The sequence below is a fragment of the Sphingomonas sp. IBVSS2 genome, from assembly GCF_002127225.1.
In the GTDB taxonomy this organism is placed as follows: Bacteria; Pseudomonadota; Alphaproteobacteria; order Sphingomonadales; family Sphingomonadaceae; genus Sphingomonas.
Genome location: NZ_NFUR01000009.1, coordinates 1 through 57,671, shown reverse-complemented (window position 1 = coordinate 57,671; position 57,671 = coordinate 1). Strand labels below are relative to the sequence as shown.

Genomic DNA, 57,671 nt, shown 5'->3' with positions numbered 1-57,671 from the left:
CTGCCCGCCGACACGGTGCAGGGCGGCATCAACCTGCTCAACGGCGACGAGGCGCATTATTCCGGCCCGATGACCGACGGCCGGATCGTCACCGGCGACACCGATGCGCTGCTCACCGCCGGCAAGGCGCGCGGCATCCGCTATATCTCCGGCTCGAACAGCGACGAACTCGGCTTCATCCCCGCGCCGTTCATGAAGGGCTTCGTCGCCAAGGCGACCGAGAAGCTCGGTGCCGGCGCCGCTGTGGTGCGTGCCGCCTATGGCTCGGCCGAGGCCTATGACCGCCACATCCCGAGCGACTATACCTTCACCGAGCCCGCCTTCTCGCTCGCCAGGCGGCAAGCCGCGCACACCCCGACCTGGCTCTATCGCTTCGGCTATGTCGCCGAGGAAAAGCGCGCGACCCTCGCCGGCGCCTCGCACGCCACCGACGTGCCCTATCAGTTCGACAATCTCGCCGCGGCGGGCGGCAAGCCCGGCCCCGCCGACATGGCCGCGGCGAAGCTGGTCGCGGACCATTGGGTTAAGTTCGCCAGGACCGGCGACCCGGGCTGGGCAAGGTTCACGCCCGGGGAGCAGATGCTGGTGATTAGCAATAACGGAAGCACCACCGCGCCCGCCGGCACGCCCGAGATCTCGGCAATTGCCGCCGCTCGCGACGCGGCCAAGCAGAAATGAGGAAGTCCATGCGTACCCTCTTCCGGATCCTGGCGCCGTTCGCGCTGTTCGCCGGCAGCGTCACCGCCCATGCCCAGGAGACGATCCGGCTCTGGCCGAACGGCGCGCCGGGCTCGATGGGCCCGATGCAGGCGGAGACCACCGCCGACAAGAAACCCTATGGGCTGATCACCCGCAACGTCTCCGAGCCGACGCTCACCGTGTTCCGGCCCGATCCGAAAATCGCCAACGGCACCGCGGTGATCGTCGCCCCAGGCGGCGGCTTCCATCTGCTCTCGATCGGCAATGAAGGCGACGGCGTCGCCAGGTGGCTGAACAGCCAAGGCATCACGGCCTTCGTCCTGCGCTATCGCCTGCTGCCCACTGGCGACGATTTCGGCATGGTGATGATCCGCCGGCTTATGAACTTCAAATCGCTCGAGGCCGCGATCGTGCCGCTCCGCCCGCTCGCCACCGCCGATGGCGAGGAGGCAATGCGCTATGTCCGCGCCCATGCGGCGAAATATGGCGTGAAGCCCGGCCGGATCGGCATGATGGGCTTCTCGGCCGGCGGCGCGGTGACGATGTGGACGGTGCTGGGCAACAAGCCCGCCAGCCGGCCGGACTTCATCGTCGCCATGTATCCCGGCCTGGTCGGCAATCCGCTGACCGTCCCGGCCAAGGCCCCGCCGCTGCTCGCCATGGTCGCCGAGGACGATCCCATCGTCCGCCCCGAGGCCGGCCGGCTGGTCGATGCCTGGAAAGCGGCGGGCGCCGACGCGATGCTGGTGACTTTCCCCAAGGGCGGCCACGGCTTCGGCATCACCAAGAGCGGCAAGGCGTCGGACGCCTGGCCCGAGCATGCGCAGAAATGGTTCCAGGCCAAGGGGTTGCTCAACAAATGAACCGGATAGCCCATATCGGCGCGCTGGGCGCCGTCGCCACCGCGCTGCTCGTCTCGGGCAGCAATCCCGAGCCCGTCGCGGCGACTCCACCCACCAGCGCCTGCGCCGCGCTCGCCGGCCTGGCGCTTGCCGACGGCAAGGTGGTGAAGGCCGAGGAAGTCGCCAAGGGCGGCATGGTCAACACCAAGGAGGGTACGCCCGGACTCCCCGCCCAGGCCGGTTTCTGCCGCGTCTATGCGGTGCTGGCGCCCACGCCGCGCTCCGAGATCAAGGTGGAGGTGTGGCTGCCCGCTCCCGCCGCCTGGAACGGCAAGCTGCTCGGCGCCGGCAATGGCGGCTATGGCGGCTCGATGCTGCTCCCCCAGCTCACCATGCAGGGCGCGCTGGGCAAGGGCTATGCCACGGTCGGCACCGACATGGGCCATGTCGGCACCGCCGATACCGACGCCAAATGGGCGCTGCATCAGCCCGAGCGGATCGTGGATTTCGGCCATCGCGCCAACCACCTCGCCTCCGGCGTCGGCAAGGCCGTCATCGCCGCCTATTACGGCAATGCGCCCAAGGCGTCCTATTTCCAGGGCTGCTCCGACGGCGGCCGCGAAGCGCTGATGGAGGCGCAGCGCTATCCCGAGGATTATGACGCGATCGTCGCGGGCGCTCCGGCCAATGCCTGGAGCCGGCTGATGACTTCGTTCATGGCCACCGACCGCGCGGTGTTCGCCCGCCCCGAGACGCTGATCCCCAACGCGAAGCTCAAGCTGCTCCAGGACGCCGCGCTCGCCCAGTGCGACGCGAAGGACGGGGTGAAGGACGGCGTTCTCGACGATCCGCGCCAGTGCGGCTTCGATCCGGCCGTGCTCCAGTGCAAGGCAGGCGACGGCCCCTCGTGCCTCACCGCCGGTCAGGTCACTGCGGCGCGTTCGCTCTATCGCGGCACCTTCGATGCCAAGGGCAGGAAATTCTTCCCCGGCTATATGCCCGGGGCCGAGGCCGTTCCCGGCGCCTGGGACCTGTGGCTCACCGGCCCCAAGGCGCAGCACGGCATCTTCGCCAGCGAGTTCTTCCGCAACATGGTCTATTCGGACCCCGAATGGCAGCCCGCCTCGTTCGACGTGACGCGCGACCATGCCGCGGCCCGCCGCCTCGCCCCGGTGCTCGACAGCGACAATCCGGACATCCGCCCGTTCCTGAAGCGCGGCGGCAAGCTGATCCTCTATCATGGCTGGAACGACGCCGCGATCGCGCCCGAGAACACGATCGACTATTATCAGGCCGTGCAGAAGCGCGTCGGCGCCGCCGCGAAGGACTCGGTGCGCCTGTTCATGGTCCCCGGCATGTCGCACTGCCTGGCCGGCCCCGGCCCGAACGTGCTCGATACCCTCGGCACGATCGACAAGTGGCGCCAGGGCGGCCCCGCGCCCGAGACGATGATCGCCACCAAGTACGACAACGACCTGTTCGGCTATCTCGGCTTCCCGGCCAAGCCGGTCCGCACCCGCCCCTTGTGCGCCTATCCCAAGGTCGCGCGCTGGACGGGCAAGGGCTCGACCGACGAGGCGGCGAACTTCGTCTGCGTCGCGCCCGGCGCGAAGCGATGAGCCCGGCCGCCAGCCTGGTCCGGGGTGCCGATGCGCCGCCGCTGATCGAGCATACGATCGGCGCGGCGCTGGCGCTGGCCGCCGCCCGCTGGGGCGAGCGCGAGGCGCTGGTCTCGGTCGAGCAGGATATCCGCTGGACCTTCGCCGAGCTGCTCGAACGGGCCGACGCCTTCGCCGCCGGGCTGCTCGCGCTCGGGCTGGAACCGGGCGAGCGGATCGGCATCTGGGCGCCCAATTGCATCGAATGGACGCTCACCCAGTTCGCCGCCGCGCGCGCCGGGCTGATCCTGGTCACGATCAACCCCGCCTACCGGACATCCGAGGCCAGCTTCACCATGGCCAAGGTCGGCCTGGCCGCGCTGGTCTTCATGGATCGCTTCAAGACCAGCGACTATGCCGCGATGGTCGCCGAGATCGCGCCCGGGCTGCCCGCGCTCCGCCGCATCTTCTGCATCGGTGCCGCGACCCGGCCCGGCTGGATCGCCTTCGACCAGGTCGCCGGCCATGCGGACGATGCCAGCCGCCGGATGCTCGCGGCGATCGGCCCCGAGCTGCGCGCCATCGACGCGATCAACATCCAGTTCACCAGCGGCACCACCGGCCAGCCCAAGGGCGCGACGCTCAGCCATCGCAACATCCTCAACAACGGCTATTTCGTCGGCCTGGCCCAGCGCCTCCAGCCCGGCGACCGCGTCTGCATCCCGGTGCCGCTCTATCATTGCTTCGGCATGGTGATGGGCAACCTCGCCGCGCTCACCCATGGCGCGACGATGGTCTATCCCGCCGCCGGCTTCGATCCGGGCGCGACCCTGGCAGCGATCGAGCGCGAGCGCTGCACCGCGCTCTACGGCGTGCCGACCATGTTCATCGCGGTGCTCGCCCATCCGGAGTTCGAGCGGTTCGACATCGGCTCGCTGCGCACCGGCGTGATGGCGGGCGCGGTCTGCCCCGAGCCGCTGATGCGCGCCGTGAACGAGCGGCTGCACATGCCCCAGGTCACCATCGCCTATGGCATGACCGAGACCAGCCCGGTCAGCTTCCAGACGGCGGTGGACGATCCGTTCGAGCGCCGCATCGGCTCGATCGGCCGGGTCCAGCCGCATCTCGAATGCAAGATCGTCGACGAGGACGGCGAAGTGGTGCCCGCCGGCACGCCGGGCGAGCTGTGCACGCGCGGCTATTCGGTGATGCTCGGCTATTGGGACGAGCCGGAGAAGACCGCGGCGGTGCTCGATGCCGAGGGCTGGATGCATTCCGGCGACCTCGCGGTGATCGACGCGGCCGGTTATGGCAATGTCGTCGGCCGGCTGAAGGACATGGTGATCCGCGGCGGCGAGAACATCTATCCGCGCGAGATCGAGGAGTTCCTCTACGGCCATCCGGCGGTGGAGGACGTGGCGGTGGTCGGCGTGCCCGACGCGCGCATGGGGGAAGAGCTCTGCGCCTGGATCCGGCTGCGCGCCGGCTCTTCGGGCGACGCGGAGGAGGTCCGCGCCTTCTGCCGCGGCCGGATCGCCCATTACAAGGTGCCCCGCTACGTCCGCTTCGTCGACACCTTCCCCACCACCGTGACCGGCAAGGTCCAGAAATATCTGATCCGCGAGGCGATGATCGCCGAGCTGGGTCTCGAAACCACCAGCCAAGGATGAAGAAGATGATGATGAACAAGCTGCTGCTCGCCGCCCTGCTCGCCCTGCCGGGCACCGCCCTCGCCCAGACCGCGCCGGCGCCCGCGCCCGCCGCTCCGGCCGCCGCGCCGAAGTTCACGCTCGACACCCCGATCCAGGAGATCGTGGCCGACGCGCAGGGCAAGGCCGCGATCGACAAGAACCTGCCCGGCCTGATCGGCCTGCCGCAGTACGACATGTTCAAGGGGCTGAGCCTCAACCAGCTCAAGGCCTATTCGGACGGCAAGCTCACCGACGAGATCCTCGCCAAGACCGCTACCGATCTCGCCGCGATCAAGTGATGACTCGCGCCAATTTCCTTGCCTGCGTCGCCGCGACGGCGTTGATGGCGAGTGCACCCGCACTCGCCCAGGCCCAGAACGAACGCATGACCTATCGTGAGAAGAGCGCGCCGATCGAGCAGCGCGTCGACGACCTGATGCACCGGCTCACGCTGGAGGAGAAGGTGTCGCTGCTCGCCGGCGAAAGCTCGATGACGCTGCATTCCGTCCCGCGGCTGGGCATCCCCGCGATCAAGGTGACCGACGGCCCCACCGGCGTGCGCTCGCCCGAGGGCAAGCCCGCCACCGTCTTCCCGGTCGGCGTCGCCATCGCCGCGACCTGGAATCCGGAGATCGCCAAGGCGGTGGGCGCCGCGATCGCGGAGGAATCGCGCGGCTATGGCGCCGCGGTGCTGCTGGCGCCGACGGTGAACATCGTCCGCACCCCGCGCTGGGGCCGCAATTTCGAGACCTATTCGGAGGACCCGCTCCTCGCCGGCAAGCTTGGGCTCGGCTATGTCGCCGGCGTCCAGGGCAAGGGCATCGGCGTCTCGATCAAGCATTTCGCGGTGAACAACCACGAGACCAACCGCTTCTTCGTCGATTCCGTCATCGACGAGCGGACGTTGCGCGAAATCTATCTTCCCGCCTTCGAGATGGTGGTGAAGCGGGCCGATCCCTGGTCGGTCATGGCCTCGTACAACAAGGTCAACGGCACCTATGCGAGCGAGAATCGCTGGCTGCTCACCGACCTGCTCAAGAAGGAATGGAACTACAAGGGCTTCGTCGTCTCCGACTGGGGCGCGACCCACAGCACCGCGCCCGCGGCCAATGCCGGGCTCGACCTGGAGATGCCCGGCCCCGCCCAGCATTTCGGCGCCAAGCTGCTCGCCGCCGTCCGCGCCGGCGAAGTGAGCGAGGCGCAGCTCGACGACAATGCCCGGCGCATCGTGCGCCTGATCGTCCGCAGCGGCGCGCTCGACGGGCCGCAGCCCAAGGGCGAGATCGGCGGCGAGCGCCATCGCGCGGCCGCCCGCGCGGCGGCCGAGGAGGCGATCGTCCTGCTCAAGAACGCCGGCGTGCTTCCGCTGAAGCCGGGCATCAAGACGCTCGCGGTGATCGGCCCCAATGCCGATATCGCCCGCATCCAGGGCGGCGGCAGCTCGGCGGTGGCGCCGTTCGACAAGCTGGTGACCCCGCTCGAAGCGATCCGCGCCGCGCTGCCCGGTGTCGAGGTGATCTACGAGAAGGGCGTCGACAGCGAGGAAACGCCGCCCACCGCCGCACCCGCGCTGTTCAGCCCCTCGGCCGACAGCAGCGAGACCGGCCTGGCCGCCACCTATTACGCCAGTGCCGATTTCAGCGGCGACCCGGTGAAGCGCGAGCGCGCCACCGACTTCACCAAGCGGATCAGCGCCAATATCGCGAGCGCCAAGGTGATCGGCTATGCATCGATGCGCTGGGCGGGCGTGCTGCGCGCGCCGGCCACCGGCACCTATGAATTCAGCGTGCGCGGCACCGGCACGGGCGTGCTGACGCTCGACGGCAAGGCGATCCTCGACAAGGCGACGCCGGCAAAGCCGGACAATCGCGACGTGATCGGCTTCCCCGTTCCCCAGCGGACCGTCCAGGTCCAGCTCGAGGGCGGCAAGGCCTATCCGATCCAGCTCGACTATGTGACCGGCCAGACGCCCTATGAGGCACTGAAGTTCGGCGTGCGCGTGCCCCGGCCGGACTTCGATGCGGCGGTCGCCGCGGCGAAGCGCGCCGATGCGGCGATCGTGGTCGGCGGCTCCGCCTCGCTCACCGAGGGCGAAGGCTATGACCGCGCCAATTTCGACCTGCCGGGCGACCAGGACAAGCTGATCGCGGCGGTGGCGGCGGCCAACCCGTCGACCGTGGTGGTCATCAACGCCGGTGCGGCGATGACCATGCCCTGGGCAAAGGAAGTGCCGGGCATCCTGGGCATGTGGCTGCCGGGCCAGGAGGGCGCGGCCGCGCTCGCCGGCATCCTGACCGGCAAGGTCAACCCGTCCGGCAAGCTGCCGGTGACCTTCCCGCTGCGCAGCACCGACGATCCGGTGCGGCTGACCGACATGAAGACCCAATATGCCGAGGGGCTGCTGGTTGGCTATCGCGGCTATGAGGCGCGCGGCGTGGCGCCGCTCTTCGCCTTCGGCCATGGCCTGTCCTATACCAGCTTCGGCTATGCCGCCCTCGCCGCGCCCGCGACGATCGCGCCCGGCGCCACGGCCAAGGTCCGCCTGTCGCTCCGCAACACGGGCAAGCTGGCCGGCAAGGAAGTCGTCCAGCTCTACGTCGCGCGGGCGGATCGCACGGCCGAGGAGCCGATCAAGCAGCTCGCGGCCTTCGCCAAGGTCGCGCTGGCGCCGGGCGAGAGCCGCACCGTCGAGTTGAGCCTCGATCCGCGGGCGTTCGGCTATTGGGATGCCGCCACGCATCACTGGGTGGCGCGCGCCGGGGCCTATCAGCTGCTCGTCGGCAGCGCCTCGGACGATATCCGGCTGAAGAAGGACATCCGCGTCACCGCGACCAAGCCGATCGACTGACCCACCAACTTCGTCACCCCGGCCCCTTCGGCTGCTTGCCCCGCAGGCGACCGAAGGGGCCGGGGTGACGGCTATTTTCTGCAATGCAGACCTAGTTTCCGTCGCGCCGCGGGAATGGCTCGAGGTGAGAACTCGTCGAACCAACCTCCTCCGTCACCCTGAACTTGTTTCAGGGTCCAAGGTGCCGGCAGCGATACCGCTGGTGAAGAGTTGGTTCAGCAGGGCGGAAGATCTGCACATCGCCTTGCAGGGCGCCCTAGACCCCCGCCGCCGCCTCCAGCACCGGCACGAAATCGGCGGCCGACCGGCTGGCCCGGCCGACGAGCAGCCCGTCGATCCCAGGCAGCGCCAGCAGTTCCGCCGCATTGCCGCCGTCGACCGCGCCGCCATAGAGCAGCCGGGCCTCGCCCGCCTCGGCACGCAGCATCTCGAAGATCCGGGCAAGATGCGCCGCGTCCGGCACCGCGCTCCCGCCGATGCACCAGACCGGCTCATAGGCGATCGCGGCGCGCGACCAGTCGAGCCCGGGTGGCAGCGAGGCACGGAGCTGCGCCGCCACCAGCGCCCGCGCATCGGCCGAACGCTCCCATTCGCCCACGCAGATCACCACCGCCAGCCCCGCCGCCTGCGCGGCATGCGCCTTGGCCGCCACGCTGCTGGCATCGCCGGCACGAGTCTCGCTGTGCCCGGCCAGCACCATGGTCGCCCCGCTCTCGCGCAGCATCGCCGCCGAGACGCCGCCGGTATGTGCGCCCCCGGCAGCGGCATGGCAATCCTGCCCGCCGATCGCGACAGCCCGCGCCCGGCGTGCCGCGCGCTCGATCAGTGTCGCCGGCAGCATCAGCCCCGCCTCGACGCCGAGCTCCTGCACCGCGGCGTCGACTCGCTCGACCTCGGCCAGGTCGGAGCCCGTGCCGTGCATCTTCCAATTGCCCAGGATCAGCGGGCGCCCCGTCGCCCTGGTCATGCCGCGAGATAGTTGCCGACGCCGATCACCACGGTGGAGAGCAGCAGCGCGCCGATGCCCAGCCACACCAGCGTGCGCGTGCCCAGCCGCACTCCCGCCCATTCCTTGAGCGCGAAGCCCCAGAGCGTGGAGAACAGGATGATGCTCGCCATGTGCAGCGTCCAGGAGGAGAAGCCGTACTTCCCCATCTGGCTCTCGCCCATCGTGTAGAAGAAGAACTGGAAGTACCAGAGCGTGCCGCCCAGCGCGGCGAGGAGATAGTTGCGCAGCAGCGGCAGCTTCTCGCCCGAGGCATTGGCGCCGACGATCTGCCCGGCCGACCGGTTGCGCAGGATCAGCCAGCCGCACCAGACGAAATTGGTGGTGAAGCCGCCGAGCAGCACGACGCACAGCACCGGCAGCCCCTGCCACAGCGGATCGGTCCCGGCCGCCACCGTGGCCGCGCGAATCGGCGCGCCGGCGTCGAGCCCCCAGGCGAAGCAGCCCGACATGATGCCGGAGAACACCGCGATGGCGAGCCCCTTGGGCAGGTTGAATTCGCTCACGCTCTGGCTCGCCGCCGCAGCGCCCGCCATCTCGCGCTCCTTGCGGCGCCCGGCGGCGGCGACCACCAGGATGCCGGCAAGCGTGATCACGATGCCGAAAAAGGTCATCTGCCCGCTCGACGTCTCTGCGAGCTGCCCCAGCGTCCCGTGGAAGATCGGCGGGCCCATCGTCCCGATCACGGTGGTCAGCCCAAGCGCGACGGCCATGCCGAGCGACAGGCCGAGATAGCGCATGGTCAGCCCGAAGGTCAGCCCGCCAAAGCCCCACATCGCGCCCCAGAACCAGCACCAGAACCAGGTGCTGCTCGGGGTCCGCGCCAGCACGCCGAGTAGGTCGTGCGTCTGGATCGATGCGAACAGCCAGGGCGCGATCAGCCAGGAGAAGACGCCGCCGACCAGCCAGAATATCTCCCAGGACCAGGCCCGGATGCGGCGATAGGGAACATAGAAGCTGGCGGAAGAAAGCCCGCCAAGCCAATGAAACAAAACGCCAATCAGCGGATTTCCGCCCATGCTTATTCCCTCCCCGCGAGTATCTTTTCGTTGATCTGCTCGATGCGCGTCACGCCGGTCAGTCCCATGGCGACGCGCATCTCGGCAGCGAGCAGCGCCAGCACATGCGCCACGCCCGCCTGCCCCGCGCCGCCCAGCGCCCAGGCCCAGGCGCGGCCGAGCAGCACGCCCCGGGCACCCAACGCGAGCATCCGCACCACGTCGAGCCCTGATCGGATGCCGCCGTCGGCCAGCAGCGTCAACCGGTCGCCCGCCGCATCGGCGATCGCCGGCAGCGCATGGGCAGTCGAAGGCACCCCGTCGAGCTGCCGGCCGCCATGGTTGGAGACGATCACGCCCTCCACGCCCCGCGCCGCGGCTTCGCGGGCGTCTTCCGGATCCAGGATTCCCTTGAGCAGGATCGGCCCGTTCCAGTGCTTGCGCACGAAATCCAGGTCGTCCCAGCCGATCGCGGGATCGAAATTGTCGCGCATCCAGGCGAAGAAGTCGTTGAGCCCGGTCTTGCCGGCGAGCACCGGCGCGACATTGCCGAGATGGTGCGGCCGGCCCCACAGGCCCACGTCCCAGGCCCAGCGCGGATGCGTCAGCGCCTGGCCGAATCGCCGCAGCGATCCGCCCAGGCCCGGCGCCCCCGCCAGCCCCGAGCGATAGTCGCGGTAGCGCGTGCCCGGCACCGGCATGTCGACGGTGAAGACCAGCACCGGGCAGCCCGCGGCGCGCGCCTGCGCCATCAGGTCGATCATGAAGCCGCGGTCGCGGATCATGTAGAGCTGGAACCAGGGCGGCGTGCCCACCGCCCCTGCCACTTCGGCGAGCGGACAGGCCGAGACGGTCGACAGCGTGAAGGGCACGCCCGCCGCCTCCGCCGCCCGCGCCGCCTGCACTTCGCCGCGCCGCGCATTGAGCCCCGCCAGCCCGACAGGCCCGAGCGCCACCGGCATCGCCAGCTTCTGCCCGAACAGGCTCGTCGACAGGTCGATGTCCGAAATGTCGCGCAGCACCCGCTGCCGCAGCGCCACGGCCTCGAGATCGGCGACGTTCCGGCCCAGCGTCACTTCGGCATAGGAACCGCCATCGATATATTCGAACAGGAAGCGCGGCAGCCTGTGCCGCGCCAGCGCGCGATAGTCGGAGATCGACGCCGCCTTCATGCCGCCTCGCTGCTGCCGGCGGCCAGAGCCCGCCAGCGCGCGGCATAGCCGGCAAGGTCGCAATCGAGCGGCGCCACCCGCGTGAGCGCCGAGGGCGGTGCCAGCGCCGGATCGATCAGGCGCAATGCCCCATAGGACACGTCGTTGTGCTCGTTGGAGACGAAGACGTGCAGGTCCGGCCGCAACGTGGCAAGCGCGCGGACAAAGGCCTGGGCCTCGCCGAACCGCCCCTCGACCAGCACGCGCTCCCGCGTCCCGATCAGGTCGAGCATCGCGTCGGCGACCAGCGCGGCATAGAGGCACACCGCCGCGCGCAGCCCCATCGATTCGGCCGGCCGGTTGATCCAGCGCGTCGCACCGCCGGGAAACGGCCCCACGCCGGGGGTCAGTGTCGGCAGCACCATCGTGCCGCTCGCGACGACGCCGGGGAGCGCCGCGAGGATCGCCGGCTGATCGGGAGTGATGTCGACGCGCCGCGTGTCGATCCCGGTCAGCAGTTCGATCTCGCGCCCGCCCATGAACCGGGCCGAGGGGATCGGGCTGCCATGGGCGTCGACATTGACAAGGCAGTCGCGCATTTCGGGCAGGCCCGCCAGGTCGACGCGCGCGCCCTTGCCCGGAGTCCGCATCGCGACGAACCAGGTGCCGGTCGACAGCACCGTCGCTTCCTGTTCCGCGATATCGGCAAAGCCCCGCGCCGCGAGCAGCGCCGCGTTCGAATCGTGCAACCCGCAATGCACCGCGACATCGGCGGGCAGGCCGGTGCGCTCGGCCCATTCCGCGCTGATCGCGCCGATCGCCTCGCCGGCATGGCGGAGCGGCGCGAGCCGTGCGGCCCAGCCACGCCGTTCGGCAAGTGCCGACGGTTTGCCCGAGGCGGGGCACCAGAGATCGCTGTGGCAGCCCAGGCTCGTCACCTCCGACGTCGCGACGCCCGAGAAGCGCCATGCCCAATATTGCGGCCAGGGCAGGATCGTCGCGTCGCCGCGCAGCAGCGCCGGATCGAGCGACTCGAGGAAATGCAGCTGCAGCCCGAGATTGAGCCCGTCGGGCAGCACGGGCGAACCGGTGCGGGCAAAGGGATCGCGCTGGCCGTGATAGGCAGCGGCGCATTCGGCGGGTATCGCCTGCTCATAGTCGAGCGGCGGCGCCGCCAGTGCCCCGTCGCGCACGATCGCGGCGGCGGCGCCATGCCCGACGGGAATGATCCGCGCCACGCGGCCGAGCCCCGCAAAGGCGCGCAGCGCTTCCTCGGCCCAGCCCTCGATCCCGGCCGCGTCGAGCGTGCGGAGGCTCTCGCCGCCCAGCACCGCCACGGACCGGTCATTGGGCCGCGTCCGCCGGGCCAGCATCGCCCCCGACGCATCCCAGAGACTGAGCTTCGACAAGGTCTTACCCAGATCGAGCACCACGCTCAGCCCATCACCCAATGCTGCCTCCCCAATTTGTTATGATTGATATTTAGCGAAGTTGATTGTATCTGGCTAGACACCTTGATAGAGAAGCTCGCGCCGAAACGGGCGCTGGGGGAGAGTAATTCCGGATGCTTGAAGACGAGACAAGGGTGCGCCGGGGCGTGACCGCCATTCCATTCGCCGTGCCGCGTAACCGCTGGTCCGATGCGGAGGCTGCCGGCATGTCGCCGGAGGGCCTGCTGCTCTACCGCTCGAACCTGCTGGGTTCGGACCTGACCGTCACCAATTTCGGCGGCGGCAACACTTCGGCGAAGATCGAGATGGCCGATCCGCTCACCGGCGCGCCGGCGACGGTGCTGTGGGTGAAGGGCTCGGGCGGCGATATCGGCTCGATGAAGCTCGATGGCTTCGCCACCCTCTATCTCGACAAGCTGCTCGGCCTCGAATCGCGCTATCGCGGCGTGGCGTTCGAGGACGAGATGGTCGCCTACCTGCCGCACTGCACGTTCAACCTGAACGCGCGGGCGGCCTCGATCGATACGCCGCTGCACGGCTATCTGCCCTACGCACATGTCGATCACGTCCATCCCGATGCGATCATCGCGCTGGCGGCATCGAGCGCGGGCAAGGATGCGACCGACGCGATCTGGGGCGGGGCGATTGGCTGGCTGCCCTGGAAGCGCCCGGGCTTCGAGCTCGGCCTGCAGCTCCGCCAGCTCGCGTCCGAACGGCCGGGCCTGCGCGGCGTGATGCTGGAGGGCCATGGCATCATCTGCTGGGGCGACACCGCCAAGGATTGCTACGACAACACGATCGCGCTGATCGCGGACGCCGCCGCCTATCTCAACGAACGCCTGGCCCAGGGCCCGGCGTTCGGCGGCGAAGTGGCCCCGCCCCTTGCCGCCGACGACCGCGCCGTCATCGCCGCCGCGCTCATGCCCCGGCTGCGCGGCCTGATGCGCGGCGCGCGCGGCAAGATCGGCCATTTCTCCGACGATCCCGAGACGCTGGAATTCGCCGGCAGCCGCGATTTCGCCCGGCTCGCCGCGATCGGCACCTCGTGCCCCGATCACTTCCTGCGCACCAAGATCGCGCCGCTCACGCTCGATCCCGCGCGGCTCGACGACGAGGCCTATCTGGCGGATGCGCTGGAGGCCTATCGCCAGGGCTATGCCGCCTATTACCAGCGCTGCGCCGAGCCCGGCGATCCGGCGATGCGCGATCCCAATCCGGTGGTGGTGCTGATCCCCGGCATCGGCCGCATCACCTTCGCCGCCGACAAGACCACCGCGCGCCTCGCCGGCGAATTCTACGGCAACGCGATCAACGTGATGCGCGGCGCCGAGGCGATCGGCGACTATGTCGGCCTGCCCGAGAAGGAAGCGTACGGCATCGAATATTGGGCGCTCGAGGAAGCCAAGCTCCAGCGCATGCCCAAGCCCAAGCCGCTGGTCGGCCGCATCGCGCTGGTGAGCGGCGGTGCCGGCGGCATCGGCGCGGCGACGGTGCGGCGCCTGCTCCAGGACGGGGCCTGCGTGATGCTGGTCGACCGCGACGCGGACGCCGCCGAGCGGGTCCGCGCCGAAATGGCCCAGGCCTTTGGCCAGGACGTGGTGCGCGCCGAGACCTGCGACGTCACCGACGAGGCGCAGGTCGCCGCCGCGTTCGAGGCGTGCACCCGCGAGTTCGGCGGGCTCGACATCCTGGTCGCCAATGCCGGCATCGCCTCTTCCGCCTCGGTGGAGGATACCAGCGTCGCGCTGTGGCGCCGCAACTACGACGTGCTGACCGAGGGCTATTTCCTCAGCGCCCGCGCGGCCTTTCCGCTGATGCGCGCGGTCGGCGGCGGGTCGATCGTGTTCATCGGCTCGAAGAACGCGCTGGCCGCGGCGGTCAACGCCTCGGCCTATGCCTCGGCCAAGGCGGCATCGCTGCACCTCGCCCGCTGCCTGGCGCTGGAGGGAGCGCCGCACGGCATCCGCGTCAACACGGTCAATCCGGACGCGGTGATCAAGGGCTCGCGGATCTGGGACGGCGACTGGCGCAAGGAACGCGCAGGCGCGCACGGCATCGATCCGGGATCGGAGCTGGAGGAGCATTATCGCAACCGATCGATGCTCAAGCGCGACGTGCTGCCCGAGGACGTGGCGGAGGCGGTGCATTTCTTCGCCTCCGAAGCCTCTTCCAAATCGACGGGCAACATCGTCAATGTGGATGCCGGGAACGCGCAGGCGTTCCCCCGATAAGAACAAGAGGGTGCAATGGCGAAGGAACTGCCGCTTTCGGTCGACCAGATCGAAAGCCACAATGCGACGCGCGTCGAAGCGCTGCGGGACGAATATGACAGCCTGGGCCGTGCGCTCGGGCGCCGCGGGATCGACATCGATGCCGTGAAGGCGCGCGTCGCCGGCTTCGCGGTCGCGGTGCCGAGCTGGGGCGCAGGCCGCGGCGGCACCCGCTTCGCCAAGTTTCCGATCGCCGGCGAGCCCACGACCATCCACGAGAAGCTGGCGGATTGCGCGGTGATCCACCAGCTCTCCACCGTCACGCCGCGCGTCAGCCCGCATTTCCCCTGGGACAAGGTGGGCGACTATGCGGCGCTGCGCGAGGCGGCGGCGGCGCTCGGCCTGGGCTTCGACGCGATCAACTCGAATACCTTCCAGGACCAGCCCGGCCAGAAGCTGAGCTACCGCGACGGCAGCCTCTCGGCCGGCGATGCGGGCGTGCGCGCCCAGGCGGTGGAGCATAATATCGAGTGCATCGAGATCGGCCGGCAGCTCGGCGCGGCCGCGCTCACGGTCTGGGTGGGCGACGGCACCAACTTTCCCGGCCAGCAGGACCTCGCCAAGTCGCTCGACCGCTATCTGGAGGCGGCGGCGCAAGTCTATGCCGCGCTGCCCGACGACTGGCGCATGCTGCTCGAGCACAAGATGTTCGAGCCGGCCTTCTACTCCACCGTGATCTCGGACTGGGGCTCGTCGATCCTCGCCGCGCAGGAACTGGGCCCCAAGGCGAAGTGCCTGGTCGATCTCGGCCATCACGCGCCGAACGTGAACATCGAGCAGATCGTCGCCCGGCTCCACCGCTTCGGCAAGCTGGGCGGCTTCCACTTCAACGACAGCAAATATGGCGACGACGATCTCGACAGCGGATCGATCAACCCGCACCAGCTCTTCCTGGTCTTCAACGAGCTGATCGAGGCCGAGCTCAACCCGCGCGACGGGTTCGATCCGGCATATATGATCGACCAGTCGCACAACGTCACCGATCCGATCGAGAGCATGATCTCGTCGGCCGAGGCGATCGCGGGCGCCTTCGCCAAGGCCAGCCTGGTCGATCGCGAGGCGCTTGCCGCCGCGCAGCAGGCCAATGACACGATGCTGGCCTTCCTCACGCTGCGAAAGGCCTATCGCACCGACGTGTCGCCGATCCTCGCCATGGCGCGGATGGAGGCCGGCGGGGCAATCGATGCGATCGTCGCTTACCGCGACAGCGGCTGGCGGGCCCGCAAGGCACAGGAGCGGACGGCCGTGGGACTGGGCGCTGGCATCGTTTGAGCGGAAAAGATTGATTTCGGCAGATTTGCCCGGCACAAGACCCCAGGAAATTTGGGGCTCCACCGGAAATGCATGTCGAAGAGCGCGATAGCCTGATCCTCGATCTGATCGGGAAAACCGGCTTCGTGTCGTTCAAGAGCCTGGAGGCGACCGTACCGGCTTCGCCCGCCACGCTGCGCCGCGACCTCGACCGGCTGGAGGGCAAGGGCGTGATCCAGCGCGTGCGCGGCGGGGCGCGGCTGGTGGAAGACGAGGCGGGCGAGCGCACCGACGTGCAGTCGCTCGCCGGCGTGCCTTTCCACGAGAATATCGATCGCAACCGCAAGCAGAAGGAAGCGATCGGCCGCGCCGCCGCCACGCTCTGCCAGCCGGGCGAATCGATCATCATCGACGGCGGCTCGACGACGCTGCAGATGTGCCGCCACCTGGCCGGCCTCAACCTCCAGGTCCTCACCAATTCGCTCCATGTGGTGAGCGCGCTGCTGCCCCAGCCGGGCACCCGCATCGCCGTGCCCGGCGGATCGGTGTTTCGCGAACAGAACATCATCCTCGGCATCGGCGGCGAGGAATGCATGCCGCGCGTCCATGCCCCGCGCCTGTTCATGGGCGCGGCGTTCGTCGGCGCGCAGGGCGTGATGCAGGCGGACGTCGTGCTCGCCGCCGCCGAACGCCAGATGATCGACCGCGCCGAATGGGTGGCGCTGCTCGTCGACAGCTCCAAGTTCGCCGCGCCCTCGGGCTCGGTTGTGTGCGGGCTCGACGAGCTCGACGTGATCGTGACCGATGCGGCGATCGGCGATGCGCACGCGCGGATGATCGAACAGGCGGGCGTGAAGCTGATCATCGCCTGAGGCCCGCGCCGAAGGATCAGGGCGCGCGCAGCAGCACCCTGCCGAACCGCGCCGGCACCGGCTTGCCCTGCACCAGCGCGGCCCGCCCGTTGACGAAGACATAGTCCATGCCCTGGGCATAGGCATGCGGCTTCGCATAGGTCGCCATGTCGCGCACCGTCGCCGGATCGAAGACGATCACATCGGCAAAGGCGCCCTTGCGCAGCGCCCCGCGATCGGGAATCGCGAAGACCCGGGCCGGCAGCCCGGTGGCGGCATGGATCGCCTGGGCCATCGAGATCACCGGCTTGTCGATCACATAGTTGCGCAGCTTGCGGGGAAAGGCACCATAGGCGCGCGGATGCTCCGCGGTCTTGCCGAAGAGCGGCAGGCCGCCATCGGTGGACGTCATCGTCCAGGGCTGCCGCATGAACGCCTCGACGTCCGTGTCGCTCATGTTGAACGACACGGTGGGCGCCCCGCCCTGCTTGAGCATCTCGATCGCCGCGTCGAGCGGATCGAGCTTCAGGATCGCGCCGACTTCGTCGAGCCGCTTGCCGTCGAGCGACGGATCGGCCTTGTAGGCGCGGATCTGGATCGCGTGCGGCCCGGCGCGGCGGGCGAGATTGGGGGCCATCTCGGCGCGGATGCGGGCACGCATCGCCGGGTCCTCGAGCCGCTTGGCCAGCGCCTCCGCCCCGCCCTCCTGCGCCCAGCCGGGGACGAGCGACGCCATCAGGCTCGAGCCGGAGGCGGTATAGGGATATTGATCGGCCCAGACCTGCACGCCGTCGGCCCGCGCCTTGTCGATATGCGCGATCACTTCGGCCGACTTGCCCCAGACCTGCGGCCCGAGCACCTTGATATGGGTGACCACGCCGGGGATCCCGGCCTCCCGCGCGACGGTGATCACTTCCTCCACCGCCGCGACCACGCCGATATCGTAATTGCCCTCGTCGCGGATATGGCTCTCGTAAAAGGCATGCGGGAAGGCGCCGGCTGCCCTGGCCAGGCCGACGATCTCGGCGGTGTTCGAATATTTGGCCGGGATGTAGAAGGGCCCGTCGGACAGGCCGAAGGCGCCCAGCTTCATCGCCGCGGTGACCAGCCCTTCCATCTTCGCCTGCTCCCCAGGCGTGGCGAGGCGATCGACATTGCCCATCACCGCCGCGCGCACGGCATTGTGGCCGATCATCGGGGCGACGTTCACGCCGGGGATATTGGCCCTGAGGTCGGCGATCTGCGGCGCCAGGTCGGCCGGGCCGCCGCCGTCGGGATTGAGGAACAGGGTGGTGATGCCCTGATGGAGCATCGGCAGCGCGGCGGCGAGTTCGGGCGTCTGGATGTTGGGCGCCGCGTGCGAATGCGGATCGATGAAGCCCGGCGCGACGATCCTGCCGCGCGCATCGACCATGGTCCTCGCGGTCGCCGAGGCGGGGACGGTTCCCACCGCGACGATGCGATCGCCGCGGATCGCGACATCGGCGCTCCGGCCGGGCGCGCCGCTGCCGTCATAGACCGTGCCGCCGCGGATCAGCACGTCATAGTCCTGCGCGAGCGCCGGGGAGGCCGCCGCGAGCAGCGCGACGGCCGAGAGGATCAGCCTCTGCATCTCTCCCCTCCCCTTACATCTTGAACCGGGCGCCGATGCGGAAGGTCCGCCCCAGCAGGTCATAGATCGACTGGTTGGTGGCCGGCGTCGCATAGGCGCTGCCCGCCGGGCCCGGCGCCACCACCGGCGGATCCTTGTCGAGCAGGTTGGAGACGTTGAAGAACAGCTGCACGTCCCTGCCGCCCATCTTGAAACCCTGGGTGATCGAGGTGTCGAGATAGAAGGCGCCCTTGATCCGATTGTCGTTGATCGTGCGGTGGGTGACGGTGGAGGCCGGGCAGGCGCTGGTGCACTCGACGAAGCTGTTGTCGTACACGCCATCGCTCACCCCGCGCCCGATCAGCGTGAAGTTGAAGTCGTCCACGTCATAGCTGGCCTGGGCGCGGTAGAGCCATTTGGGCGTGCCGCCGGGAGCGTTCTGGCCCACCGTGTCGGTCGGCGCGTCGATGCCATTGTCGAAATAATTCTTGATGTAGCGGGTTGCCATGCCGCGCAGCGAGAAGTTGCCGGGGCCGACGCGGGTCCGGTACGAGGCCTCGAAATCGATGCCCTGCGCCTTCTGCACCGCGAAGTTGAACGGGCTCTCATACACCTGCAGGTTGTTGCCGAAGGCATTGGGCCCGCGAACCACGGCGGCGCAGAACGCCTGGATGCCTTCGTTGCAGCGATCGACGATCGTCTGGGCCGCGACCGACCCGATCGCGCCGTTGATCTTGATGTTGTAGTAATCGACCGACATCGCGAAACCGCGCAGGAAGCTCGGCTGCAGCACCACGCCGACGCCCCATTGATCGGCCTTTTCGGGCTGGAGCAGCGCGTTGCCGCGCGTCGTGCCGGCAAAGGTGACCGAGGCATTGTTCTGCGAGGAATCGATCAGCACGTTGATGCGGGTCGATCCGGCGGTGAACAATTCGCCCAGATTGGGCGCGCGGATGTCGCGCGAGCGGGTGGCGCGGAAACGGATGTCGGGGATCGGCTGGAAGGTCAGGCCGGCCTTCCAGGTGGTGACATAGCCCGAAGTCGAATAGTCGGTCCCGCGCACCGCGCCGTTTAGGTCGAGGCCCTTGATCACCGGCACGGCGAGTTCGACATAGCCTTCGGTCACGCTGTACTGGCCGAAGCTGGGCAGGAAATTCCCGACGAACCAGCCGGTCTGATATTCGGTCGGCACGAAGCCACTCACCTTCTCGCGGCGATGCTCGCCGCCGACCGAGACGGAGACCGGCCCGGCCGGCAGCGAGAATGCGTCGAACGCCAGGTTGGCGGCGACGACGTCCTGCTCGAACTTCTGCCGGCGATAGGGATTGCCGAGGACATAGGCGAGCGCTTCGGGGCTGGCGACGCCGATGCCGAGGCGGTTCAGCGGCACGCAGCCATTGGTCGGCGCCGTCAGCGTCGAACGGCACACGATCGTGCCCGCCGGCACGCCGATCGCATTGCCCGCCGGGGCGAACACTGCGTCCTGCGCCAACGCGAGCCGGGCATTGTTGGTGATATCGCGCGCCATCTCGCGCGTGCGGCTGACGCCCTTCTGGTAATAGACGTCCCAGCGCGCGGTGCCGGCGAACAGCGGGAAGCTGCCATTGGCGCCGACGACATAGCGCTGCAGCTCGCGCTCGGTATCGTTCTTGCGGATCGGCAGGTCGGCATTGCTGGTGCCGAGCGTGAAGCTGGCGATGTTGAGGTTGTTCAGCTGGGTTCGCAGCGCGGCCGGGAGATACGCGTTGCCGGAACTGATCGTGACGTTCGCCTGGTTCAGCTGGACGCCGAGCCAGCCGAGATTCTGCGACTTGGCATAGGAGGCCTGGCCGAACAGGTTGAGCCAGTCGGCGACTTCGAAGCTCACCCGCCCGAACAGGCTCTTGCGGTTCTCCTCCGGATCGAGCGACTGGAAGCCGTTGACCTGGGTCGATTGCCAGTCGCCGCCGATCTGCCAGGGGTCGCGATTGGTGCCGAAATTATACTGGCTGACCGCGCCGCCATAGCCGAACTGGGTGCCGCGCAGCACGGTGTTGAGGATGACGCCGCCCCGCGTCGCCTGGCTGAGGCCCGCCCCGGACACGACAAGGCGCTCGGGCTGGCCGTTGCTCGCCGCATAGGCGGGGTTGTTGATCATGTACCAGCCGCGGTTGTTCCAGTCGCGCGGGACGCCGTGCAGCCCTTCCTTCACTGCGATCTCGCCGTTGAGCAGGATATGGCCGCGCCCGCCGGCGAAGCCGGTGCCGGCGGTCAGCGTCGCGCGGTAATTGGGCGCATCGCCATAAGTGGAGATGCCATATTCGACCGTGCCCTTGAGGCCGGTATATTCCTTGTCGAGGATGAAGTTGACCACGCCCGACACCGCGTCCGAGCCATAGGCGGCCGAGGCGCCGCCGGTGACGATCTCGACGCTCTTGATCAGCCCCTGCGGAAAGGTGTTGACGTCGACCAGGCCCCCGACGGTCGACCCCACGGAGCGTTGACCGTCCAGCAGCACCAGCGTGCGCGCAGTGCCGAGCGCGCGCAGGTTGAGCGCGTTGACGCCCGCGGTGCCGGCCGAGATGTTGAGGTTGGAATTGGCCGGCGTCACGCTGCCGACCAGCGACGGGATCTCGTTGACATAGTCGGCCACGTTGGCGGGCGCGCTCGCCGCCATGTCCTCCGCATTGATCACCGTGAGGGGCGTTGGCGCCTGATAGCCGTTGCGCTGAATGCGCGTGCCGGTGACGGTGATCTCGGTCTGCGGCGCCTCGGCTGCCGGCTCGGCGTTCTGCGCATCCTGCGCATGTGCCGCACCGTTCCACAGCAGCGCGATCGCCAGCGCGGACAGAGAGGCGGCCCTCGTCGATCTTGTCATGATTTCTTCCCCTTCCTCGGTGTAGTCGAGCGATGATGCCATTCGTGCGCCGGTTGCTCCGGCTGCACCGCATCGGCTCCTTCCTGCGGTTCCCGTCAGTCGCTTATCGGCAGCTCCCCGGCCTTGGCTGGCGCGGCAGCGGGCGGCCCCCGGCGGCACCGGTGGGTGCGCCATTGTCGATGGCGACCACGCCGTTGACGATCACGGTGCGCATGCCCGTGGAGAACCGCGCGGGATGGACATAATCGGCCCGCGGCGCGAAGCTGCCGGGGTCGAACGCGATGACGTCGGCAAAGGCGCCGGCCTTGAGCTGGCCCCGCCCCTCCAGGCCGAACATCGCCGCCGTCACGGCGGTGCTGCGATCGATGAAGGCGCGCAAGTCGATGACCTGCTTCTCCTTCACATAGGTCGCGTATTTGCGGGCGAAGGACGCATAATAGCGCGGATGCCCCTGCGACGCGTCCGAGCTCGTCACTACCCAGGGCTGCCGCATGAAGGCGGCGATGTCCGCCTCGCTCTGGTTGAACGACGCCACGCCCGCCTCGCGCTTCCGCAGGATCGCGATGGCGGCGTCGATCGGGTCGGCGCCGGTGCTCGTGGCGATCTGCGCGAGCGTCCTGCCCTCCGCATCGGCCGGGCCCGAAGTGATGAGCAGCGACGCGGGGCCGCCGCGCCGGCGCAGATTGTCGGCGATCTCCGGCCGCATCCGCGCCATCGCGGCGGGGTCGTCGAAGCGCCGGAGCATCGCGGCGCGGCCGCCATCCTGCGCCCAGCGCGGCATCAGCGCCGCCGACAGCCCGGTCCCCGAGGCGGACCAGGGATATTGATCGGCATGGACCACCTGCCCGGCCTTATGGGCAGCTTCGATCTGGGCGATGATCGCCCCGGCCTGACCCTGCACGTCGACGCCCAGCGCCTTGATATGGGCGATGTGCACCGGGATGCCGGCCTCGCGCCCGATCTCGATCGCCTCCGCCACCGCGCCCTTCAGGCCGATCGTGTAGGAGGATTCGTCGCGCAGATGGCTGTCATAGATGCCGCCCTTCTCCGCGGCGACCCGGGCCAGCGCCACCACCTCGTCGCGCCTGGCGAAGCTCTGGGGGGCGTAGAACAGGCCGGTCGAGAGGCCGAGGGCGCCCTGGCACATGGCCGTGGAGACCAGACCCTGCATCCGGGCGAGTTCTTCCGGGGTCGGCGCGCGATCGTCGGGGCCGATCACCTTCAGCCGCACCGCGCCCAGGCCGACATAGGTGGCGAAGTTGATGCCATAATCGCGGCTCGACTGGCCCAGCGCGGCCTCTCCGTCACCGCCCGAGCCTCCCTTTTCGCGGCCGAAGGTCCGGGCGACATCGGGGTCGCCGCCGCCGTCCACGCCGATAAAGCCAGTCGTCACGCCCTGGGTGAGGAACGGCAGCACCAGCCGCGCCGCGGGATCGCCGGACGCCAGGGCGCCGTTCACATGGGTGTGGGTGTCGATGAAGCCGGGCGCGACGATCAGGCCGGTCGCATCGATGATCCTCCTGGCGCTGCCCTGCGCCCTGGGCCCGACATAGACGATGCGATCGCCGCGGATCGCCACATCGCCTTTGAACGGCGCGGCATTGCCCGGATAGATGGTGCCGCCGCGCAGGATCAGGTCGGCGCCCGGTTCCGGACCGCCTCCGCGTGCGAGGGCAACTCCGGCGGCGGTGGCCAGCAGGATGCCCGCCGCCACGCCAATCTTCAGCTTTCCACCCCGAACCATCCGACGCCTCTCCCCTTGTTGCCTGTTGCTTCCGGCTATGGCGCTCCCCAGAATCCGGGTTCCGGCGGCGACAGCACGCCCCGTTCGCCACGCACGCCGCCCGGCCGGTCTTCCGCCAGCCACAGCGGCCCGTCGAGATCGACGAAACCCGAACGGGCGGCGATCACCAGCGCGGGCGCGATCGACAGCGAGGTCGAGATCATGCTGCCCGTCATCACGCCGAGCCCGGCCGCCGCGGCGGCCTCCGCCAGCGCGAGCGCACCGGTGAGGCCGCCCGTCTTGTCGAGCTTGATGTTGATCACCTGATATCTGCCCGCGAGCGCCGCGACATCGTCGGCGATGTGCGCGGATTCGTCCGCCGCGATCGGGATCAGCGGCGCGAACCCCTCCAGCGCATCATCCTCCCCCGCCGGCAGCGGCTGTTCGAGCAGATCGACGCGCAGCTCGACCAGCATCGGCTGCAGCCGCTCGATCTCGGCGATCGTCCAGCTCTCGTTCGGGTCGACGATCACGCGCGGCCCCGGCGCCACCTCGCGCACGCGGCGGATCTGGGCCTCGGGGTCGCTGCGATCGACCTTGATCTTGATCAGCGGCACGTCCGCCAGGCGCCGGGCCGCCGCCGCCATTGCCTCGGGCGTATCCAGGCTGACGGTCATGGCCGTCGCGGTCGGCCCCAGCGGCGCCATGCCGAGCAACTCGGTCACGCTGCGCCCGGCCAGCTTCGCCTCGAGGTCCCACAGCGCGCAATCGACTGCGTTGCGCGCCGCGCCGGCCGGCATCAGGGTGAGCAGTTCCTCGCGGGAGGCGCCACCCTCGATCGCGCCGCGCACCGCCGCGATCTCCGCCAGGGCGCCCGCGATCGACTCGCCATAGCGCGGATAGGGCACCCCCTCTCCCCACCCGACCGCGCCCTCGGCCGCGATCGAGACGGTCACCACATCGGCGACCGTCTTCACGCCCCGCGAGATGCGGAAGGGCGTGGCTAGAGCGAAAGCGTCGCTACGCGCGGCGAGGCTTCGAAACATTGGTCGATCCTGTCGATGATGGAGTCCACACCCATGGCGAAGGGGTCCGTGCAGGGCAGGCCGAGCGCATCGGCGGTCTCGGCACAGAGCCGCTCCGCTTCCGCGCGCGGCAGCTTGGACGTGTTGAGCGCGACGCCGACCGCCTGGACCTCGGGGCTGGTGAGGCGCGCGACGGCCAGATTGGCCTCCAGCGTCTCCCTGAGCCCCGGCACCGGATAATGCGGCAGGCCGCGCATATGGGCGCGCATCGGATCGTGGCAGAGCACCAGCGCCGCCGGCTGCGCACCGTGCAGCAGGCCGGTGGAGACGCCCGCGAAGGAGGGGTGGAACAGCGAACCCTGCCCCTCGATCAGATCCCAGCCGTCATCGGTGCGCGCGGGCGAGATGTCCTCGATCGCGCCCGAGATGAAATCGGCGATCACCGCATCGAGCGGCACGCCGCTGCCCGCGATCAGGATACCGGTCTGGCCGGTCGCGCGGAAATCGGCGGCCATGCCCCGCGCGCGCATGCCGCGCTCGAGGCAGAGCGTCGCGTACATCTTGCCCACCGAGCAATCGGTGCCGACGGTGAGCAGTCGCTTGCCCGCGCGCCGCTTGCCATTGCCGACGGGGATGCCGGGCCGGGGATCGCGCACATCGTGCAGCTTGCGCCCATGGCGCGCCGCCGCCGCGACGATCGCCGGCTCCTCGCGCAGCCGGTGGTGCAGGCCGGACGCCACGTCGAGCCCCGCTTCGATCGCCGCGATGGCATCGGCCACGAGGTCGGCGCTCATCCGGCCGCCGGCATTGGCGATGCCGAGCACCAGGGTCCTGGCCCCGGCGGCAACCGCCTCCGCAAAGCCCATGCGCGGCAGGTCGAGCGTCAATCCGCAATCGTCGTGCCGAAATTCGCCGACGCAATCGTCCGGCCGGAACACCGCCAGCCCGCGAGAGGTCTTGATGCCCACCTCGTCGTTCGAATGGCCGAGATACAGGAGATAAGGACTGGCAATCATTGAAAACCCCGATTGATGCCGCGGATCGCATGATTGCCGAAACACGGGCCGGCGCCACGTTCGAAGGCCGCGCTGCAGCATAACCATTCGTTATGGACAGGCGGAGTTGAGATGCGTGCCGCGTAAAAATACCGCGGGTTGCAATAAGGAAATTCACTGGTCAGGTATCTGTGCAGTACGGACGACAAGAAGCCGCGTAGAAAAGAACAAAAAAGCAGGAGAGGCACGACGAAGAAGGAGGCGAACTTCGAACGACGCCGCCTGAGGGCGACGTGGGTGGCGGAAACGGTGATCCCGTACGAGAGCACGGTACGGGCATGGCTGGTGCGCGCGCGCGTTTCGGAGGAGGATATCGATGACATCGTTCAGGAAGCCTATTGCCGCCTCGCCGCGCTCGACACGGTCGACCATATCACGCGTCCGGGCGCCTATTTCTTCTCGATCGTACGCAACCTGCTGCTGCAGCGCCTCAAGCGCGGCCGGATCGTGTCGATCGACATGATCGCCGAGATCGAAACCTATGCGATCGACGACAGCCCCTCGCCCGAACGCGAAGCCGCGGGCCGGCTGGACTATGCGCGATTGCGCGCGATCATGGCCGGCCTGCCCGAACGCTGCCGGCGCATCGTCGAGATGCGCAAGATCGAGGGCATCTCCCAGAAGGAGATCGCGCGCCGCGTGGGCGTCAGCGAGAGCGTGGTCGAGAACGACGTCCATCAGGGCATCCAGACGATCCTGCGCGTCTGGCGCGACGAGGATCGCCGGGTGACGGCGTGGCTGAACGGCTTCGAGGCCGGCACGCCGCGCGCCGACGGGGCGCGCCGGTCATGACGCACCAGAGCGCCCGCGAGATCCAGGACGAAGCCACGCGCTGGGTCGCGCGGATGGACGGGTCCGAATGGAACGACATCGACGAAGCCGAGCTCGGGCTCTGGCTCGAAGTGGATCCGCGGCGGCGGGGCGCGCTGCTGCAGGCCCAGGCGGCCTGGGCGACGCTCGATCCCCTGCGCCCGGCCAATGCCGACGACGCGGAAGCCGACGCGCCGATCGACCGCGCCCGCACGGGCCGGCGGCGTTTCCTGATCGGTGGCGGCGCGGCAATCGCGGCATCGCTTGCAGGCGGGGCGTTCCTGCTCGACCGCGGCACCGAATATGGCACGCAGATCGGCGAGATCCGCCGCGTGCCGCTGGCCGATGGCTCGACGATGGTGATCAACACCGCCAGCCTGGCCTCGGTCGATCTCGAGGAGGCGCGCCGCCTGGTCCGGATCCGGCAGGGCGAGCTGTGGTTCCAGGTCGCCAAGGATTCGAAACGCCCCTTCCTCGTCGAGGCGGGAAAGATCCGCGTGCAGGCCGTGGGAACCGCCTTCGCCGTCCGCCGCCGCCAGGCAGGGGCCGACATCACCGTGACCGAAGGCGTGGTGGAAGCCTGGGCGAACGGCGCCGCCGCGCCGCATATCCGCATCGCCGCGGGCGAGCATGCCTTCCTGGCCGACGATGCCGCGGTCGTCCGCGCGCCTGCGAGCGCGAGCTCGGTCTATCGGGCGCTTGCCTGGCGCGAAGGCAAGATCGACCTTGCCGGCGTCACGCTCGCCGACGCGGCCGCGGAGTTCAACCGCTACAATCGCCGCCAGCTCGTCATCGTCGACCCCGGCATCGCCCGGGAAAGCTTCGACGGCACGCTGCGCACCGACGACCTCGAAGGCTTCGCCATGGCCGTGCAGGAAAGCCTGGGCGTACCGATCGACCTGAGCGATCCGAACGAAATTCGCCTCGGCCGCCCGCGAAAATAAGGAAAATCGCCGCCGGGGACTCTTGCGGAATAACGGGCGCAAAAAAGCCCGCAAGGGAGAGGAAAAACATGGGGATTATGCGGGGGCGTGCCGCCCTGTTGGGGGCGACTGCCTGTATCTTCGTAATGACGGCGCCGGCGGCTTCGGCGCAGCGGCGCAGCTTCGACGTGTCGGCGCAGGCCGCGGAAACCGGCATCGTCGCGCTGGGCCATCAGGCCGACATCCAGATCATCGCCGCCCGCAAATATACCAGCGGGAAGCGCACCGCCTCCGTGCATGGCGAGATGACGATCGACCAGGCGCTCGGCGCGCTGCTCGAGGGCACGGGGCTGGTCGCGCGCCAGACCGGCGCCAAGACCTATGTGGTGCTGCCCGCCGCCGGCGCGGTGACGCCCACCTCCAGCGCCCCGCCCGCCCCCGCCCGGCCCACCCAGGTCTCGGGCACCAGCGAAGCGCCGGGCGTGGCGCAGGACGATAGCCCGACCGAGATCATCGTCACCGCGCAGAAGCGCGAGGAATCGATCCGGGACGTGCCGATCGCGGTGTCCGCATTCTCCGCCCAGGCGCTCGACGACCGGAAGATCGAAGGCGGCTCGGAACTGCTGCGGGCCATTCCGAACGTCACCTTCTCGAAAAGCAATTTCAGCATGTACAATTTCTCGATCCGCGGGATCGGGACCAAGGCGATTTCGGCGTCGAGCGACCCGGCGGTCGCAGTGAGCTTCAACAACACGCCGCTGGTGCGCAACCGGCTGTTCGAATCGGAATTCTTCGATCTGGCCCGCGTCGAGGTGCTGCGCGGCCCGCAAGGCACGCTCTATGGCCGCAACGCGACAGCCGGCGTGGTCAATGTGATCCCCGCGCTGCCGGACGCCCATTTCGGCGCCGAGGTGAAGGCCGAGGTCGGCAACTACGGCACGATGCGCCTGAACGGCATGCTCAACATTCCGATCGGCGACACGCTGGGCATCCGCGTCGCCGGCGCCTGGACCAGCCGCGAGGGCTTCGACTACAACAGCTTCACCAAGCGGGACGTCAACGGGCGCAACCTGTGGTCGACCCGCGGAACGGTGCAATGGATTCCCAGCGACCGGTTTCGCGCGAACCTGATCTGGCAGCATTTCGACGAGGACGACAACCGGGCGCGCACGGGCAAGCAGCTGTGCACCACCGATCCGGGCCCGGCGAAGGTCGGCAACGTCACGATCACCAATCCGAGCCTGCGCGGCAAGCTGAGCCAGGGTTGCCTGCCGGGCTCGCTCTATGACGATGCAGCCTATGGCGTGCCCAACGGGCGCAGCCTCGTCTATCTGAAGGTGCCCTCCGACATCCTGCTCGGCTTCCAGCCGAACCCCGCCCGCCCCGACCGGCGCGGCGGCCCGCGCGTCAACGTCCTCAAGGACGCCGACCCTTTTGCCGGAGTGACGCAGTCGCGGAACCTGCGTGAGATATCGACCAGCTACGACCCGGTGTTCCGCGCGACGAACGACGTCTACCAGCTCAACCTCGAGTTCGTGCCCGCCGAAGGGCTGAAGCTGGTGTCGCAGACCGCCTATGCCCGCGACCGCTATTATTCGTCGCAGGACTATAACCGGTTCGTCAGCAACCCGATCTTCAACGACTCCTCGCAACTCCTCCTCGACGTGCTCGGCCGGACCATGGACACGTCGGAACTGCCCACGCCGGGCGGAATCTATTGCGATCCCCAGCTCGGCTGCTCCGACCGGATGGTCTCGGTCGACATAAGTCGTTCGCGAAATCGCCAATGGTCTCAGGAGTTCCGGCTTCAATCGAGCTTTAGCGGACCACTTAATTTCAACTTTGGATTGAACTATCTCTATTTCAAATCCAAGGATGATTACTACGTCTTCAACAACATGTTCACCCTGATCGCCGACTGGTATTACAGCCGCGGCGGCACGACGCTCAAGCCGGCGGTCGCGCCCTGCGGCCTTGGCTTCGAAGGGCGCGAATGCCCCTATGTCGACCGCAATCCGCTGGGAAGCCTCGACAATCAGGGCCACAACTATTTCCTGAGCCAGAATGGCGTGCGGATCAAAAGCAAGGCCGCCTTTGGCGAGCTTTACTGGAACGCTGCCGACAATCTGAAGCTGACCGTCGGCCTGCGCTACACGCAGGACGAGAAGGTCTCGACCCAGATCCCCAGCCAGCTGCTGCTGGGCGGCGGCACCGGTACGCCGTTCCCCGGGGACACCACCGGCGGCCGGGTGAACAGCGGCTATCCCGCCCTGCCCGACATCCACCAGAAATGGGGGAAGTTCACCGGGCGCGCGGTGATCGACTGGAAGCCGACGCTCAGCTTCACCGACGACACGCTCCTCTATCTTTCGGCGGCCCGCGGCTACAAGGGCGGCGGCGTCAATCCGCCCCGCGTCGATTTCAACCCGGCGATCGTGCAGTATCAGTTCCTGCCGCAGACCTTTCGGCCGGAATATGTCAACGCCTTCGAAATCGGCACCAAGAACGCCTTTGCCGGCCGCAAGCTGACTCTGAACGCCACGGCATTCCTGTACGATTACAAGGATTATCAGATCTCGCAGATCGTCGACCGGATTGCCTATAACGAGAATTTCGGCGCCACGAGCATGGGATTGGAGCTGGAGGCGGCATGGCGCCCCTCCCGCGCCTTTCGCATCGACGGCAATTTCGGCCTGCTCAAGACGCGGCTGAAAAAGGGCTCGGAGTCGATCGACGTGATGAACCGGACGCAGGGCGATCCGGACTGGGTGGTGCTGCGGCCCTGGCTGCAGGTCCCCTCGAACTGCATCGCGCCGCGCGCGCTGGTGGAGAAGGTCCTGCCGTCGGGCAACGAGATCGCGCTGGCCGCACTCTGCCCGGGCGCGACTCGCATCGGCTCCTACAACCCGGCGGTGGACAGCAAGTTCAAGCTCTACAACACCTATGGCTTCACCTATGATCCGTTCGCGCCCTACAATGCGAGCACGGTCGGCCTGAACATCGCCCAGGGCGGTAGCGGCGCGCCCAATGGCGGGCGCGGCTTCGCCGCCGACCTCACCGGCAACGAGCTGCCCAACGCCCCGCGCTGGACCGCGAATGTCGGCGCGCAATACACTTTCTTCCTCGATGGCGGGGACTGGGAACTCACGCTGCGCGGTGACTATTACCGACAGTCAAAAAGCTATGCGCGCGTTTATAACACCGCCTACGACCGCCTTAAGGCATGGGACAACGTAAATGCAGCCCTGACTTTGTCTCGGCCAAAATCTGACATTACATTTCAGCTATACGTGAAGAACCTTTTCAACAACACGCCGATCACGGACTTCTTCACGAATGCCGATGATACTGGCCTGACGACCAACGTCTTCACGCTGGATCCCCGCATCGTGGGATTCAACATCATGAAGCGATTCTGAGACGAACCGTTCAACGCAATTAATTGTACGTTAAATCTGAATACTCTTGAATAAAATTACAGATTAGTTATAGTCGAGTCGCACTGATAAAACAGTGCGAATCAAATAACGCGGGAGATGATAAATGAACAGGCTCAACAAACTCGTCCTGATTTCATCGGCTGTTGTTGGTTCGACGTTCTTCGGTTCGGCGGCCATGGCTCAGGCCGCGCCGAATGGCGTTCTGAACGGCGTCGTCGTCGCCACCAAGGGCATCACCGTCACGTGCGACCTCAAGCTCACGCTCGATGCGGCCAACAACAAGGGCTCGATCGAGATGAACCCCGGCGACACGAACTGCGCCGCGCTGCACTTCAACAACATGCCGTACACGACGACCTATTCGGCCGGCGTCCTGACGTTCAAGAACGTCGATGTGACCACGATCACCATCGGTGACTGCTATGGCGACATCAGCGGCACCTGGGATGGCAGCACTCTGACCATCAGCGGCGCCGTCCTTCCGCCCCACACGGGTGGTCCGGCCTGCACGGTCGATGGCTTTGCCGCCTGAATGAAGGTGCACTCACCCTCTCAACACTGAAACTCGGCGGGCGCATTGCTTCGGTGCGCCCGCTTCATTTCCCTGCATTGCGGGCACACCCACGTCATGCGGTGCCATCATCGTCCTTGCCTCCGGCCACAAGGCAGCGCGCCTTGATTTGACCGGAGCATTAGTCATTACGGGTCCACGGCGTCGTATCGGGGGAATCCGGAGTGCGGAAAGTACGCGGTCTATGACGCCTCTGGCCCGTTTCTCCGTGCTGCTGTCCCTCGCACTGCCCATGACGCTGCCCCAGGGTGCCCGGGCGCAGGCAGCGGGCGAGAAGCTGGGCGCGGCCACCGGCCCCCAGGACCACCCCTCTCCCCCCGAAGCGCAGCCGGGCGACGAGATCGTCGTCACCGCCCGGCGCTATGGCGAAGCCAGGGTGGCCGCCGAGACGGAGTTCGGCGAGGACGAGATCGCCAGCCACGGCGCGGACAGCATCCAGGACCTGCTCGCGCGCCTGACGCCCTTCATCGGCAATGGCGGCGGCGACGACGAACCGGTCCTGCTCATCAACGGCCGGCCGGCGGACGGCGACCGCTCGATCCTGTCCTATCCGGCGGAAGCGCTGAACCGCCTCGCCGTGCTGAAGCCGGATGCCGCGGCGCAATATGGCTATCCGCCCGGCCGGCGGGTCGTGAACCTGGTCCTGAAGCAGCACTTCGCCAGCCTGAACCTGGATGCGGGCATGACCGCGGCGACCGCGGGAGGGCAATATGGCGGCGATCTTTCCGCGGGCCGGGTGACGATCGACGGGCCGACCCGCTGGAACGTGCAGGCGCGCATCAGCCGGGACTCGGCACTCCGCAAGAGCGCGCGCAGCCTCCCCGCGGCCGCGGGCATCTTCGACGGCACGGGCTATGTCACCGCGCCCGGCGGCGGGGAGATCGACCCGGCGCTCAGCCTGCTCGCCGGCCGGCCGGTCAGCCTCGCCGCCATTCCCCCGGGAGCGGCATCGCAGGCGCCGACGCTCGCGGACTTCGCCGCCACCGCAGACCGCACGCATCCGGTCGATCCCGACGCATATGAGACATTGCTGCCGTCGAAGCGCTCGATACTGCTCAGTGCCGGCGTCACCCGCCCGCTGGGAACGTTCTCGGCATCGCTGAACCTCAACGCCACCAGCATCGAGAGCAACGGGCTGCGCGGGCTGCCCATGGCTTCGATCGCGATCCCGGCCGGCAGCCCCTGGTCGCCCTTCGGCAGCGACGTGCTCCTGGTGCGCCCCCTTGCCGGCGAGCGGGCGCTGCGCAACGACAACAGCGCGCAAACGCTGGCCACCTCGCTGACGCTGACGGGCCGGATCGCGGATTGGCAGGTCACGCTCTCCGGCGGCTATGGACGCAATTGGACGGACAGCCTGCTCGAGCGTGGAATTGACACGCGCAGGGTGCAGCAACTGGTCGCCGCCGGCGATCCCGCGTTCAATCCCTATGTCCCGTGGGGCAGGCAGTTCCTGCTGGCAGGGCGCAATCGCGCGCATGGCGACAATCTCTCCGCCCGGCTCAACGTCATCAAGACGGCCATCGATCTCCCGGCCGGCCCCCTGACCGCCAATGTCTCGATCAATGCCAGCCGCAACAGCCTGGAAAGCCGCAACGGGGACCTCTCGGGCAATCCCGTCGTCACCGATCGGGCATCCAGCCGGATCGACGGACAGATCTCCCTGAACGTCCCGCTGTCCCGGCGCGGAAAGGAGGGCGCCGGCCCGCTGGGCGACCTGGCGCTCACCCTGCTGGCGGGCGGCCAGTCGCTCTCGGGCGGCAGCCTGCAGAAGCGGTTCGGCGCCGGGCTCACCTGGACGCCGCATCCCGTCCTCCAGCTTCGCGGCACGCTGGAGGATGTCGAGGCGGCCCCCTCGCCCGAACAGCTCGACGGCCCCGTCGTCACGACGATCAACCGGATCTACGACTATGCGCGGCAGGAAGCGGTCGATGCCATATGGATCCTGGGCGGGAACCCCAATCTAGGCCGCGGCCGGCGCCAGAGCCGCGCGCTGACGGCAATGGTGCGCCCGCTGGAGGACCAGACGCTGACGCTGAACTTCGGCTATAGCGAGCAGGTCGCGAAGGGCGGCGTCGCGCCCTTCCCCGAACTGACGCCGGCGATCGAGGCCGCATTTCCGGAGCGCGTGACGCGAGATGCCGCCGGCCATCTGGTCTCGGTCGACGCGCGTGCCATCAATCTCGCCCGCGATACCAGCGCGGAGCTGACTTCGGGCATCGCGCTGCTGCTGCCGCGCCGCGGCAAGGCCAGGCCCGCCGGGGCGAGCGCCGATCCGGTGCGCTGGAGCATCTCGCTCAACTATCGCCGCCGCCTGAAGAGCGAATTGCTGACGCGCGCCGGCATCCCGCCGATCGACCAGCTCGGCCCCGACAGCGGCCAGTCCCGCGATTTCGTCTCGCTCCAGGCCACCGCCGGGAAGCGCGGTATCGGCGCAACGCTGAACGGGAACTGGAGCGGTTCCGCGCGCCTGCGCAACGCCGGGCCCGGCGGCGCCTATCGCTTCGCCCCCTCGTCGATCCTCAACCTGTCGCTCTTCGTCGAGCCGGAACACATCCTGCCCGGCGCGGCGAAGACGCCCTGGCTGAAGAATGTGAAGCTGTCGCTCGACATCCGGAACCTGTTCGACGGCTATCGCCGGGCGACGCTGGACGATGGCAGCATCCCGGCCGGATACACGCGCCACCAGATCGATCCGCTGGGGCGCACCGTGCGCCTGTCCATCCGGAAGCGTTTCTAGTTCAGCGATATGAGGTGCCACCCATACCCCTCTCCCGAAGGAAGAGGGGGATCGCCACCGCAGCGAAACATGCAGCAAATGCACCAGGTAGCAGATAATCGCCGCGATGGCGGCGCAACTGCTGGCTAGTTTCCATCCATTCCGCCGAATCGCCCCTGGGAAATACCGCCGTGCGGACCGTCATCGCCGCCGCCTCCTTTCTCACCGCCCCCACTCCTCTCAGCGGGCGTAGCCTTTTCAGCAGCAGCGGTCCCTTCGGTGGGTGTTTTGGGAAAGGGAATATTTAGCTTATTTTCCAAGTCCTGTTCGAACTTCACCTCAGGGTCCTGCCATTTCGGGTCCGAGGGGTCCCCCGTAGTGGCGGGGCCATCCTCGTCACTCCCGGGCGATGTCGTTGAGGTGGGCGGAGTAGTAGTAGGTGGACCACTTGCCATTTCGACTCTCCCAATAGCTACCGGGAAAATGCGCTCATTCTTTTAGAATGTCGAATCCGTTGAGCAGGATAACTCCATCAATACCACCAATATGCTGCTTGTATCTGTGAGAGCGCGAAGTGCATTGGCGCCGCAGATAGGTCCGATATGAGAATTATCGGGACCACTAAATAATCCCGTCACTACTTGGTCTCCCGAAGAATGGCTCAATTCATCGGAATCGACCGTTCTTTTCAGTTTCAACGGTTGCGTTGGTGCGCGTGTTACATAATGTCGCGCCGAAGGCAGTCGTGGGGGAGGAAACGCCGCGAGCATTCCCCCTCCGCCCGCTTCGCTGGCCCCCAGTGCCGCGTCGCCCGTGCCCCGGGGCACGGGCTTGGATTGCCGGGGGCAATCCAACCCGAAACTCCCTCCGGGGGGAGGATCGTTCAAGCGCCGATTGGTGCTGGATTACGCCTCACCGCCTGGCCGGCCGCCCGGCGCCCAGGCGGGTGATCAGGATGGCCGCCCGCTTGGCCTGGCGCCGGATGCTCGCGAGGTCGACGGTCTCGCCCGGCGCATGATCGCCCGTGCTGTAGGTGCCGAGGCCCGCCAGGCTGTCGACGTCATGGGCGACGAACGAGATGTCCCCGGCGCCGCGCTTGAGCGGGTCGAGCGGCGCCATCTCGGCCAGGCCGAGATCGCGGTTGACGCCATTGAGCGCCGCCAGCAGCGCCTGGTTGCCCGCGGTCGGCGCCATCGCCGGATAGCCTTCGCCGAATTCGATCCTGGCAGCGGTACCCGGCGCGTGCGCCGCGACGATCGCCTCCATCCTCGCGCGGACCCGCGCGGTCTGCTCGACGCTCAGCGTGCGGAAATCGCCGGTCGCGACGGCGGTGGCGGCGATGATGTTGGTCTTGCCGGCCGCCCTGGCATTGCCGCTCTCGTCGATCGTGGCGCTGGCGCCGCCGGCAATCACTCCGGCGTTGAAGGTGAGGTTGGGCTCGGGCAGCTCCTTGCGGAAGGCAGCGAGGATGCGCGCCAGCTCGTTGATCGCGCCGTCGCCGAAATCGGGGCCGAAGATCAGCGAGCTATGGCCGGTCTTGCCGGTCGCGGTGATCCGCCAGTCGGTGACCGAGCGGCGGGCGATCGAGCCCATGTCCTTGCCGCCGTCGATCACCAGTCCCTCGAAATCGAGCGCGACGTCGGCGCGCTTGCCCGCGGCGATCAGATCGGCGCGCGCGATGCTCTGCGGGCTCCCGGCATCCTCCTCGTCACCGGTGAGCACGATCTCGATATTCGCGTCCTTGAGCGTGCCCGCCGCCTGCATCGCCCGCAGCGCCGCGACCATCACGACCATGCCGCCCTTGTCGTCGCCTGCGCCCGGGCCCACGGCCTTGTCGCCGGTGCGGACGAACTTCTGGAAGGGCGAGCCCGGCTCGAACACCGTGTCGAGATGGCCGATCAGCAGGATGCGCCTGCCGCCCGGCTTGCCGCGATGGACCGCGATCAGATGGCCGGCGCGCTGGACGGCATCCATCGGCTTCCAGCTGACGGCGAAGCCGAGCGGCTCGAGCTCGGCGCGCATCATCTCGCCGACCTTCGCCACGCCCTGCAGGTTCAGCGTGCCGCTGTTCTGGTCGACCAGCCGGGCGAGCAGCGCCACCGATCGCTCGAACTCGGCATCGACCGTGCGGTCGATCGCCTTTTCGGGCTTCGACAGCCCCTGTGCCGCGGCGGGCGCCCCCGCCAGCAGCGCGGAGGCGAGAAGGATCGCTCCGGCCCTGCGGATCACAGCTTGGCCCCGCCCATCTTGTAGGTCAGCTGCACGTAGAAGCTCCGTCCCACCCCGTCGAACCACGAGATGTCGTAATAGGGATAGGCGCCATAGGTGCGGTCCTTGATCGGGTTCTGGTCGAACAGATTGTTGATCGTGCCCGACAGGCGGAAGCGCTCGGTGATGTTGTACTGGGCCGACAGGTTGAAGAGGTAGCTTGCCTTGATGAAGGCGTTCTCGTCGTAATTGGGCAGCTTGCCCAGACGCTGGCCGGTCAGCGTGGTCGAGAATTTGCCGAGATCCCAGCTGAGGCTCGCGGTGCCCTTGTCGCGCGGGATGTCGTAGCCGCTGTCATAGGTCAGCTTGTCGATCACCGGATCGCCCGGATATTGGCGGATCGTGTGGTTGAGCACATAGGTGTAGCTCGCCGCGAGCGCGAAGGTGCCGATCCCGGTCGTGGGGATGCGCAGGTGCGCGGCGAAATCGATGCCGTCGGTGGTCTCCCGCGCCACGTTGATCGGATTGATGTAGACGCCCTGGAGCTGGCCATCGAGCGCGCCGCCGACATAGCGCTGCACGCGCGCCTTGGCATCGAGGCAGGTCGGCGAATTGCCGTCGACCGGGCTGCCCGCCGCGGTCTGGCCGAGGCGGCAATCGGCCTCGTCGCGCAGGACGCTGTCGATGTTCATGTCGAGCACCTGGTTCTTCATCGCGACCCGGAAATAGTCGACCGAGATGTCGAAGCGCCGCGACGGCTGCCACACCATGCCCGCGTTGAGCGAGGTCGAAGTCTCCGGCCGAAGCCGCCGGTTGCCCGAGCGGTGCGAGACGATGCCCTGATCGGCATAGCTGCAATCGGGGATGTCGACGCCCGGCTCGTCCCTGCGGCACAGATAATAGTCGGTGCCGGACGGGTGGGTGTTGCCCGGCCCGCGGAAGACATAGTTGAGATCGGGTGCGCGGAAGCCGGTGCCATAGGCGCCGCGGACCATCAGCGACTTGGTCGGCCGCACCACCGCACCGAGATTGTAGGTGAACTTGCCGAAGCCGTTGCCGGCGAAGCTGTAGTGATCGTAGCGCGCCGCGGCATCGAGCTCGAGGAAGGAGAAGGCCGGGATGCGCAGCTCGCCGCCGGCGCCCCAGTGCTGGCGCGTCCCCTTCCCGTCCGAATCGACCAGCCCGACATAATATTGGGTAAGCGCGAGCGGATCGGGCTTCAGGTCATAGCCCTGGTTCCCCACTTCGGCGCTGACAGCGAAGCCGACCGGGCCGCCGGGCAGGCGGAACAGTTCGGTATTGTTCACCGTGGCGGCGACGTTGTTGACCCAGGATTTGGGCCGATAGATCGAATCGGCGGTGATCGAGCGATATTCGGCCGGCGTCAGCGGCGTGTAGAGCCGCGTGGGATTGGCGTTGAACTGGGCATAGCCGGAGTTCGGATCGACGCCGACCTGCGGGCCGAGGAAGAAGGCATTGGCCTTGGAGATCACCACCTGGGGGAAGGCAATCCGCGCGCTGTATTCGGCGTGGTTGAGGCTGAACTCATAGTTCCACGTGCCGCCGAAGCTGCCCTTGATGCCCGGCGTGACATTGTAGCTGAACGAGCGGTTGCGGGTCATGCCCGCATCGAACCCGCCCATTTCCTCGGGCGTGAACTGACGCGACCAGTTGTCGAGCTGGTTGCCGCTGTCGGTGTCGCCGGGCGCCAGATAATTGGGATTGTAGAAGGTGCCTTCCTCGTTTCCGTCGGGCGCGACGTAGGACCAGGAAAGCACGTCGCGGAACAGCTTGAGGTTGGAATAGCTGGCCTGGAAATCGAGGAACAGCTCGGCACGATCGCTCAGCGTATAGCCCATGGTGCCGAAGCCGCTGGCCGATTGCCGCTTCGAGAGCATCGTGCCGTAGGCGACCGATGCGTTGCTGCCGCAGAAATAGCCGTCGCCGGAGATGGTGTCGCGCCGCGGCCGCGCGGCGTAATAGGTGGTGCCGCGGTTGAGCGACGACAGCCGGTCGCACGTCGCCTTGCCGGGGTTGATGTAATAGAGATACTCGTCGGCGCGCAGGAAGGTCCGGCGGGCCAGCGGCGCCCCGGTGGGGTCGTCGGCGGTCGAGTCCTGCAGCTTGCGCTGATATTGCCATAGCGGCCGCTGGTCGAGCAGCTCGAGGCCGACCACGCCGTGGAAGCCGCCGGTCTCCCAGCCGGTGGTGAGGCTCAGTCGCTGCGACGACCCGCCGCCATGCTCGGTCGCCCCATAGCGATAGTCGATGCGGGTGCCGTCGGGCTTGGACTTGAGCTGGAAGTTGACCACGCCCGAGATCGCGTCCGACCCATAGATCGCCGAGGCGCTGCCGCTGAGGATCTCCACCCGCTCGATCAGCCCGACCGGGATGTTCGAGATGTCGGTGAAGTTGCTGTTGCCGTTGAAGGGCAGCGGGAAGTCGGCGATGCGGCGGCCATTGACCAGCACCAGCGTGTGGTTGGGGCCGAGCCCGCGCAGATCGACCTGCTGGGCGCCGGGTGTGAAGTCCGCGCCCGAGAAGCTCTGCTGGCTCTGCGTCTCGCCGCCATTCTGGGTGATCGCGCGCAACACGTCGGGCACGCTCTGATAGCCGCCGCGCAGGATGTCGTCGGCGGTGATCGTCGTCACCGGCGCGGGTCCTTCGCCCTGGATGCGCGGGATACGCGAGCCGAGCACGACGATCTGGCCCTCGCCCTCGCTCGCTTCCTGGCCGGTCGCCGGCACGCTCTGCTCGCCCGACACCGCCTGCGCCATCGCCGCGACCGGGAGTGCGACCATGCTGGTCCCCGCCAGCGCCACCGCCACGAACTTCATGTACCGCATATATCGACCCCCTGATGCGTTTGTGACATATTGATAACGAGAGCGATCAAAATGAAACAATAAAAATGCAGTTTGGCTATGCCATACGAACGAATTGCAAAGGACTATGGCCGTGAAGACACTATTGCGCCTTGCCCTGGCCGTGCTGGCCCTGCTCGCACCGGCGGCGGCATCCGCCCGGCCGGGTGAGAGCTACAGCTATTATGCGATCGGCGATCTCGCCGCCGCGCGGAGCGGCCCGACCGCCCCGGCACTGATGCTCGTCGGCGGCGGCGACTGGGATTATGGCGCCTTCCGCTGGTTCGCCGAACGGGCCGGGCACGGCCATATCGTCGTGCTGCGCGCCTCGGGCGAGGGCCAGGCGGGCGAGGAGATCTACGGCCAGGTCGGCGGAGTCGCCTCGGTCCAGACGATCGTCTTCCACAGCCGCGCGGCGGCGAACGACGCGCGCGTGCTCGACATTCTCGCCCGTGCCGACGGCATCTTCATCGCGGGCGGCGACCAGGCCAATTACGTCCGCTACTGGAAGGACACGCCGGTCGCCCGCGCGCTCGACGCGCATGTCCGCAAGGGGCGGCCGCTCGGGGGCACCAGCGCGGGGCTCGCGATCCTGGGCGGCACCGCCTATGGCGCGATGGATGGCGGCAGCATCGACAGCCCGGCCGCGCTCGCCGATCCCGCCGGGCCGGCGGTGACGCTGGTCACCGGCTTCCTCCACATGCCGCGGCTCGCCCATATCGTCACCGACACGCATTTCGCCAAGCGCGACCGGCTCGGCCGGCTCGTCGCGTTCGTCGCCAAGGCACGGCTGCGCGACCCGCGGGCGATCGGGCTCGGCGTGGACGAAGGCGCGGCACTCTGCGTCGAGGCGGACGGCAGCGCGAAGCTCCACGCCCCGCCGGGTGGCCATGCCTGGCTGGTCCAGCCCCGTGGCACGGCGCGCCTGCGCGCGGGCAAGCCGCTGGACTGGGAAGGCGTGCGGATCACCGGAATCGGGCCCGACGGCGCGATCGACCTGGGCACGCTCCGCGTCATTCGCCCCGCCTTCAACGGCGTCGCGCGCGTCGCCGGCGGCAGGCTGATCGGGGCACCGGGGCCGAAATGACGCTGCGCTCCGAAGAGATCGATCCCCAGATCCTGGCGCTGCTGCGCGAGGATGCCCGGCGCAACGTCTCCGAACTGGCCACGCTGCTGGGGGTTTCCCGCACCGCGATCTACAGCAGCATCGAACGGCTCGAGCGGCAGGGCACGATCGTCGGATACACGGTGCGCCTGGGCGAGGATTATGACCGCAGCCTCATCCGCGCCCATGTGATGGTGAAGCTCTATCCCAAGGCCACCCAGGCGACGATCGACCAGCTGATGACGATGCCCGCGGTGGCCGGGCTCTATGCGATCTCCGGCGAGTACGACCTGATCGCGGTGATCGAGGCGCCGCACGTCAACCGGCTGAACGACCTGCTCGATGCGATCGGGGCGATGGAAGGCGTGGAGCGCACCACTTCCTCGGTCATCCTGGCGACCAAGCTCCAGCGCTGAGGAGCCCCTCAGCGCTGGCGGGATTCGATGGCAACCGCGCCCGGATTGGCGATGAGGTCGCGGATCGCCGCCGTGTCCCCCTGGTTGACCACGCCATAGACCCGCACCGACCCGGCGCGCGGATCGGCCAGGACCAGGCGGTCCTTCGCATAGCGGTTCACTTCCTCGATGACCTCGCTCAGAGGCTCGCCCCGGAAGACCAGCCGCCCACGCGTCCAGGCGACGGCGCTGTCGGCATCGATATCGGCCGCCTGCCGGATGAAGCCCGTATCGCCGCCCGTGCCCTTGGCGATGCCGAACGACAGGCGCTCGCCCTTGCGCGCCAGCTTCTCGATGGGCTCGGAAGTGCCCGGCCGCCCGGGCTCGGACAAGGCGACGCGCACCACGCCCTCCACCACGGTCACCTTCGCCTCGCGCCTGCCCACGCTCACGTCGAACATGGTGCCGACGGCCACGACCTCGCCGTGCCGGGTCTCGACCACGAAGGGCCGGCTCTTGTCGTGCGCCACCTTGAACAGCGCCTCGCCGGCCATCAGCCGCAGCCGGCGCTCGCGCGGGGCATAGGCGACGTCGACTCGGCTGTCCGCCGCCAGCGTCACCACCGATCCGTCGCTGAACGCGATCCGGCGGCGCTCGGCATGGCCGGTCGCCACGCTCTGCACCGTCTCGCGCACGGGCCGCGGATGCGACAGCCACAAGGTGCCGCCGACAACGGCCAGCGCGGCAATGCCCGCCGCCACCCGGCCCAGCCAGGCGGGACGCTGCCGCACCGGCGCCGCGCCCGGACGCTCGAACTCGCCGAGCCAGTTCCAGAAGGCCGATGCCTCGGCCCGGTCCGCCGGATGGAGGTCGCCGTCCCGCCCATCCAGGAACGCCTCGAACACGGCCGAGGCGCGCTTGCCGAGATTGCGCTCGCTCATGCGCCGCGCTCCATCAGATGGGCGAGCCTGTCGTAGAGATGCGCCACCGCGTGGTTGAGGTGCTTCTGCACCATGCGCGGAGAGATGCCGAGCTCGCGGGCGATCTCGCCGGTGCCACGTTCGTCGAAGCGGCGCATCACGAACACTTCCCGGCACCGGGGCGACAACTCGTCCAGCGCGGCCTCGAGCGCGGTCTGGAGATCGGCGACGCGGCGCCGGTCCTCCTGCGCCGGCCGCACCGGCGGGTGGATCTCGGGCCCGAGCGGCACGACCGGCAACGCGCGGCGATGGCGATGGCGATCGGCAATCAGGTTGGCGGCGATGCGGAAGAGATAGGCCTGGGGCTCGTCGACGGTCCGCTCGCGCGCGCTCGCGACCAGCCGGGCGCAGGCTTCCTGCACCAGGTCCTCGACTTCGGACGCATCGTCGACCCGGCGCGCGACGAACGCGCGCAGCGCCGCGCGATAGGCGTCGAACCTGCCGTCGTCCGCCTCCGCCGCCTGCATTTCTGGTCGTCCGGCGGCCAAGCCCGCATCTCCCCTGTCGCGCACCCGCGCATATTCCTCCTGCCATGACGCGCGGTTACGGCAAAGGCGAACCTTGCACGGACGCAACACCCGAAAAAAATTTGGTCCACTTTGGTTCGCGTGTGGGGAGTCCCAGCGTCATAAACCATGATTGCCACGTCCAGGCATCGATTCAGGGGGGTCGATAACCATGAACACACGCCAGTTGCTTCTCGCCACCGTTGCCGCCTTCGTCGCCGTTCCCGCCGCCGCGCAGGCGCGCGAGGCGGTGCGCCACGAGATCCATTTCTCGGGCGGAAGCCTGGACAGCGCGCTGATGCAGGTCGCCCAGCAGACCGGCGTCCAGCTGGTCTTCACCGATCCCGCGATCGCCCGGATCAAGGCACCGAAGCTCGATGGCCGCTACACTATCCGCGACGCGCTCGAGCTGCTGCTCGCCAACAGCCGCTACACCTATCGCTTCACCGGCCCGAACAGCGTGCGCGTGATGCCGCGCGGCGACGCCCAGCCGGCGCCTCGCCCGGTCGCGCTCTACCAGGACAGCCCGGCCCCCGCGCCCACCGGCGACCAGCAGGCCGCGGCCGAGACCGCCAGCGTCGAGCAGGCCGTGAATGGCGATGAGGCGCCGCCGCCCGAGATCGTCGTGGTCGGCTCGCAGATCCGCGGCAGCAAGGTGACCGCCGCGCTTCCCGTCACCGTGGTCGACGAGGCCCAGATCGGCGCCACCGGCGCAACGTCGGGCGACGAGCTGTTCCGCTCGATCCCGCAGCTCGGCGACGTCAGCTTCAACAGCTCCTACCTGCCGAACAGCTCCAACTCGGCGCGCGGTGATGTCGGCTCGATCAACCTGCGCAACCTCGGCGTCGGCAACACGCTGGTGCTGCTCAACGGCCGCCGCGTGGTCAATCACCCGACCAGCCGCGCCGACGACAATCTGGTGCCGGTACTGACGGTCAACACCAACGCCATCCCCGTGTTCGGGCTGGAGCGCATGGAAGTGCTGCGCGACGGCGCCGCCGCGATCTACGGCTCGGACGCCGTGGCCGGCGTGGTCAACACCGTGCTCAAGACCGATTATCACGGCGTGGAGCTGGAGGGCCAGGTCGGCTGGGGCGAAGGCTCGCACCTGTTCGAGACCAACACCCATCTGCTCGCCGGCCGCAACCTCGGCGATCGCGGCAACATCACGCTGTTCGCCAGCTATGACAAGCGCGACGGCGTGCTCGCGAGCGACTTCGACTATACCCGCTCGAACGACAACCGCCCGCTCTTCGTCGGCACCCGCTTCGAAGGGGCGACCTCGCTCGACGGCCGCTCGACCATCACGCCCTGGGGCTCGTTCCAGACGGTGGGCAACGTGGTGGTGCGCCAGGGCACGACCGCGCTGACCAACACCTCGGGCCAGTTCCACATCCAGCCGACCAGCTTCACCGGCTGCCCGGCCGCCGGCGCCGGCATCATCGGCGGCACCAACTGCGTCGCCACCGGCACCAGCTCGGCGGCGGGCATCCGCGAGCTGCGCTTCGACGCGCCGCTTGCCTTCAACACCAACGTCACGCCCAATATCCGCCGCATCAACCTGTTCCTGAACGGCCATTACGAGCTGGGCGGCGGCGTCGAGCTGTTCGGCGAGGCCGGCTATTACAACGGCAAGAGCGACAGCATCCAGGCATCGAGCGGCACTCTGTCCTCGGGCCCGCTGACGATCGCCGCCAACGCCTATTACAATCCGTTCGGCCCGGTCGGCAGCCCCAACCGCCTGCCCGGCATCAACGCCGCGGCGGCCGGCCAGGCGATCACGCTGTCGAGCTACAATTTCGCCGATGTCGGCCCCAACCATGTCGACGTGCTCAACACCCAGTATCGCCTGCTCGGCGGCCTGCGGTTCAAGGCGCTCGGCTTCGAATGGGAGAGCGCCGCGCTCTATTCGGAAGCGCGCGTGCGCGACACGTCCGACGGCATCAGCCAGACCTTGCTCCAGCGCCAGATCAACCTGACCACGCCGGATGCCTACAACCCGTTCAACGGCAGCGGCCTCACCCCGCCGAGCGGCGCGGACAACACGCCGAGCAGCCTTGCCGCGATCAACGCGATCCGGATCAAGACCACCCGCGTCAGCACGTCGACGCTGGCGATGTGGGACATCAAGGGCTCGACCACCGACCTGATCCGTCTGCCCGGCGGCAATGTCGGCATCGCGATCGGCGGCGAAGTGCGCCGCGAGACCCAGCGCGACGATCGCGACCCGCGCGTCGACGGGACGATCCAGTTCACCGATTCGATCACCGGCGCGGTCAACGGCTCCGACCTGGTCGGCACCAGCCCCTCGCCCGATACCAGCGGGCGGCGCACCGTCGCCGCGGCCTATCTCGAACTGGCGGTGCCGGTGGTCTCGCCGGACATGCACATCCCGCTGGTCCGCAACATCGAGCTCCAGCTCGCCGGCCGCTTCGAAAATTATTCGGACGTCGGCTCGGTCGCCAAGCCGAAGATCGCGGCCGCCTGGGACATCGTGCGCGGCCTGCGCCTGCGCGGTTCCTACGCCGAGGGCTTCAAGGCGCCGAACCTCGAGCAGATCAACGCGACGATGGTCACCCGCTCGAACACCCGCACCGACTGGGTGCGCTGCGAGGCGCAGCTGCGCCAGCCGGCGCTCCTGCCCGACGGCGTCACGCCCAATCCGCTCCGCATCAGCAGCTTCGCCAATTGCTCGCAGGGCTTCGCCACCACCGCGCGGCGCTCTGGCAATCCCGACCTGAAGCCGGAACAGTCCAAGACCTGGACCGTCGGCGTGGTGCTCGAGCCGCACTTCCTCGATGCCGCGGTCGGCCGGATGACCTTCACCGCCGACTATTGGCACGTCAGCCAGAAGGGCATCGTCGGCCTGTTCGGCGAGGGCAATGCGCTGATCAACGACTATCTGCTGCGCGTGCAGGGATCGAGCGACCCCAATGTCATCCGCGCCGCGCCGACGGCGGAGGATGCCGCGCTGTTCGCCGGCACCGGGCTGGCGCCGGTCGGCCGCGTGCTCTACGTCAACGACAAGTACGTCAACCTGCTGCCGCAGGAGGCCGCGGGCGTCGATCTCGGCTTCAACTGGCGCCTGCCCGATTTCGGCGCGGGCAGGATCAGCCTGAACGCGAACGCCGCCTATCTCGACAAGTTCTTCCTCGAGCCCTCGCCGCCGATCCAGAACCTGATCGCCGCGCGGGCCGCGGGGACGATCAACGCGGGCACCACCATCGCCGATGCGGGCGACCTGGTCCGCCAGAACGGCAAGCCGCGCTGGAAGGTCACCGGATCGATCACCTGGGAGAAGGGACCGTTCCAGATCGGCGGCTTCACCCAATATACCAGCGACGTCCTGGACACGAACCTGCTCGATTCGGCCGGCGCCGCCTGGCTGATCGAGGATCGGATGACCTTCAACCTCTATGGCCAGGTCACGGTCGGCAAGCGCGACAATGGCGGCCGCTACCGCCTGCGCATCGGCGTGCGCAACCTCACCAACGAGTCGCCGCCGCTCAGCTCGAACGGCTTCCTCGGCTCGCTCTACAGCCCCTATGGCCGCTACTGGTACGCCAACATGCGGGCGAGCTTCTGATGCGCATCGCGCTCGCCCTGGCGCTGGCGTCGCTCGCGACGCCGGCCTTCGCCCAGGAAGCACCGGAGGCGCCCGCCACGCAGCGCGTCTCCGGTGGCGACATCGTCGCCTATGACCAGATCCACAAGCCCGCGATCGGGCGCGGCGGCATGGTCGTGAGCCAGAACAGGATCGCGGCGGAAGTGGGCGCCGCGATCCTGCGCAAGGGCGGCAATGCGGTCGATGCCGCGATCGCCACCGCCTTCGCGCTGGCGGTGACGCTGCCGCGCGCCGGCAATGTCGGCGGCGGCGGCTACATGCTGATCCACATGGCGGCGAAGGACGGCAAGCCCGCCCGGACGATCGCGATCGACTATTATGGCCAGGCCTCGCGCAACACGACGCCGGACCTGCTGCTGGGCGCCAACGGCAAGATGGATCCCGCCAAGAGCTATTCGATGAAGGGCGTCGCCATCCCCGGCACGGTCGCGGGCCTGTGGGAAGCGCACAGGCGCTTCGGCGCGCTGCCCTGGGGCACGCTGATCGCGCCGGCGATCGCCATGGCGCGGGACGGCGTGATCCTGTCCGACGACGAAGCCCAGGCCAATGCCGAGCAGAAGAAGGCGATGCACGACGATGCCGCCGCGCTCGCCGTCTTCTTCAAGCCGGACGGCAGCGCCTATGCCCCTGGCGAGCGCTGGAAGCAGCCGGACCTCGCGGCGACGCTGCAGGTCATCGCCGCCCGGGGCCGCGACGGCTTCTACACCGGCGCCATCGCCCAGAAGATCGCGGCGGGCATGAAGGCGGGCGGCGGCGTGATCGACGCGAAGGACCTGGCCGAGTACCAGCCGGTGATCTCCGAGCCGATCTGGTCGAGCTACCGGGGCATGCCGATCGCCTATATGCCGCCCACCGCTTCGGGCGTCAGCCTCGCCGAGGCGATGAACATCCTCGAGCGCTTCCCGGTGCGCGAGCAGCGCTGGGGCAGCGTCGCCAATCTCCACCTCCTCGCCGAGACGCTGAAGATCGTCTGGTCGGACCGCCGGCTGGTCGGCGGCGGGCCGGACTGGCGGACCCCGGCAAAGGGCCTTGCCAGCAAGGAATATGCGGCCGAACGCGCGAAGCTGATCCGCGCCGAAGGTTCGCTCGACGCCAAGACCCTGCCCGACGGCAATCCCTATCCGTTCGAGAGCAAGGACACGACCCACTTCTCGGTCGTGGACGCGGCGGGCAATGCCGTGAGCAACACCTACACCCTCTCCGCCTCCTATGGCGCGCACGTCGTGGCGCCGGGCACGGGCATCCTGCTCAACAACTCGCTCGGCAACCTCGCCTGGGGCCGGCGCGGCGAGGAATGGAAGGCCACCCAGCCCGTCCCCGGCAAGCGCGTTGGCTCGACGATCACGCCGATGATCGTGTTCAAGGACGACAGGCCCTGGCTGGTCACCGGCACGCCTGGCGGCGGCTACATCATCGCGACGATGGTGCAGATGCTCTCCAACGTCATCGATCACCGCCTGAACGTGGCGGAAGCCGCCGAGCGTCCGCGGATCAACCAGTCGGGCGGCGACGGGCCGCTCGAACTGGAAGAGGGTTTCTCGCCGGACATCATTCCCCTGCTCGAGGCGAAGGGGCACAAGGTACGCGCGTCGAACACCATGGGCTCGGTCCAGTCGATCATGGTCGAGGGCGACAGGTTCCTGGGATCGGCGGACACGCGCCGGCCCGATGCCGCGGCCGTCGGCGCCAAGTAGAACATAGGAGAGTGCACGAGATGACGATCAAGACCGCGCTGCTGCTCGCCGCTGCGCTCACGCCGCTTTCGGCCCATGCGCAGGGCGTGCCCGAGGCGCAGCGCAGCGCCATGCTCGCCGCCATCGACAAGCATGCGCCCGAACTGGAGAGCACCGCCAAGACGATCTGGGGCTGGTCCGAAGTCGGCTATCAGGAGAACAAGTCGTCGGCGCTGCTCCAGGCGCGGCTGAAGAAGGCGGGCTTCGCCGTCACCCCCGGCGTCGCCGGCATGCCCACCGCCTTCGTCGCCAGCTTCAAGCAGGGCTCGGGCCCGGTCATCGGCATCCTCGCCGAATATGACGCCCTGCCCGGCCTCGCCCAGACCACCGCGCCGACCAAGACGGCGATCCCGGGCAAGGCGGCCGGCCATGGCTGCGGCCACAATCTGTTCGGCGCGGCGAGCGTCGAGGCGGCCATCGCGATCCGGGAATGGATGATCGCAAACAAGGTGCAGGGCGAGCTGCGCGTCTATGGCTCGCCTGCCGAGGAAGGCGGCTCGGGCAAGGTCTATCTCGTCCGCGCCGGCCTGTTCGACGATGTCTCGGCGGTGCTCCACTGGCATCCGGGCGACGCGAACGGCGTCTCGACCGGCAAGAGCATGGCCAACATCTCCGGCAAGTTCCGCTTCCACGGCATCAGCGCCCATGCGGCGGCGTCGCCCGACAAGGGTCGCTCGGCGCTCGACGGCGTCGAGGTGATGGACGTCGCGGTGAATTTCATGCGCGAGCACATCCCGTCCTCGACCCGCATCCACAACATCATCACCGCGGGCGGCGAGGCGCCGAACGTGGTGCCCGATTTCGCCGAGAGCTATTATTATGTCCGCAACGTCGATCCCGCGATCGTGCGCGACGTGTGGGCCCGCGTGGTGAAGGCGGCCGAAGGCTCGGCGATGGCGACGGGCACCACGGTCGATAACGAGATCACCGGCGGCGTCTATTCGATGCTGGCGAGCGAGACGCTCGCCAAGGTGATGACGCGCAACCTCGACGCGGTGGGCGGCGAACAGTGGACGCCGCAGGAGATCGCCTGGGCGACCGAGCTGCAGAAGACGCTGCCGACGCAGAAGCCACTGGATTCGGTACGGCAGACCGGCTCGCGCGAGCGCGGCCCGGACGGCGGCGGCTCGACCGACGTGTCCGACATCAGCTGGACGGTGCCGACGATCGGCCTCAACGCCGCCACCTGGGTCCCCGGCACGCCCGCGCACAGCTGGCAGGCCGTGGCGGCGTCCGGCTCTTCGATCGGGATCAAGGGCGCCGCGGTCGCGGCCAAGACGATCGCGCTGACGGCGGCGGACCTGTTCCTGAGCCCCGAGACGCTGGCAGCGGCGAAGGCCGAACTCGACAAGGCACGCGGCCCGGCGTTCCAATATGATGCGCTGCTGGGCAAGCGGGCGCCCGCGCTCGACTATCGCAAGCCCACCCCCGCCTGGGAAGGCACGGCGAAATCGAACTGAGCGGTTGACCGGCCGGGGGGGAAGTCACCACCCTGGTCGGGGCCCCATATTCCCTCGACCGTCATCCCCGCTATCCCTTCAACCGTCATCCCCGCCTTCGCGGGGATGACGGGAGAGGGAATATGAGTCCCCAACCCAGGTTGTGAACCCATAAGCGACCGCTTTCGGTATATCGGATTAATCGGCCGATCGTGGGTGGGAAGCCGCCGCTTGCCAGCGCGGGGCACCAATGACAACAATGCTCCCTAGGGAGCAAAACATGATCTCGCCAACAGCGCTTCGGCTCAGCAGGGAAGCGCGCATACGCATCGGCGCATTAATCACCCTTCTCATTGCCGGCGCGTTAGGTCCGATGGCTGCGTTTGGAGCAGCTATGGCCATGATGAACGGATTGGCATTTTTTGCGCTGATCTGCTTACTTCTGGGATTAGTTTTGATTTCCATCGGGCTGTCCATTTGGGCGTTGTTCCAGCCTGGTTGGAATCTTCTTGCTGTGTCGGCGCTCTGCCTTGCCCCTGTTATTGCGATATACGGGTGCATGCTCGCATGAATTGAACGCAGCGAGATATCTCGGATGTCCGCAGCTGGGGCGTTTATCGACAGGCCGCTTTTATGAGTCTACGATCTACGCGGCGACGCTTGCCCTGCGTCGCAAGCCCAGCAGATCGGCATAGCTGGCGACCACCTTGTCCAGGATCTCGGACCAGCGATAGCCCCGCGCCTCGGCATGGGCCGCCGCCGCCATCGCGAATCGAAGGTCCGGGCGCTCGACGAGCTGCGCCACGGCGTCGGCGAGGCGGTTCGCCTCGGGCGGCGTCAGCAGGCCTGACTTGCCGGAGGCAATGAGCGCGCGGGCGCTGCCCGCATCGGCGCTGACCACCGCTAGGCCGGAAGCCATCGCCTCCAGGTTCACGTTGCCAAAGGCCTCGGTCATGCTCGGGTTGATCAGGATGTCGGCGCTCGCCACCGCGCGGCCCAGCGCGGCACCGTCGAGATGGCCGGCAAAGACCGCGTCGGGCAGCAATGCCCGGAAGCGTGCCTCGGCCGGCCCCGCGCCGACGATCAGCGGACGCAGCGGATAGCCGCGCGCGTGCAGCGCATGGATGGTATCGGCAAAGGTGGCGATCCCCTTTTCGAGGACCAGCCGGCCGAAAAAGATCGGCACGATCTCGTCGTCGCGATATCCCAGGCCGCGCCGCCAGTTCAGGTCGCGCAACGCCGGCGAAAAGGCCGCGGGGTCGACGCCGCGGCCCCAGATGGCGATGTCGTCGTCCGGCACGCCCATCGCGGCCAGGCTCTCCGCCGAGTCGGCATTCGGCGCCAGCACGCAGTCGCTCGCGCGATAGAAACGCCGCAACCGGCGCTCGCCCCAGTGCCGCAAGGCGCCCAGGCCATAATAGTCGAAATAGGTCTCGAACCGCGTGTGCAGGCTGGCCACCACCGGCACGCCCAGCCTGCGCGCCAGTTTCTGCGCACCGGTCCCGAGCAGGTCGGGCGCGGACACGTGCACGAGGTTCGGCGCGAAGCGCTCGACGTCCATGCGCACCGATGCCGGCAGGCCGAGCGCCACTCGGAACTCGCTGCGCCCGGGGATCGGCAGCGACGGAACCGATACGAGATCTCCCGCGGGCACGAAGGCCGGATCGGCGATCGTGGGCGAATAGACCCGCACGGCTGCCCCCCGCGCGAGCAGGTGATCGACCAACCGGTTGAGCGCGCGGTTCGCGCCGTCGCGCACGCAGTTATAGTTGCCCGAGAAGAGGGCGACCCGCATGCCGGCAGCGGGCATCGCGTCGTTGGCCGGGCGGGTCGCACCCGGCTCGCACGCAACCGAATCGGAAGGCCCCATCGGGCGGACGAGCGCGGAGCGCCCGGCCCGCGAGGCGGGCGCATCTGCGCGGCTGTGGTTGACCAGTGACATCTTCATCTTGGACAATCGGATAGCATGGGTCGCCTGCGAAACGATGACGTTCCTCCGGCAGCCCCCATATCCGTTACGGCAGATGAATGACGACTGACACGGCACGCCGATTCTGCGCGTGCGAGGCTTCGTCGGAGCCTAGCGCCTCGGGCCGTTCCTTGCCATAGGAAATGGTCGTGATCCGGTTCGGTGCGATCCCCTGCAGCGACAGGAAGTCGGCTGCGGCCCGCGCGCGGCGGTCGCCCAGCGCCAGATTATACTCGCGCGTGCCGCGCTCGTCGGCATGCCCCTCCACCAGGAAGCCCACTCGCGGATGCTGGCGCAGCCACTGCGCCTGGCGCGTCAGCGTGGCGCGCGCCTCGGGCGAGAGGCTGAAGGCATCGAAGGTGAAGAAGACGCGGTCGCTGCCCGCGCTCGCCACCAGGTCCGCCTGCAGCCGGGCCAGCGCCGGATCTTCCCCATTCTCGGCATAGGGCTCGCCGCCGCCGCCCGTATTGGACCCGTCCGACGCATTGCCGGGGTGCGTCCGCTTGGTGCAGCCGCCAAGGGCCGCCGCACCCATCATCACCGCCAGCACGAGTTCCCTACGCATAACTTCTCCAAGAAATGTTTCGGAAACATCCCTAGAGAAGCCTGGCGGGCGAGCGTTACTATAGGTTTTTTATGCATGGACCGAGACCGGCCGCCGCCATAGGCACTAGGCGAGAGCGCGCTTTTGCACCCCCTCATGCAGGCCTCCCCCCAAGAGAGGCGCGCGTTCCTACCGCGGCGGCGGGCACAAAGGGCTCCCGGCCCCAGCCCGCCGCCCGGACCAGCCGCCCGGGAGTATCAGGAGTTCGATGACGACCGGACGACCAAATCCCCTCATCGGTTTCCTGACGGCGCGGCTGCATCTCGATCGCGCCGGCCTGCTCCGCACCGCGATCGTCCTCACTCTGTCCGCCATGGCGGCGTTCGCCGTCCATCCGCTGGGCGAAGTCGCCTCGGCGCTGGTGTTCGTGCTCGGCATCACGGTGGCGGGAGCGCTGAGCGGGCTCGCATCGGCACTGATCGCCGCGCTCGCCGCCTTCCTGATCTACAATTTCTACCTGACCGAGCCTGCCCTCACCTTCCGGATCGCGACGGGCGGCGACCTCGCGCCGCTTGTGGTGTTCAACCTGTGCGCGCTGGTTTCCGGTGTGCTTGCCGGGCAGCTCAAGGATCATGCCCTGGCTGCCCGATCGAGCAATCTCCAGCTCAACAGCCTGCTGGCGCTCAGCCAGGAACTCCAGTCCGCAGCGCGCCCTTCCGATGTCGTCGTCACCGTCGAGCGGGCCGTGCACCGGATCCTCGGTGCCCGGGCAACGCTCTTCCAGGCCGATGACGACGGGCTGCACTGCCTCTCGGCATTGCCGTGCGAGGCGAGCTGGCACGACTTCGCGAACGGGATCGCGCATGCTCCCCAGGCCTCCGGAGACAGCCCGCTGATCGGCAGGCGCCTCGAACTCGCGAATGCGCCGGTCACCGTGCTCGTGATCGAGCCGCTGCGGCCGGGGAAGATCAAGCCGGCCTTCATCGACGCGGTCGCCAACCTGGTCGCGCTGACGCTGGAGCGCGCGGCGCTGTCCGAACAGATCACCGAGCGCCGCGCCGTCGCCCGCGCGGAGAAGCTGAAGAGCGCGCTGCTCGCCTCGGTCAGCCATGATTTCCGCACCCCCCTCACCGCGATCAGCGCGTCGGCATCCAGCCTGATCGCCTATGGCGAGAAGCTCGACGCCGAAACCTCCGCGCGCCTGCTGCGCGGCGTGGTCGACGAGTGCGAGCGCCTCAATCGCTATACCGCAAACCTGCTCGAGATGAGCCGGATGGAAGCCGGCGGCATCGCGCAGCCGCTCCAGATCCTGGGCGCCGCCGAAATGGCCGGCGCGGCGCTGCACCGGATCCGGCCGCGCGCGGGCGGGCGGCACGTGACGCTGCACGCGCCGGACCCGGACCTGCCGGTCGCCGCCAACCCAGCCCTTTTCGAGCTGGTGCTGCTCAACATCCTCGACAATGCGATCCTCTATAGCGACGAGGGCGCCCGAGTGGAAATCGCCATATCCGCCGAGGACGGCGCTTGCCGGATCGACATCGCGGACAGCGGCCAGGGGATACCGGAACATGCGCTCCAGCGGGTGTTCGAGCGCTTCTACCGTGCCGGCAGGCCCGATGCGACCGGACGCGGCAGCGGGCTGGGGCTGGCGATCGCGAAGGGCTTCGTGGAAGCGCTGGGCGGCACCATCCACGCCACCATTCCCGGGCTGGACGGCCGCGGCACCCGCATCACCATCCGACTTCCGCTCGCCGAGGCACTGCAAGCATGACCAACATCCTCCTCGTCGACGACGAGCCCGCGCTGATCGCGGTGCTCGAACCGGTGCTCGGCGCCGAAGGCTATAGCGTCGCCGTCGCCTCGGGCGGCGTGCCGGCGCTGCGCATGGCCGAGGACATCAGGCCCGATGTGGTGCTGCTCGACCTCGGCCTGCCCGACATCGACGGCAAGGACGTCATCCGCGCCCTGCGCGCGACGAGCGAAGTGCCGATCATCGTCATCTCCGCGCGCCACCAGGAAGGCGAGAAGATCGCCGCGCTCGATCACGGGGCCGACGACTATGTGAACAAGCCGTTCGAGATCGGCGAGCTGATGGCGCGCATCCGCGCGGCGATCCGGCGCAGCTCGAGCCTGAAGAACACGCCCGCCACCTATCGCAGCGGCCCGCTGGAGATCGACTTCCAGGCACGGCGCGTGTCGCTGGGCGGAGATGTCGTGAAGCTTTCGCCGAAGGAATATGACCTGCTGCGGACGCTGGCGCTCAGCGCCGGCCAGGTGGTGACGCACAAGCGGCTGCTCGCCGTGGGCTGGGGCAGCGACACCGCCGACAGCCAGTATCTGCGCGTCTATATCGGCCTGCTCCGCCAGAAGATCGAAGAGGACCCGAGCGATCCACGGTTGCTCGCGACCGAGCCCGGAGTCGGCTATCGGCTCGCCAGCGCGAGCTGAATTCCCGCGACATCCCCGGCCCATGCCGGGACAAGCAACCCAGCGGCGGCCGCCGGGCCGCGCAGAACAAGGCAGAGCCGTGGAAACCGTTTCGATCATCCTGTTCCTCCTGCTCGCCGTCGTCGTCAGCGGCGCGGTCGCCCGGATGCTGCCGTTCGGCGTGCCCACCCCGCTGGTGCAGATCGTGCTGGGCGCGGCGATCGGCCTGTCGACCTCGCACCGCGTCGAGCTCGATCCCGAGCTGTTCATGTTCCTGTTCCTGCCGCCGCTCCTGTTCTTCGACGGCTGGCGCATTCCCAAGGACGAGCTGTTCAAGGACCTGTCCACCGTGGTCGAGCTGGCGCTCGGGCTGGTGCTGCTGACCGTGATCGGCATGGGGCTGCTCATCCACTGGATGATCCCCGCCATGCCGCTGGCGGTGGCGTTCGCGCTGGCGGCGGTGATCTCGCCCACCGATCCCATCGCGGTGTCGGCGATCGCCGCGCGCGTGCCCATCCCGAAGCGCATGATGCACATCCTCGAAGGCGAATCGCTGCTCAACGACGCCTCGGGCCTGGTCTGCCTGCGCTTCGCCGTCGCCGCCGCGCTGACCGGCAGCTTCTCCGCGGGCCAGGCCGCGCTCACCTTCCTCTGGGTCGCGGGCGCGGGGCTCGCCATCGGCGTGCTGGTCACGCTCGCCGCCTCGCGCGCCAAGGCCTGGGTCACCCGGCGCTGGGGCGAGGATACCGGTTCGCAGATCCTCGTCAGCCTGCTGATCCCCTTCGGCTCCTATCTGCTCGCCGAGCATTTCCATGCGTCGGGCATCCTGGCCGCCGTGGCGGCGGGGGTGACCATGACCTTCGCCGAAATCTCGCGTCAGGCAATGGCGGTCACCCGCATGCGCCGGAACTCGGTGTGGGACACGCTCCAGTTCGCGCTGAACGGCGTCATCTTCGTGCTGCTGGGCGAGCAATTGCCCGGTATCGTCGCAGGCGCCAAGCAGACCGTGCTGCTGACCGGCCATGCCTCGCCCTGGTGGCTGGCGGTCTATGTCGTGGGGATCGTCGCCGGGCTGGCGGCGCTGCGCTTCGCTTGGGTGTGGACGTCGCTGCGGCTGACGATCCTGCGCAAGCGCGAAGGTGCCGCGGCGATGCGCAGCCCCAATTGGCGGCTGGTCGCGGCCACTTCCTTCGCCGGCGTGCGCGGCGCGATCACGCTTGCCGGCGTGCTCACCCTGCCGCTGGTGCTGCGGGACGGCACGCCCTTCCCGGCGCGCGACCTGGCGATCTTCCTCGCGGCCGGCGTGATCATCGTGTCGCTGGTCATCGCCAGCATCGCGCTGCCGATCCTGCTCAAGGGACTGGTCCTGCCCCCGGAGCCGTCGCGGCAGGCGGAAGAGGATTCCGCCCGCGTCGCCACTGCGGAGGCCGCCATCCGCGCCGTCGAGCGGCATCAGCACGCGCTGGGCGAGGCGCATGGCGATCCCGATCTCTATGCGGCGGCAGGCGCCCGCGTGATGGGTTTCTACCGTGAGCGCATCGAGGGCCTGGGCGACGGCGTGGCGGGCGAGGCACGCGCACAGGAAAGGCTGGCCAGCGAGCTCAGGCTCGTCGGCATCCAGGCCGAGCGCGCGCGGCTGCTGGAGCTCGGCAGGGCGCGCGCGATCGGCAGCGAAACCGCCCGCAAGCTGACGCGCGAACTCGATCTCGCCGAGACGCGGCATCGCGGCTGAAGAACACCTCGCCCAAGGCCGGGATCCCATCGCCACGCACGCGCCGGCCGGCCCCCGCAAGCGACTGCGGATGACCCGGTACCCGGTCGCATAGTAGATCGATTGATTCCGATTCCGGAAGAATTGCATCGAAATCGCTCCCGTAAGGTTTGAGCGAATTACCGGACCTTCCAACAACGTTTCGCAGGTTACTAAATTTAAACTAAATACTTGCGCAGATGTTAACCAGTCGGTTTCGGCGAAGTTGCGTAGATTTCTCTGGGAGGAGACTGTTATGCGTGCCGATGTGATCGATAAATCGACGGGTAATATTGTTCATGTTCCCGGGGACTCCATCGATCTATCAAGCCCCAGCGTCGTTCGGCTCGACATCGACCGTTCGCAGATCACCGCGCTGGAGCGGCAAGGCAACGACCTGATCGTGCATCTCGCCAATGGCGAGACGATCCGTGTCTCCAATTTCTATGTCCAGACCAATGGCGCCGCGAGCGATCTCGTGGTCCGCGAAGGCGATCATCTCTGGCTGGCGAACACCGCGGCCTCGGGGCCGGCCCGGTTCGCGGCGCTGCACGGGATCGACGACCTGCTGATCGGAGCCGGGGCGGAGGCAGCCGGCGGCGGTGGCGGCGCCCTGCTCCCCGTGCTGCTGGGGGGCGCCGCCGTGGCCGGGGGCGCGGCGGCGCTGGCGGGCGGCGGCGGCTCGAGCCGTGGCAGCAGCGGCCCGGGCACTACCGTGGACACCACTCCGCCCACCGCGCCCACCGCGACGGTGAGCGGCAACGGCGCCAGCGTCACCGGCACGGGCGAAGCCGGCGCCACCGTGCAGGTGCGCGACGCCTCGGGCGCGCTGCTCGGCAGCGGCACGGTCGGCAGCAACGGCAGCTATTCGGTGACGCTCACCCAGCCGCAGACCAATGGCCAGACGGTCACCGTCACACAGGCCGATCCGGCCGGCAACGTCTCCGCCCCCACCACGGCGCACGCGCCCGACACCACGCCGCCGGCCGCGCCCACCGGCACGGTAAATCCCAACGGCACGATCGTCACCGGCACCGGCGAGCCCGGGGCGACGGTGACCGTGCGCAACGGCAGCGATGCCGTGATCGGCACCGCCGTCGTCAACGCGCAGGGCAATTACTCGGTGACGCTGACCACGCCGCAGAACAATGGCGGCACCCTCACCGTCGCGCAGACGGATGCGGCGGGCAATGGATCGAATCCGATCAACCTCGCGGCGCCCGACATCACGCCGCCCAGCGCGCCCACCGCGATAATGGACCCGCACACCTTCACCGTCTCGGGAAGCGCCGAGCCCGGCGCGACGGTGACGGTGACGGATGCCGATGGCAGGCCGCTGGGCGGCACCGTCGCCAATGCGGATGGCGGCTATTCGATTTCGCTTCCGCCCGCCGTGTTCGACGGCGAGCCGGTGACGGTGGTGCAGACCGATCCGGCCGGCAACCACTCGCCGCCGACGATCGTCACGGCGCCCGACCTCTCGCCCCCCGCCGCGCCGACGGCCGGCGTCACGCCGGACGGCACGGCGGTGACCGGCACCGGCGAGCCCGGCGCCACCGTCACCGTGCGCGATCCCGACACCGGCACCTCGGTCGGCACCGCGGTCGTCGGCTCGAACGGCAGCTACACGGTGCCGCTGGCGCCGGGCGTGTCGGACGGCGGCACGCTGACGGTCACCCAGACGGATCCGAGCGGCAACGTCTCGCCCCCCACCAGCGTGACGACGCCGGATGTCGTCGCCCCCGCGGCACCCACCGCGACGATCGCGGCGGATGGCACGGCGGTCACCGGCACCGGCGAGCCGGGCGCCACCGTGACCATCACCGGCCCGGGCGGCGTGACCGTCGGCACGGCGGTGGTCACGGGCAATGGCAGCTATTTCGTCCCGCTCGCCCCGCCCCAGGCCAATGGCGGAACGTTGACGGTCGGGCAGACCGATGGCGCCGGCAACCATTCGCCGACCGTCAGCCTGGCCGCACCGGACATCACACCGCCCGCCGCCCCCGCGGCGAGCGTCTCGGCGGACGGCACCACAGTGACGGGCACCGGCGAGCCCGGCGCAACGGTGACCGTCCATGACGCCGCCGGCAATCCGCTCGGTACCGCGACCGTGGCGGCGAATGGCAGCTATACTGCCACGCTCACCACCCCGCAGACCAATGGCCAGCTGCTGCAGGTCACCCAGGCCGATGCCGCCCATAACGTCTCCACCCCGGTGACCGTCACCGCGCCCGACCTCACCGCACCCGCCGCCCCTGTGGCGAGCGTCTCGGCGGACGGCACGGCAGTGACCGGCACCGGCGAGCCCGGCGCAACGGTGACCGTCCATGATGCCGCGGGTAATCCGCTCGGCACCGGCACGGTGGCGGCCGATGGCAGCTTCAGCGTCACCCTCACCACGCCCCAGGCCAATGGCCAGCTGCTGGAAGTCTCGCAGACCGACCCGGCGGGCAACGCCTCGCCCGAAGTGGCGGTGCACGCGCCCGACATCACCGCTCCGCTCGGCCTCACGGCGGCGATAGGCGCCGGCGGCGCGGTGGTCACCGGCAGCGGCGAGCCCGGCGCGACGGTGACGGTGCGCGATCCCGCCGGCACGGCGATCGGCACCGCGACCGTGGCCGCGAACGGCAGCTATACCGCCACGCTCACCACCCCGCAGACCAATGGCCAGCTGCTGCAGGTCACCCAGGCCGATGCCGCCCATAACGTCTCCACCCCGGTGACCGTCACCGCGCCCGACCTCACCGCACCCGCCGCCC

39 protein-coding genes (1 of these 39 running past the window's edge) are annotated in these 57,671 nt (G+C 68.5%); 24 read left to right on the top strand and 15 right to left on the bottom strand.

Translation table 11 applies throughout. From position 1 onward, the window contains the following. The 6 genes in view from CAP40_RS19930 to CAP40_RS19905 are tightly spaced (at most 8 nt apart) and all read left to right on the top strand, a layout consistent with a single transcriptional unit that may run on beyond the window. On the top strand, window positions 1-678 hold the final stretch of the coding sequence (locus CAP40_RS19930) for a carboxylesterase/lipase family protein (RefSeq protein WP_179188395.1). It extends 816 nt beyond the left edge of the window; 678 of the gene's 1,494 nt are visible here — the last part of the coding sequence; the start codon falls outside the window, past its left edge; it ends in the stop codon at window positions 676-678. Window positions 679-686: 8 nt separating this feature from the next. Continuing rightward, on the top strand, window positions 687-1,562 hold the full coding sequence (locus CAP40_RS19925; protein WP_179188394.1) for an alpha/beta hydrolase: 876 nt from the start codon (window positions 687-689) through the stop codon (window positions 1,560-1,562). Then, window positions 1,559-3,160 (top strand): tannase/feruloyl esterase family alpha/beta hydrolase, encoded by a 1,602-nt coding sequence (locus tag CAP40_RS19920; protein ID WP_179188393.1) that lies wholly within the window; start codon window positions 1,559-1,561, stop codon window positions 3,158-3,160. The genes CAP40_RS19925 and CAP40_RS19920 overlap by 4 nt, the downstream gene beginning before the upstream one ends. Then, entirely contained in the window at window positions 3,157-4,809 is a 1,653-nt protein-coding gene (locus tag CAP40_RS19915) for an AMP-binding protein (protein WP_086131312.1), read from the top strand. The genes CAP40_RS19920 and CAP40_RS19915 overlap by 4 nt, the downstream gene beginning before the upstream one ends. A gap of 5 nt (window positions 4,810-4,814) precedes the next feature. Further along, window positions 4,815-5,129, top strand: a complete 315-nt coding sequence (locus CAP40_RS19910) for a hypothetical protein (protein WP_256924411.1) — start codon at window positions 4,815-4,817, stop codon at window positions 5,127-5,129. Next, window positions 5,129-7,678, top strand: a complete 2,550-nt coding sequence (locus CAP40_RS19905; protein ID WP_086131311.1) for a glycoside hydrolase family 3 protein — start codon at window positions 5,129-5,131, stop codon at window positions 7,676-7,678. Before CAP40_RS19910 ends, CAP40_RS19905 begins: the two co-directional genes overlap by 1 nt. Window positions 7,679-7,934: 256 nt before the next feature. Here CAP40_RS19905 and CAP40_RS19900 read toward each other — a convergent pair whose 3' ends face one another. Genes CAP40_RS19900 through CAP40_RS19885 form a run of 4 tightly spaced genes read right to left on the bottom strand, consistent with a single transcriptional unit; the run spans window position 7,935 to window position 12,284 of the window. Beyond that, window positions 7,935-8,645 carry a triose-phosphate isomerase family protein gene (locus CAP40_RS19900; RefSeq protein ID WP_086131310.1) on the bottom strand — a complete coding sequence of 237 codons (711 nt, stop codon included), beginning with the start codon at window positions 8,643-8,645 and terminating at the stop codon, window positions 7,935-7,937. Beyond that, entirely contained in the window at window positions 8,642-9,703 is a 1,062-nt protein-coding gene (gene rhaT / locus CAP40_RS19895; RefSeq protein WP_086131309.1) for an L-rhamnose/proton symporter RhaT, read from the bottom strand. Before rhaT ends, CAP40_RS19900 begins: the two co-directional genes overlap by 4 nt. 2 nt (window positions 9,704-9,705) lie before the next feature. After that, window positions 9,706-10,854, bottom strand: a complete 1,149-nt coding sequence (gene lldD / locus CAP40_RS19890; RefSeq protein ID WP_086131308.1) for an FMN-dependent L-lactate dehydrogenase LldD — start codon at window positions 10,852-10,854, stop codon at window positions 9,706-9,708. Beyond that, complete coding sequence (locus CAP40_RS19885) at window positions 10,851-12,284, bottom strand: FGGY-family carbohydrate kinase (protein WP_086131307.1); 1,434 nt, start codon at window positions 12,282-12,284, stop codon at window positions 10,851-10,853. Before CAP40_RS19885 ends, lldD begins: the two co-directional genes overlap by 4 nt. A gap of 146 nt (window positions 12,285-12,430) precedes the next feature. Here CAP40_RS19885 and CAP40_RS19880 point away from each other — a divergent pair, with 146 nt between their 5' ends. The 3 genes from CAP40_RS19880 to CAP40_RS19870 all read left to right on the top strand — a co-directional run bounded on the left by CAP40_RS19880 (window position 12,431) and on the right by CAP40_RS19870 (window position 16,677). Next, on the top strand, window positions 12,431-14,515 hold the full coding sequence (locus tag CAP40_RS19880; protein ID WP_256924409.1) for a bifunctional rhamnulose-1-phosphate aldolase/short-chain dehydrogenase: 2,085 nt from the start codon (window positions 12,431-12,433) through the stop codon (window positions 14,513-14,515). 15 nt (window positions 14,516-14,530) lie between these two features. Then, window positions 14,531-15,826, top strand: a complete 1,296-nt coding sequence (gene rhaI / locus CAP40_RS19875) for an L-rhamnose catabolism isomerase (RefSeq protein WP_086131305.1) — start codon at window positions 14,531-14,533, stop codon at window positions 15,824-15,826. Window positions 15,827-15,894: 68 nt separating this feature from the next. Continuing rightward, window positions 15,895-16,677, top strand: a complete 783-nt coding sequence (locus CAP40_RS19870) for a DeoR/GlpR family DNA-binding transcription regulator (protein WP_086131304.1) — start codon at window positions 15,895-15,897, stop codon at window positions 16,675-16,677. 16 nt (window positions 16,678-16,693) lie between these two features. Here CAP40_RS19870 and CAP40_RS19865 read toward each other — a convergent pair whose 3' ends face one another. The 5 genes from CAP40_RS19865 to dgcN form a co-directional block, all read right to left on the bottom strand. Then, on the bottom strand, window positions 16,694-18,268 hold the full coding sequence (locus CAP40_RS19865) for an amidohydrolase family protein (RefSeq protein ID WP_179188392.1): 1,575 nt from the start codon (window positions 18,266-18,268) through the stop codon (window positions 16,694-16,696). Between the two features lie 13 nt (window positions 18,269-18,281). Then, window positions 18,282-21,104 (bottom strand): TonB-dependent receptor domain-containing protein, encoded by a 2,823-nt coding sequence (locus CAP40_RS19860; protein WP_086131349.1) that lies wholly within the window; start codon window positions 21,102-21,104, stop codon window positions 18,282-18,284. 103 nt (window positions 21,105-21,207) lie between these two features. Continuing rightward, a complete protein-coding gene (locus tag CAP40_RS19855) occupies window positions 21,208-22,848 on the bottom strand; it encodes an amidohydrolase family protein (RefSeq protein WP_086131302.1) in 1,641 nt (546 codons plus the stop codon). 35 nt (window positions 22,849-22,883) lie between these two features. Then, window positions 22,884-23,873 (bottom strand): N-acetyl-D-Glu racemase DgcA, encoded by a 990-nt coding sequence (gene dgcA, locus CAP40_RS19850; RefSeq protein WP_086131301.1) that lies wholly within the window; start codon window positions 23,871-23,873, stop codon window positions 22,884-22,886. Then, a complete protein-coding gene (dgcN, locus tag CAP40_RS19845) occupies window positions 23,831-24,868 on the bottom strand; it encodes an N-acetyltransferase DgcN (protein WP_086131348.1) in 1,038 nt (345 codons plus the stop codon). Before dgcN ends, dgcA begins: the two co-directional genes overlap by 43 nt. A gap of 276 nt (window positions 24,869-25,144) precedes the next feature. Here dgcN and CAP40_RS19840 point away from each other — a divergent pair, with 276 nt between their 5' ends. From CAP40_RS19840 to CAP40_RS19820, 5 genes are all read left to right on the top strand, one after another. Further along, window positions 25,145-25,699 (top strand): RNA polymerase sigma factor, encoded by a 555-nt coding sequence (locus tag CAP40_RS19840; protein WP_256924408.1) that lies wholly within the window; start codon window positions 25,145-25,147, stop codon window positions 25,697-25,699. Further along, on the top strand, window positions 25,696-26,661 hold the full coding sequence (locus tag CAP40_RS19835) for a FecR family protein (RefSeq protein WP_086131300.1): 966 nt from the start codon (window positions 25,696-25,698) through the stop codon (window positions 26,659-26,661). The genes CAP40_RS19840 and CAP40_RS19835 overlap by 4 nt, the downstream gene beginning before the upstream one ends. A 125-nt stretch (window positions 26,662-26,786) precedes the next feature. Then, a complete protein-coding gene (locus CAP40_RS19830; RefSeq protein ID WP_086131299.1) occupies window positions 26,787-30,059 on the top strand; it encodes a TonB-dependent receptor domain-containing protein in 3,273 nt (1,090 codons plus the stop codon). Between the two features lie 124 nt (window positions 30,060-30,183). After that, window positions 30,184-30,612: a hypothetical protein gene (locus CAP40_RS19825; RefSeq protein WP_144034465.1), complete on the top strand. Its 429-nt coding sequence runs from the start codon at window positions 30,184-30,186 to the stop codon at window positions 30,610-30,612. 223 nt (window positions 30,613-30,835) lie between these two features. After that, complete coding sequence (locus tag CAP40_RS19820) at window positions 30,836-33,388, top strand: TonB-dependent receptor (RefSeq protein ID WP_086131297.1); 2,553 nt, start codon at window positions 30,836-30,838, stop codon at window positions 33,386-33,388. A gap of 891 nt (window positions 33,389-34,279) precedes the next feature. On the opposite strand, the gene CAP40_RS19815 is transcribed toward CAP40_RS19820, so the two are convergent. Both CAP40_RS19815 and CAP40_RS19810 read right to left on the bottom strand, forming a co-directional pair. Then, window positions 34,280-35,593, bottom strand: a complete 1,314-nt coding sequence (locus tag CAP40_RS19815) for a M20/M25/M40 family metallo-hydrolase (RefSeq protein ID WP_086131346.1) — start codon at window positions 35,591-35,593, stop codon at window positions 34,280-34,282. Then, window positions 35,593-38,412, bottom strand: coding sequence for a TonB-dependent siderophore receptor (locus CAP40_RS19810; RefSeq protein ID WP_086131296.1), 2,820 nt, complete (start codon window positions 38,410-38,412; stop codon window positions 35,593-35,595). The genes CAP40_RS19815 and CAP40_RS19810 overlap by 1 nt, the downstream gene beginning before the upstream one ends. A 121-nt stretch (window positions 38,413-38,533) precedes the next feature. Between CAP40_RS19810 and CAP40_RS19805 the strand changes: the two genes are divergently transcribed. Together CAP40_RS19805 and CAP40_RS19800 are read left to right on the top strand one after the other, a co-directional pair. Next, window positions 38,534-39,526 (top strand): cyanophycinase, encoded by a 993-nt coding sequence (locus CAP40_RS19805; protein WP_218822191.1) that lies wholly within the window; start codon window positions 38,534-38,536, stop codon window positions 39,524-39,526. Next, on the top strand, window positions 39,523-39,960 hold the full coding sequence (locus tag CAP40_RS19800; protein ID WP_086131294.1) for an Lrp/AsnC family transcriptional regulator: 438 nt from the start codon (window positions 39,523-39,525) through the stop codon (window positions 39,958-39,960). The genes CAP40_RS19805 and CAP40_RS19800 overlap by 4 nt, the downstream gene beginning before the upstream one ends. A gap of 8 nt (window positions 39,961-39,968) precedes the next feature. On the opposite strand, the gene CAP40_RS19795 is transcribed toward CAP40_RS19800, so the two are convergent. Continuing rightward, window positions 39,969-40,880: a FecR family protein gene (locus CAP40_RS19795; protein WP_086131293.1), complete on the bottom strand. Its 912-nt coding sequence runs from the start codon at window positions 40,878-40,880 to the stop codon at window positions 39,969-39,971. After that, window positions 40,877-41,386: an RNA polymerase sigma factor gene (locus CAP40_RS19790; protein ID WP_086131292.1), complete on the bottom strand. Its 510-nt coding sequence runs from the start codon at window positions 41,384-41,386 to the stop codon at window positions 40,877-40,879. The genes CAP40_RS19795 and CAP40_RS19790 overlap by 4 nt, the downstream gene beginning before the upstream one ends. Window positions 41,387-41,597: 211 nt before the next feature. Between CAP40_RS19790 and CAP40_RS19785 the strand changes: the two genes are divergently transcribed. The 4 genes from CAP40_RS19785 to CAP40_RS19770 all read left to right on the top strand — a co-directional run bounded on the left by CAP40_RS19785 (window position 41,598) and on the right by CAP40_RS19770 (window position 48,793). Then, on the top strand, window positions 41,598-45,011 hold the full coding sequence (locus tag CAP40_RS19785; RefSeq protein ID WP_086131291.1) for a TonB-dependent receptor: 3,414 nt from the start codon (window positions 41,598-41,600) through the stop codon (window positions 45,009-45,011). After that, entirely contained in the window at window positions 45,011-46,744 is a 1,734-nt protein-coding gene (ggt, locus tag CAP40_RS19780; RefSeq protein ID WP_086131290.1) for a gamma-glutamyltransferase, read from the top strand. Before CAP40_RS19785 ends, ggt begins: the two co-directional genes overlap by 1 nt. Before the next feature lie 20 nt (window positions 46,745-46,764). After that, window positions 46,765-48,243: an amidohydrolase gene (locus CAP40_RS19775; RefSeq protein WP_086131345.1), complete on the top strand. Its 1,479-nt coding sequence runs from the start codon at window positions 46,765-46,767 to the stop codon at window positions 48,241-48,243. Between the two features lie 259 nt (window positions 48,244-48,502). After that, the gene (locus CAP40_RS19770; protein ID WP_144034464.1) at window positions 48,503-48,793 is read left to right on the top strand and encodes a hypothetical protein; all 291 of its coding nucleotides are present in this window, start codon (window positions 48,503-48,505) and stop codon (window positions 48,791-48,793) included. A 75-nt stretch (window positions 48,794-48,868) separates the two neighbouring features. On the opposite strand, the gene CAP40_RS19765 is transcribed toward CAP40_RS19770, so the two are convergent. Continuing rightward, on the bottom strand, window positions 48,869-50,032 hold the full coding sequence (locus CAP40_RS19765; RefSeq protein WP_086131344.1) for a glycosyltransferase family 1 protein: 1,164 nt from the start codon (window positions 50,030-50,032) through the stop codon (window positions 48,869-48,871). Between the two features lie 205 nt (window positions 50,033-50,237). Beyond that, a complete protein-coding gene (gene pal / locus CAP40_RS19760; RefSeq protein WP_086131288.1) occupies window positions 50,238-50,756 on the bottom strand; it encodes a peptidoglycan-associated lipoprotein Pal in 519 nt (172 codons plus the stop codon). Window positions 50,757-51,003: 247 nt separating this feature from the next. Between pal and CAP40_RS19755 the strand changes: the two genes are divergently transcribed. From CAP40_RS19755 to CAP40_RS19740, 4 genes are all read left to right on the top strand, one after another. Continuing rightward, window positions 51,004-52,506: an ATP-binding protein gene (locus CAP40_RS19755; protein ID WP_086131287.1), complete on the top strand. Its 1,503-nt coding sequence runs from the start codon at window positions 51,004-51,006 to the stop codon at window positions 52,504-52,506. Beyond that, window positions 52,503-53,183: a response regulator transcription factor gene (locus CAP40_RS19750; RefSeq protein ID WP_086131286.1), complete on the top strand. Its 681-nt coding sequence runs from the start codon at window positions 52,503-52,505 to the stop codon at window positions 53,181-53,183. Before CAP40_RS19755 ends, CAP40_RS19750 begins: the two co-directional genes overlap by 4 nt. A gap of 79 nt (window positions 53,184-53,262) precedes the next feature. Further along, window positions 53,263-54,894: a Na+/H+ antiporter gene (locus CAP40_RS19745; protein WP_179188391.1), complete on the top strand. Its 1,632-nt coding sequence runs from the start codon at window positions 53,263-53,265 to the stop codon at window positions 54,892-54,894. A 274-nt stretch (window positions 54,895-55,168) separates the two neighbouring features. Further along, window positions 55,169-57,671: Ig-like domain-containing protein (locus tag CAP40_RS19740; RefSeq protein WP_144034463.1), on the top strand; the 2,503-nt coding region annotated here is incomplete at its 3' end.

Bases quoted from the DNA above. Each gene is read 5' to 3' on its own strand.
- CAP40_RS19925 (WP_179188394.1), top strand. From the start codon at position 687: ATGCGTACCCTCTTCCGGATCCTGGCGCCGTTCGCGCTGTTCGCCGGC.
- CAP40_RS19920 (WP_179188393.1), top strand. From the start codon at position 1,559: ATGAACCGGATAGCCCATATCGGCGCGCTGGGCGCCGTCGCCACCGCG.
- CAP40_RS19915 (WP_086131312.1), top strand. From the start codon at position 3,157: ATGAGCCCGGCCGCCAGCCTGGTCCGGGGTGCCGATGCGCCGCCGCTG.
- CAP40_RS19910 (WP_256924411.1), top strand. From the start codon at position 4,815: ATGATGATGAACAAGCTGCTGCTCGCCGCCCTGCTCGCCCTGCCGGGC.
- CAP40_RS19905 (WP_086131311.1), top strand. From the start codon at position 5,129: ATGACTCGCGCCAATTTCCTTGCCTGCGTCGCCGCGACGGCGTTGATG.
- CAP40_RS19900 (WP_086131310.1), bottom strand. From the start codon at position 8,645: ATGACCAGGGCGACGGGGCGCCCGCTGATCCTGGGCAATTGGAAGATG.
- rhaT (WP_086131309.1), bottom strand. From the start codon at position 9,703: ATGGGCGGAAATCCGCTGATTGGCGTTTTGTTTCATTGGCTTGGCGGG.
- lldD (WP_086131308.1), bottom strand. From the start codon at position 10,854: ATGAAGGCGGCGTCGATCTCCGACTATCGCGCGCTGGCGCGGCACAGG.
- rhaI (WP_086131305.1), top strand. From the start codon at position 14,531: ATGGCGAAGGAACTGCCGCTTTCGGTCGACCAGATCGAAAGCCACAAT.
- CAP40_RS19870 (WP_086131304.1), top strand. From the start codon at position 15,895: ATGCATGTCGAAGAGCGCGATAGCCTGATCCTCGATCTGATCGGGAAA.
- CAP40_RS19865 (WP_179188392.1), bottom strand. From the start codon at position 18,268: ATGCAGAGGCTGATCCTCTCGGCCGTCGCGCTGCTCGCGGCGGCCTCC.
- CAP40_RS19860 (WP_086131349.1), bottom strand. From the start codon at position 21,104: ATGACAAGATCGACGAGGGCCGCCTCTCTGTCCGCGCTGGCGATCGCG.
- CAP40_RS19855 (WP_086131302.1), bottom strand. From the start codon at position 22,848: ATGGTTCGGGGTGGAAAGCTGAAGATTGGCGTGGCGGCGGGCATCCTG.
- dgcA (WP_086131301.1), bottom strand. From the start codon at position 23,873: ATGTTTCGAAGCCTCGCCGCGCGTAGCGACGCTTTCGCTCTAGCCACG.
- dgcN (WP_086131348.1), bottom strand. From the start codon at position 24,868: ATGATTGCCAGTCCTTATCTCCTGTATCTCGGCCATTCGAACGACGAG.
- CAP40_RS19835 (WP_086131300.1), top strand. From the start codon at position 25,696: ATGACGCACCAGAGCGCCCGCGAGATCCAGGACGAAGCCACGCGCTGG.
- CAP40_RS19830 (WP_086131299.1), top strand. From the start codon at position 26,787: ATGACGGCGCCGGCGGCTTCGGCGCAGCGGCGCAGCTTCGACGTGTCG.
- CAP40_RS19825 (WP_144034465.1), top strand. From the start codon at position 30,184: ATGAACAGGCTCAACAAACTCGTCCTGATTTCATCGGCTGTTGTTGGT.
- CAP40_RS19820 (WP_086131297.1), top strand. From the start codon at position 30,836: ATGACGCCTCTGGCCCGTTTCTCCGTGCTGCTGTCCCTCGCACTGCCC.
- CAP40_RS19810 (WP_086131296.1), bottom strand. From the start codon at position 38,412: ATGAAGTTCGTGGCGGTGGCGCTGGCGGGGACCAGCATGGTCGCACTC.
- CAP40_RS19800 (WP_086131294.1), top strand. From the start codon at position 39,523: ATGACGCTGCGCTCCGAAGAGATCGATCCCCAGATCCTGGCGCTGCTG.
- CAP40_RS19795 (WP_086131293.1), bottom strand. From the start codon at position 40,880: ATGAGCGAGCGCAATCTCGGCAAGCGCGCCTCGGCCGTGTTCGAGGCG.
- CAP40_RS19790 (WP_086131292.1), bottom strand. From the start codon at position 41,386: ATGCAGGCGGCGGAGGCGGACGACGGCAGGTTCGACGCCTATCGCGCG.
- CAP40_RS19785 (WP_086131291.1), top strand. From the start codon at position 41,598: ATGAACACACGCCAGTTGCTTCTCGCCACCGTTGCCGCCTTCGTCGCC.
- ggt (WP_086131290.1), top strand. From the start codon at position 45,011: ATGCGCATCGCGCTCGCCCTGGCGCTGGCGTCGCTCGCGACGCCGGCC.
- CAP40_RS19775 (WP_086131345.1), top strand. From the start codon at position 46,765: ATGACGATCAAGACCGCGCTGCTGCTCGCCGCTGCGCTCACGCCGCTT.
- CAP40_RS19770 (WP_144034464.1), top strand. From the start codon at position 48,503: ATGATCTCGCCAACAGCGCTTCGGCTCAGCAGGGAAGCGCGCATACGC.
- CAP40_RS19765 (WP_086131344.1), bottom strand. From the start codon at position 50,032: ATGCCCGCTGCCGGCATGCGGGTCGCCCTCTTCTCGGGCAACTATAAC.
- pal (WP_086131288.1), bottom strand. From the start codon at position 50,756: ATGCGTAGGGAACTCGTGCTGGCGGTGATGATGGGTGCGGCGGCCCTT.
- CAP40_RS19755 (WP_086131287.1), top strand. From the start codon at position 51,004: ATGACGACCGGACGACCAAATCCCCTCATCGGTTTCCTGACGGCGCGG.
- CAP40_RS19750 (WP_086131286.1), top strand. From the start codon at position 52,503: ATGACCAACATCCTCCTCGTCGACGACGAGCCCGCGCTGATCGCGGTG.